Source organism: Eisenbergiella tayi (genome assembly GCF_001881565.1).
GTDB lineage: Bacteria > Bacillota > Clostridia > Lachnospirales > Lachnospiraceae > Eisenbergiella > Eisenbergiella tayi.
This window is the reverse complement of sequence record NZ_MPDJ01000001.1, coordinates 1781615-1839285: the sequence shown is the minus strand read 5'-3', so window position 1 is coordinate 1839285 and position 57671 is coordinate 1781615. Positions and strand designations below refer to the sequence as shown.

Annotated in this window: 51 protein-coding genes and 1 pseudogene; 38 read left to right on the top strand and 14 right to left on the bottom strand. The window is 47.4% G+C overall.

Annotation, left to right across the window (positions count from 1 at the left end):
* Window positions 1-157 precede the first annotated feature (157 nt).
* The 6 genes from BLA28_RS07865 to BLA28_RS07840 form a co-directional block, all read right to left on the bottom strand.
* Complete coding sequence (locus tag BLA28_RS07865) at window positions 158-1930, bottom strand: sensor histidine kinase (protein WP_069159216.1); 1773 nt, start codon at window positions 1928-1930, stop codon at window positions 158-160.
* Between the two features lie 155 nt (window positions 1931-2085).
* Window positions 2086-4134: a glycoside hydrolase family 31 protein gene (locus tag BLA28_RS07860; protein ID WP_069159217.1), complete on the bottom strand. Its 2049-nt coding sequence runs from the start codon at window positions 4132-4134 to the stop codon at window positions 2086-2088.
* Between the two features lie 64 nt (window positions 4135-4198).
* Window positions 4199-5866 (bottom strand): extracellular solute-binding protein, encoded by a 1668-nt coding sequence (locus tag BLA28_RS07855; RefSeq protein ID WP_169897208.1) that lies wholly within the window; start codon window positions 5864-5866, stop codon window positions 4199-4201.
* Between the two features lie 74 nt (window positions 5867-5940).
* On the bottom strand, window positions 5941-6852 hold the full coding sequence (locus BLA28_RS07850) for a carbohydrate ABC transporter permease (RefSeq protein WP_009256348.1): 912 nt from the start codon (window positions 6850-6852) through the stop codon (window positions 5941-5943).
* A gap of 13 nt (window positions 6853-6865) precedes the next feature.
* Entirely contained in the window at window positions 6866-7816 is a 951-nt protein-coding gene (locus BLA28_RS07845) for an ABC transporter permease (protein ID WP_069159219.1), read from the bottom strand.
* A 409-nt stretch (window positions 7817-8225) separates the two neighbouring features.
* Window positions 8226-9788, bottom strand: a complete 1563-nt coding sequence (locus BLA28_RS07840; protein ID WP_069159220.1) for a response regulator — start codon at window positions 9786-9788, stop codon at window positions 8226-8228.
* Between the two features lie 223 nt (window positions 9789-10011).
* Between BLA28_RS07840 and BLA28_RS07835 the strand changes: the two genes are divergently transcribed.
* Both BLA28_RS07835 and BLA28_RS07830 read left to right on the top strand, forming a co-directional pair.
* Entirely contained in the window at window positions 10012-11223 is a 1212-nt protein-coding gene (locus tag BLA28_RS07835; RefSeq protein WP_044964852.1) for an iron-containing alcohol dehydrogenase, read from the top strand.
* A 152-nt stretch (window positions 11224-11375) separates the two neighbouring features.
* Window positions 11376-11948: a zinc ribbon domain-containing protein gene (locus tag BLA28_RS07830; protein ID WP_071698967.1), complete on the top strand. Its 573-nt coding sequence runs from the start codon at window positions 11376-11378 to the stop codon at window positions 11946-11948.
* 88 nt (window positions 11949-12036) lie between these two features.
* Here BLA28_RS07830 and BLA28_RS07825 read toward each other — a convergent pair whose 3' ends face one another.
* Complete coding sequence (locus BLA28_RS07825) at window positions 12037-12804, bottom strand: LytTR family transcriptional regulator DNA-binding domain-containing protein (protein ID WP_071698966.1); 768 nt, start codon at window positions 12802-12804, stop codon at window positions 12037-12039.
* A 253-nt stretch (window positions 12805-13057) separates the two neighbouring features.
* On the opposite strand from BLA28_RS07825, the gene BLA28_RS07820 reads away from it, so the two are divergent.
* Window positions 13058-14152: a diguanylate cyclase domain-containing protein gene (locus BLA28_RS07820; RefSeq protein WP_071698965.1), complete on the top strand. Its 1095-nt coding sequence runs from the start codon at window positions 13058-13060 to the stop codon at window positions 14150-14152.
* On the opposite strand, the gene BLA28_RS07815 is transcribed toward BLA28_RS07820, so the two are convergent.
* Window positions 14153-15883, bottom strand: coding sequence for a type 2 periplasmic-binding domain-containing protein (locus tag BLA28_RS07815; RefSeq protein ID WP_071698964.1), 1731 nt, complete (start codon window positions 15881-15883; stop codon window positions 14153-14155).
* A gap of 152 nt (window positions 15884-16035) precedes the next feature.
* On the opposite strand from BLA28_RS07815, the gene BLA28_RS07810 reads away from it, so the two are divergent.
* On the top strand, window positions 16036-17613 hold the full coding sequence (locus BLA28_RS07810; protein WP_071698963.1) for a response regulator transcription factor: 1578 nt from the start codon (window positions 16036-16038) through the stop codon (window positions 17611-17613).
* 28 nt (window positions 17614-17641) lie between these two features.
* Here BLA28_RS07810 and BLA28_RS07805 read toward each other — a convergent pair whose 3' ends face one another.
* The 5 genes from BLA28_RS07805 to BLA28_RS07785 form a co-directional block, all read right to left on the bottom strand.
* A complete protein-coding gene (locus tag BLA28_RS07805; protein ID WP_071698962.1) occupies window positions 17642-20530 on the bottom strand; it encodes a glycoside hydrolase family 3 C-terminal domain-containing protein in 2889 nt (962 codons plus the stop codon).
* A 108-nt stretch (window positions 20531-20638) separates the two neighbouring features.
* Window positions 20639-22435 (bottom strand): extracellular solute-binding protein, encoded by a 1797-nt coding sequence (locus BLA28_RS07800; RefSeq protein WP_071698961.1) that lies wholly within the window; start codon window positions 22433-22435, stop codon window positions 20639-20641.
* An 88-nt stretch (window positions 22436-22523) separates the two neighbouring features.
* The gene (locus tag BLA28_RS07795; protein WP_081365584.1) at window positions 22524-23489 is read right to left on the bottom strand and encodes a carbohydrate ABC transporter permease; all 966 of its coding nucleotides are present in this window, start codon (window positions 23487-23489) and stop codon (window positions 22524-22526) included.
* 10 nt (window positions 23490-23499) lie between these two features.
* Window positions 23500-24951: an ABC transporter permease gene (locus BLA28_RS33080; protein WP_081365583.1), complete on the bottom strand. Its 1452-nt coding sequence runs from the start codon at window positions 24949-24951 to the stop codon at window positions 23500-23502.
* 163 nt (window positions 24952-25114) lie between these two features.
* Window positions 25115-26941 (bottom strand): sensor histidine kinase, encoded by a 1827-nt coding sequence (locus BLA28_RS07785; RefSeq protein WP_071698960.1) that lies wholly within the window; start codon window positions 26939-26941, stop codon window positions 25115-25117.
* Between the two features lie 488 nt (window positions 26942-27429).
* On the opposite strand from BLA28_RS07785, the gene BLA28_RS07780 reads away from it, so the two are divergent.
* From BLA28_RS07780 to BLA28_RS07615, 33 genes and pseudogenes are all read left to right on the top strand, one after another.
* Window positions 27430-28251 carry a ParA family protein gene (locus BLA28_RS07780; protein WP_002569249.1) on the top strand — a complete coding sequence of 274 codons (822 nt, stop codon included), beginning with the start codon at window positions 27430-27432 and terminating at the stop codon, window positions 28249-28251.
* Window positions 28208-29137: a ParB/RepB/Spo0J family partition protein gene (locus tag BLA28_RS07775; RefSeq protein ID WP_006059569.1), complete on the top strand. Its 930-nt coding sequence runs from the start codon at window positions 28208-28210 to the stop codon at window positions 29135-29137. The genes BLA28_RS07780 and BLA28_RS07775 overlap by 44 nt, the downstream gene beginning before the upstream one ends.
* A gap of 11 nt (window positions 29138-29148) precedes the next feature.
* Window positions 29149-29421 carry a DUF5720 family protein gene (locus BLA28_RS07770; RefSeq protein ID WP_007862445.1) on the top strand — a complete coding sequence of 91 codons (273 nt, stop codon included), beginning with the start codon at window positions 29149-29151 and terminating at the stop codon, window positions 29419-29421.
* Between the two features lie 22 nt (window positions 29422-29443).
* On the top strand, window positions 29444-29638 hold the full coding sequence (locus BLA28_RS07765) for a hypothetical protein (protein WP_008818008.1): 195 nt from the start codon (window positions 29444-29446) through the stop codon (window positions 29636-29638).
* Window positions 29639-29705: 67 nt separating this feature from the next.
* Window positions 29706-30584 carry a DUF6017 domain-containing protein gene (locus BLA28_RS07760; RefSeq protein WP_006059572.1) on the top strand — a complete coding sequence of 293 codons (879 nt, stop codon included), beginning with the start codon at window positions 29706-29708 and terminating at the stop codon, window positions 30582-30584.
* Between the two features lie 36 nt (window positions 30585-30620).
* The gene (locus BLA28_RS07755) at window positions 30621-31388 is read left to right on the top strand and encodes a BRO family protein (protein ID WP_002589066.1); all 768 of its coding nucleotides are present in this window, start codon (window positions 30621-30623) and stop codon (window positions 31386-31388) included.
* Window positions 31389-31411: 23 nt separating this feature from the next.
* Window positions 31412-31723: a DUF5720 family protein gene (locus BLA28_RS07750; RefSeq protein ID WP_008723307.1), complete on the top strand. Its 312-nt coding sequence runs from the start codon at window positions 31412-31414 to the stop codon at window positions 31721-31723.
* 100 nt (window positions 31724-31823) lie between these two features.
* Window positions 31824-32324: a PcfB family protein gene (locus tag BLA28_RS07745; RefSeq protein WP_008723309.1), complete on the top strand. Its 501-nt coding sequence runs from the start codon at window positions 31824-31826 to the stop codon at window positions 32322-32324.
* Window positions 32321-34150 (top strand): VirD4-like conjugal transfer protein, CD1115 family, encoded by a 1830-nt coding sequence (locus BLA28_RS07740; RefSeq protein ID WP_006059575.1) that lies wholly within the window; start codon window positions 32321-32323, stop codon window positions 34148-34150. The genes BLA28_RS07745 and BLA28_RS07740 overlap by 4 nt, the downstream gene beginning before the upstream one ends.
* Window positions 34151-34369: 219 nt before the next feature.
* Window positions 34370-34510 carry a Maff2 family mobile element protein gene (locus BLA28_RS07735; protein WP_007037419.1) on the top strand — a complete coding sequence of 47 codons (141 nt, stop codon included), beginning with the start codon at window positions 34370-34372 and terminating at the stop codon, window positions 34508-34510.
* A 163-nt stretch (window positions 34511-34673) separates the two neighbouring features.
* Window positions 34674-34979 (top strand): hypothetical protein, encoded by a 306-nt coding sequence (locus BLA28_RS07730; protein WP_002569240.1) that lies wholly within the window; start codon window positions 34674-34676, stop codon window positions 34977-34979.
* A gap of 114 nt (window positions 34980-35093) precedes the next feature.
* Window positions 35094-35582, top strand: a complete 489-nt coding sequence (locus tag BLA28_RS07725; protein ID WP_002569239.1) for a hypothetical protein — start codon at window positions 35094-35096, stop codon at window positions 35580-35582.
* Window positions 35583-36209: 627 nt separating this feature from the next.
* Window positions 36210-36605: a plasmid mobilization protein gene (locus BLA28_RS07720; RefSeq protein WP_002594236.1), complete on the top strand. Its 396-nt coding sequence runs from the start codon at window positions 36210-36212 to the stop codon at window positions 36603-36605.
* Window positions 36577-38202 (top strand): relaxase/mobilization nuclease domain-containing protein, encoded by a 1626-nt coding sequence (locus BLA28_RS07715; protein WP_002594235.1) that lies wholly within the window; start codon window positions 36577-36579, stop codon window positions 38200-38202. The genes BLA28_RS07720 and BLA28_RS07715 overlap by 29 nt, the downstream gene beginning before the upstream one ends.
* Window positions 38192-38578, top strand: coding sequence for a cysteine-rich VLP domain-containing protein (locus BLA28_RS07710; protein WP_002594234.1), 387 nt, complete (start codon window positions 38192-38194; stop codon window positions 38576-38578). Before BLA28_RS07715 ends, BLA28_RS07710 begins: the two co-directional genes overlap by 11 nt.
* Before the next feature lie 130 nt (window positions 38579-38708).
* Window positions 38709-39449, top strand: a complete 741-nt coding sequence (locus BLA28_RS07705; protein ID WP_002594233.1) for a replication initiator protein A — start codon at window positions 38709-38711, stop codon at window positions 39447-39449.
* Entirely contained in the window at window positions 39446-40300 is an 855-nt protein-coding gene (locus BLA28_RS07700) for an ATP-binding protein (protein ID WP_002594232.1), read from the top strand. Before BLA28_RS07705 ends, BLA28_RS07700 begins: the two co-directional genes overlap by 4 nt.
* Window positions 40297-40491 carry a transposon-encoded TnpW family protein gene (locus BLA28_RS07695; RefSeq protein ID WP_002594231.1) on the top strand — a complete coding sequence of 65 codons (195 nt, stop codon included), beginning with the start codon at window positions 40297-40299 and terminating at the stop codon, window positions 40489-40491. The genes BLA28_RS07700 and BLA28_RS07695 overlap by 4 nt, the downstream gene beginning before the upstream one ends.
* 127 nt (window positions 40492-40618) lie before the next feature.
* Entirely contained in the window at window positions 40619-42244 is a 1626-nt protein-coding gene (locus BLA28_RS07690; protein WP_002594230.1) for a recombinase family protein, read from the top strand.
* A gap of 85 nt (window positions 42245-42329) precedes the next feature.
* A pseudogene (locus BLA28_RS34500) lies at window positions 42330-42428 on the top strand (Maff2 family mobile element protein); the annotation flags it as partial.
* Window positions 42429-42497: 69 nt separating this feature from the next.
* Window positions 42498-43367 (top strand): VirB6/TrbL-like conjugal transfer protein, CD1112 family, encoded by an 870-nt coding sequence (locus BLA28_RS07680; RefSeq protein WP_050005938.1) that lies wholly within the window; start codon window positions 42498-42500, stop codon window positions 43365-43367.
* Between the two features lie 13 nt (window positions 43368-43380).
* Complete coding sequence (locus BLA28_RS07675; protein ID WP_002589060.1) at window positions 43381-43926, top strand: MT-A70 family methyltransferase; 546 nt, start codon at window positions 43381-43383, stop codon at window positions 43924-43926.
* 14 nt (window positions 43927-43940) lie between these two features.
* A complete protein-coding gene (locus BLA28_RS07670) occupies window positions 43941-44396 on the top strand; it encodes a PrgI family protein (protein ID WP_002589059.1) in 456 nt (151 codons plus the stop codon).
* A complete protein-coding gene (locus tag BLA28_RS07665; protein ID WP_071699002.1) occupies window positions 44353-46752 on the top strand; it encodes a VirB4-like conjugal transfer ATPase, CD1110 family in 2400 nt (799 codons plus the stop codon). Before BLA28_RS07670 ends, BLA28_RS07665 begins: the two co-directional genes overlap by 44 nt.
* A 2-nt stretch (window positions 46753-46754) precedes the next feature.
* Window positions 46755-47129, top strand: a complete 375-nt coding sequence (locus tag BLA28_RS07660; RefSeq protein ID WP_050005937.1) for a DUF3851 family protein — start codon at window positions 46755-46757, stop codon at window positions 47127-47129.
* Window positions 47122-48831, top strand: a complete 1710-nt coding sequence (locus tag BLA28_RS07655; protein ID WP_050005936.1) for a C40 family peptidase — start codon at window positions 47122-47124, stop codon at window positions 48829-48831. Before BLA28_RS07660 ends, BLA28_RS07655 begins: the two co-directional genes overlap by 8 nt.
* Before the next feature lie 29 nt (window positions 48832-48860).
* Window positions 48861-49112 carry a DUF4315 family protein gene (locus BLA28_RS07650; protein WP_050005935.1) on the top strand — a complete coding sequence of 84 codons (252 nt, stop codon included), beginning with the start codon at window positions 48861-48863 and terminating at the stop codon, window positions 49110-49112.
* On the top strand, window positions 49102-49854 hold the full coding sequence (locus tag BLA28_RS07645) for a DUF4366 domain-containing protein (protein ID WP_050005934.1): 753 nt from the start codon (window positions 49102-49104) through the stop codon (window positions 49852-49854). The genes BLA28_RS07650 and BLA28_RS07645 overlap by 11 nt, the downstream gene beginning before the upstream one ends.
* A 147-nt stretch (window positions 49855-50001) precedes the next feature.
* Entirely contained in the window at window positions 50002-50709 is a 708-nt protein-coding gene (locus tag BLA28_RS07635) for a hypothetical protein (RefSeq protein WP_050005933.1), read from the top strand.
* Window positions 50690-52789: a type IA DNA topoisomerase gene (locus BLA28_RS07630; RefSeq protein ID WP_071698958.1), complete on the top strand. Its 2100-nt coding sequence runs from the start codon at window positions 50690-50692 to the stop codon at window positions 52787-52789. The genes BLA28_RS07635 and BLA28_RS07630 overlap by 20 nt, the downstream gene beginning before the upstream one ends.
* A complete protein-coding gene (locus BLA28_RS07625) occupies window positions 52786-53064 on the top strand; it encodes a hypothetical protein (protein WP_050005931.1) in 279 nt (92 codons plus the stop codon). The genes BLA28_RS07630 and BLA28_RS07625 overlap by 4 nt, the downstream gene beginning before the upstream one ends.
* Before the next feature lie 6 nt (window positions 53065-53070).
* A complete protein-coding gene (locus BLA28_RS07620; protein WP_071698957.1) occupies window positions 53071-56121 on the top strand; it encodes an LPD28 domain-containing protein in 3051 nt (1016 codons plus the stop codon).
* Window position 56122: 1 nt separating this feature from the next.
* On the top strand, window positions 56123-56338 hold the full coding sequence (locus BLA28_RS07615) for a transposon-transfer assisting family protein (RefSeq protein ID WP_002588976.1): 216 nt from the start codon (window positions 56123-56125) through the stop codon (window positions 56336-56338).
* Window positions 56339-56434: 96 nt separating this feature from the next.
* On the opposite strand, the gene BLA28_RS34100 is transcribed toward BLA28_RS07615, so the two are convergent.
* Window positions 56435-57202 (bottom strand): hypothetical protein, encoded by a 768-nt coding sequence (locus tag BLA28_RS34100; RefSeq protein WP_242827539.1) that lies wholly within the window; start codon window positions 57200-57202, stop codon window positions 56435-56437.
* On the opposite strand from BLA28_RS34100, the gene BLA28_RS34095 reads away from it, so the two are divergent.
* Window positions 57201-57545 carry a TnpV protein gene (locus BLA28_RS34095; RefSeq protein WP_425463790.1) on the top strand — a complete coding sequence of 115 codons (345 nt, stop codon included), beginning with the start codon at window positions 57201-57203 and terminating at the stop codon, window positions 57543-57545. The two genes, BLA28_RS34100 and BLA28_RS34095, sit on opposite strands and share 2 nt — an antisense overlap.
* Window positions 57546-57671 lie beyond the last annotated feature (126 nt).

Sequence of the window (57671 nt, the reverse complement as noted above, 5' to 3'; positions counted from 1 at the left end):
ATACTTTTTTCTGCATTCCTGAAGCACTTTATTACGGCCAACGCAGTGAATGCGCTGCCCTGCAGAACAGTTATAATCAGTTTACAATAATTTACAGGTATAGTCAAACATACCATTCAGCTCACAGCGCCGAAAGTCACAAACAAAAACAGGGCTTTTAAACCCTGTCTTTATTTGTGACTGTATTCTGCTCCTTCTGTACCGGAATCGTAATTTCAACCACAGCCCCATATCCTTCATCCATATTGGAAAAATTAATTTTTGCCTTTTCTCCGTAAATCAGCTTCAGCCTTTTCAGGGAGTTCTGGATTCCTATATGCTTCCTGTCATTATAATATATAGGCGTATCCTGTTCGATGGCCTCCAGGATATCAGGGGGAAAGCCTGTTCCCGTATCCGATATGCAGATGTACAGGTACTCTCCGTCCTCATAATTTTCATTCACTATATAGAGGGTGATTTCCACGTGATTATCCAGAGACACCGCATGGGTTATGGCATTTTCCACGAAATTATGTATGATGAGCGTGGGCACGAGGTAGGTATCGATGGTATCTTCCATAATCACTTCAAAGGAGAATGCTTCCTTGCCGTAGCGGATCTGCTGGATTTCCACATAGTTGCGTATAAATGCAATTTCTTCCTTCAGGGATCTTGGCTCAAAGGTATCGCTCATGACATAGCGCATATAATTGGAAAGCATTTCTGTGATATGCACAATTTTCTCTTCCTTCGCCACATCTGCCATTCCGTGGATCAGGCTCAGGCAGTTAAGGTAAAAATGCGGTCTGATCTGTACCTGCATGGCTTCCAGCTCTGTTTTCTGCCTGGCCAGTTCTTTTTCATAGATATCAATTTTCAGAGATTTGATTTTGCGCAGCAGTCCCTTGAACTCCTTGCTTGCCATTTCCAGCTCCAGGATGTTATTGCTGCCGTTTTCATTGATCCACTGTTCCTCTTCCGTATTTTTCAGGCTGTTTACGAACTGCTTCATAGGGCGCAGGATGCGCTGGTAATAGACTCTGACTACCAGGATGCAGCCAACGATAATTCCTATGGCAAGAAAAACCAAAATGACCTGAAGTCGCATTATTTTTTCCAGAATGCCGCCGCTGGGAGTTATCATGATATGAAAAACCCTGTTTTCACCGATAATTCCGCTGATAGGAAAGGAGTATATTACCTGTTCCGTAAAAATGCCCGCCTTTTTTCCCGAGATATTCCTGATATCCTCCACACTTATTTTATCCCTGTCCCTGGAAGAAATAAATAGGGAGCCGTCCTTATCCTGTATATACGGGATTCCTTCGTATCCGAGGCTGTCTATTCGGAGAGTGTTAAACAGATCCTCCAGGCGGATTGCACATCCCATTGTCATACCATTTTGGGAAAAACGGCTGAATACATAATCCTGTTCGCCATCATTGATGAAATACCACTGGGAATAAGGAGTGCGTTCTCCCTGCTTCTCCCGGAGGGCCTCCATCAGCGCACCGTTCAGGCCCAGCTTCTGGCTGTCTTTAAATATACTGCCGCTGTCCGTTATCAACAGCTCCGCTTCTTCCAGATACACAAAAAAGCAGCTGGGTTCCTTATAACGGATTTTCAGATTCCGGTTCTGTTCCTGGATCTCATTCAGGACCGGATAATATTTACTGTCCTCCGGCCTGATTCCCTTAACGGAATTTATTTCTCTTTTTTTATTTGTCAGAGTGATGATCTCATAATTAATTTTGGTGATATCGGTATTGAGCTGCTCCACATACAGTGCGGCGGTATCCTCGATATAACGGTATACCAGCTGCCTTGCCTCAAACATGCTCTGGAACATGACTACCAGGATACCCAGGAATAAAATGATAACAGGAATTATGACCTGTATGGTGAGCTTCCCCATACTTTTATTTTTCTTCTCCGCTTTCCCTGCCATATCTATTCCTCCCGTTTATACAAACAGCCTGGCAGGACTTTGCAATTCAATCGTTCGCTTCCCGCCAGGCATTTCCTTTTTCTATTATATAGCTATGTGATTCATAAGCAAAGTACCCGGCAAATTGATTCAATGCCAAATATCATTCCTTATTTTCAGAAATCCATTGTCCAGGTGCTGTCTGCCCTCACGAATACCGGTATTTTATCTATCGGAGCATCCACCTTTACTGTCTGTCCGCCCTCATAACTGCTGCCGCTGAATACATCCTTCCAGGTGCATCCTTCCGGAAGATAAACCTCTCTCTCGTATAAATCTTCCTCCATCATGGGCGCTACGCAGAAGTCAGAGCCAAACATATAGGCATCGTCTGTTTCCCAGGCTTTTTTATCCTCCGGGAAATCATAAAACAGCGGCCGCATGATGGGCGTCCCTTTTTCATGGGTGATACGCATCTGTTCCTTTATATAAGGTTTAAGCGTTTCTCTCAAATACATGTATTTCTTACATATTTCAAAGACTTCCTCTCCGAAGCTGTAGACTTCATTATCCGCGCCGGAACCGAACAGGCCGATTCCTGATACCATATCTCCCTCAAAACCCTTCTGAGGCTCCCTGTTGCCGTGCAGGCGCATCACAGGGCAGAAGCAGGCATACTGGAACCAGCGGATGAACAGCTTTCTGAACGTGGAATCCTCTCCGCTCGCGCCATGGAAGCCTCCGATATCCGTGGTCCACCAGGGAATTCCCGCCATGGCCATGGAAAGTCCTGCCCGCATCTGTCTGCGGAAGCATTCAAAGGTACTGTCAATATCCCCGGACCATACAAGCGCGCCGTACTTCGCGCTTCCCGCCCAGGCCGAACGCACCAGGTTTATGGGATTTTCATCCCCTTCCGCCTTCATGCCGTCATAAAAGCCCTTTGTATAGAGTTTGGGATATATATTACCCACCTCCATGACACTGCCCAGCTGATATCTGTAATTGCTGAAATCATAGGTGGTATATTCCGGCTCCGCCACATCCAGCCAGTAAAGGCGCGCTCCCTTATCCCAGTAATTTTCCTTGATCTTGCTCCATACATAACTCCTGGCATCAGGGTTGGTGGCATCAAAGAAAAGCTCCTGTCCGAAACAGGTCATAGCGATACGCACGCCGCTTTCCGTTCTGACCAAATAACCCTTTTCCATCATTTCCCGGAAGTTTTCCGACCGATAATCCACGGTAGGCCATACAGAAACCATCACACGGATTCCCATGTCCGCCAGTTCCTTACACATCCCCGGAACATCCGGCCAGTATTTTTCATCGAATTTATATTCCCCCTGCTGTGTCCAGTGGAAAAAGTCCACCACAATGACATCCAGCGGAAGTCCCAGTTCTTTATATTTATGAGCTACCGCAAGGAGCTGCTCCTGTGTCTGATAACGGAGCTTGCACTGCCAGAAGCCAAGGCCATATTCAGGCATCATGGGAGCTTTGCCAACCAGTCCCATATAGGTTTCTTCGATTTCTGCCGGCGTATCACCTGCAATCACAAGATAATCAAGCTCCTTCGTGCATTCCGCTTCCCATTCCGTTCCGTTCACGCCAAAGGTAACCTTGCCAACTGCCGGGTTATTCCATAGAAATCCGTAGCCTATATTTGACACATAAAAAGGAACGCTCACCTGGGAATTTCTCTGCGCCAGCTCCAGCATACAGCCCTTCATATTCATATATTTCTGCTGATACTGACCCATACCGAAAATTTTCTCTTCATCATCCGCTATGAATCTGGCAGCCGCATGGAAGGAATCCCCCGCCACGGCCTTGAATTCCCGTCCGTATACATTAAGAGGCATGCTGGGACAATCCTTAAGGCGCTTCCACTGCTCCTTCAGCAGCAGCTTCTTGTCCTGATTATAAAAAGAAAGAACGCCGTCCGCATTCACCACTGCAGTTATTTTCCCATTAGTAAGGGAGCCGAAGGACTCATTTTTACCGCTGTACATATTGGCATATACCACTGCGGAGGCATCTCTGTCATCATAAACGACTATCTCCCCTTTTCCCTCCGCCTTTTCTTCCAAAGCCCAGTTATTTCCGGTAAAAGAAGCGTTCATAGAAGCCCTCACCCTTACCGCATTGTTCCCCCACGGCTCAATCTGAACCGTCTCGTTGTCATATTGATAGATCAGGCAGTTGTCTTTTTTGAAAATCATATTTTTCCCCTTCTTTTCTTACTAAAAATGGGTGCACATCCTACAGGATATGCACCCGGCTGTCTTACTTGCCCATGGACTGCAGATATGCTTCATAAGCTCCGTTCTGAATATTCATCAGATCCTGTAAGCCCATGCTGTCCAGCTGCTTCAGGTAAGCATCCCATTCTTCATCGATGCCTCCGTCTACTACCCAGTGTGCAAACTGTGCTTCCACATATTTATAAATATCCGTGCCAAGCGTTGTTAACTGTGTCAGTTCTTCATCCGTATATTTTACCATAGGGAATCCGATAACATTGTCATCTGCTATATATTTGCCGTTGATGGCATCCTCAGCCAGTTTGATCCCGTCACCCTGATCTGCAGGAAGGCTTACCTTGTCATAAAATTCAGGATTCATATATTTCGGTCCGAAGTCACGCATGGAATTGGACCATGCGGAAGTATCCAGGGAGCTTCCATCGGAAGGAACGAGCACATCATAGGTTCCGTCGCCGTTATCCTGTATCTGATCCGGTATGGAACCATAGAAGGTCTGCATAGAAGCTAAATCCGTATAGAAGTCATCAGCCCATGCAAGAAGCTTTTCAGGATTCTGGCAGTTTTTGGTGATAAGCAGTTCTCTGTCTGAAATATCAAGGAAATTCTGTGCATTTTCCACATGATGCTTTCCGTCCGGTCCTGTAATCGCTTCCAGAGGAACGAACTGACCTACGTTCAGGCCTGTTTCCGCATCAGCTGTCCATGCCGATACCAGACCTACCTGGGAACCGCCTTCCGCCTGCAGCTTGCTTCTTCTCATGGCATCCTCCTGCGTGAAGAATTCAGGATCGATGATGCCCTTCTGATACATATCGCTGAACCATTTTACAGATTCCTTATAATTCTCTTCTACCGGCATGAAAACAGGTTTTCCGTCTACAAGGCTCATGTAATTGTTATCTCTGCTTACCATGGTTCCGAAAGGGAACAGGTAATTACGCAGGCACCCGCTCAAGGCATTTAAGCTGCTTGCCCCTGTGATTCCGATTTCATTATTCGGATCGCCGTCACCGTCCGCATCCTCTGTTACGAATGCTTCCAGAACATTTTCCAGTTCTTCATAGGTTGTGGGAACCTCAAGGTTCAGGTTATCCAGCCATTCCTTGTTGATATAAAGAATATTGCCGCAGACTTCCGGTCTTAAAGGAAGCTTTTTCACAAGACTGTAAATTTCTCCGTTACGATCCTTTGCCCTTGCCAGCAGCTCCGGCTCTTTTTCAAAAACAGCCTTCAGATTCGGCATATTCTGGTCAATCAGATCCGTAAGCTCCAGGAAATAATCCTTATTCTGGGAAATATCGGTATCCTTCAGACAGATAGAACCGAAAAATGCGTCAGGAAGGTCTCCGGATGCCAGCAGAAGGGATTTCTGTTCCTGCCAGTCATTGTCATAATATACCTGCCATTCGATTTTGATTCCATGCTTTTCTTCCAGCTCTTTCATAAAGCCGCTTTCCAGGAAATCCACAGGCCATGCATCCGTCCAGCGCACAGTCGCGATTTTATAAGTAGTGATATCTTCAGAGGTTCCGTTATCTGCTGATTCCGCCGTATCTGACGCCTGTGTCCCCGCGGTATTCCCTCCCGATTGCGCGGTATCTTTGTTGTTGCCGCCGCATCCTGCAAGCATGGATGCTGTCATCACTGCTGCCAGTCCGATACTAAGTGCTTTTTTCCAATAGCTCATTTTCATCTCTCCTTTTCTTAAAAATAAATATTTATGTACTTTTGCTTTCCAAGCAATCAATACCTTAGCTTTCATTATCCCTTCAGAGACCCGAGCATAACGCCCTGGTTGAAATATTTCTGGACGAAAGGATACATACACATAATGGGTGCGGAGGATACCACAATTACCGCATATTTAATCAGGTCAGCCATCTGCTTGGCTTCCACTGCTGCCGCGCCGGTTGTCATGGCGCTGATCTTCTGGTTGCTGATAAGTATATTCCTCAATACCAGCTGCAGAGGCTGCAGCTCCGGGCTGCGCAGATAAATCAATGCGTTGAAATAGGAGTTCCACTGTCCTACCGCCGTCCACAGCGCTATGACTGCAATAACCGCTTTGGAAAGGGGAAGAACTATTTTGAAGAAAAAGTTCAGGTTTCCGCAGCCGTCTATCTGTGCGGCCTCCCATAAATCATCAGGGATACTGTTGTTAAAGAAGGTCCTGGCCACAATGATATAATAGGTAATTACGGAAAACGGCACTACCATAACCCAGAAATTATCGAGCAGGTTGAAATCCTTAATAACCAGATAGGTAGGAATCAGGCCGCCCGTGAAAAACATGGGAATCAGATAGTAAATGGTAAACAGCTTCTTCCCGCACAAATCCTTTCGGGAAAGAGCATAAGCGGCAGGTATATTTACCACAAGGGAAAGAACCGTTCCCAGAGCCGTATACAAAATGGTGTTTTTATACCCCACCCAAAGCTGGGAATATTCACCCAGTTTCAAATAACCCTTGAAATTAATTCCTTTGGGCAGAAATACGATATTTCCTGCCGATACATCCGAAGGGTTGCTTATGGATGCAATAATAATAAAATACATCGGATATAGAACAATAATGATGATTATGATAGCCAGAAGATAAAGGAAGAAATCAAATACCTTGTCGTTTTTAGACTTTTTAACCCTTATCCCGGCAGTTCCGTTTTTATTGGACATTTCTGTTTCCCCCTTATACCAGTGAAGTATCACTCATCTTCTTTGAGATATAGTTCACAGAAAGAAGCAATACCAGATTTATTATATTGTTAAACAGGCCGATTGCGGCTGACAGGCTGTACTGGCTGCTTACCAGACCCATCTTATATACATAGGTGGAGATGATTTCACTCGCACTGCTGTTAAGGGTATTCTGAAGCAGATAAACCTTTTCAAAGCCTACGCTCATGATGCTGCCTGTACGGAGGATAAACATGATGGTTGCGGTAGGAAGCAGCATGGGAATATCGATATTCACCAGCTTCTGCCATTTGCTGGCGCCGTCCATGGTAGCCGCCTCATAAAGGGAAGGATCCACTGCCGACAGGGCCGCTATGTAAAGGATACTGTCCCAGCCCACATGCTGCCAGGCTTCGGTCCATACATAGATACTGGAAAAAGCGGAGGGCTGGCCCATCAGGTTGGGAAGGGTAATTCCCACAAAGCTCAGAAGCTTTGCAATAATTCCCTGGCTGGGTGAAAGGAACAGGATGATCATACCGCACATAACCACTGTGGAAATAAAGTGGGGAAGATAAGTGGATACCTGAAAAAACTTCTTGAATCCCTTTCTTGCCATCTGATTGCACATAAGTGCCAGTGCAATCGGGAGGGGGAAAGTAACCACAATGCTGTATAAGCTGATTACCAGCGTATTTTTGATGGTTATCCAGAACTGATAGGAATTAAAATACTGTCTGAAATACTTCAGCCCGGCCCAGCTGCTCCCCATGATTCCCTGCGACGGTGTAAAATCTTTGAAAGCTATGGATACGCCATACATCGGAATATAGGTAAAAAGGAACATAATTACCAGCGAGGGAAGCATCAGCAAATACAGGGAACCGCTTCTTTTCAACCTCTTTCCGATACTGACTGGCTTTGCAGTGCTTACTGCTGTTTTCTGTCGTGCCACTCTTTTCATCACTCCCAACTTCTTTTTTAATTACTTGTGCTACTTTTTTAGGATTATGCCATACTTTTTCGTCAGTTTTAATTATTGTACAAATATTTATTTTGCTTTCTGTAAATATTGTATATTTTTATGAAATATTAATCTATAAATTCTAAGCTGAGCACATAACAAAAATACGGGGTTTTCTTTATATAAGCTCCGTAAAGAAGGCCATAATTTTGTTATTTACAGCTTAAAAATGATAATTTATATAAAAGTCAATAGGAGGGGATAAACATAAATCTGTCATTATTCCGGCCTGATAACAAAAATGTGATAATTGCCCGAAAAAAAAGCAGATATATGAATCAGATACTCCGAATGGAAAAGGGGCCCTGTATTACATATATCTGCTATTATTGCTTTTTATACGGCTTTCTTAATCCTGCTTTTTTGTTACCCTGTTTCTGTACTCATTGGGAGTGCAGCCGGTATAATCCCGGAAGGTTTTGCTGAAATAGGAAAAGTTGCTGTAGCCTACCTCCAGCGCCACCTTGCTCACTGAAAAGGTGGAATACTTCAGATATTCCTGCGCTTTCTGCATCCTGCAGGAGGCTACATAGCTTGGGATGGAGATTCCGGTAACATTCATAAATATCTTGGAAACATAATCTTCTGACAAATATACGGATCCGGCCAGGGTTTTCCGGGACAAATCCTCCTTCAGATGATCATTTATGTAGTGCTTGATCTGTTCTACCACCGACTCCTGCCGGTTATCCTGATGCTGAAAGCCAGCAAGCTTTTCAAAAATATAACGGATAAAAATTTCCATGTCTGGAAGGGTTGCCACCGCACTCTCATAATGCTCATCAAATTCTCTTCCGTCAAAAATCCTGGTAATCAGCACATCCTGTTTATTCAGATACCTGTATATCATCTGCATCAGTTCCCTCCGGAATTGCTCCAGTGTGGAAATTGTCACCTGATTGCTGTTCCAGAGCTCCTCCAGAAAATGAAGGATTTTCTCCTGGGTATCGGCTATCATATCCGAAGCCGACATTTCCTTTTCCCAAATCTCCCACGGCGGGGATACATAGGCAATATCCTTCTTATCCCATTCCTCTTCAAAAAGCATCCCGTTATTACCGGGTACCGCTTCCTGCTCCATCTGTTCCAGATTCCTCCGGCTTTTTCCCAGCTCTTCCACGGAAGAACTCACTCCCATATAAAAGCATACACGCATATGCAGCGCTTTTTCCAGACATTCCTTCAGCTGGCAGGAATCCATTTTTCTTTCTTCCTGGCTTCCTTTTTCTTCCGCCACAAGAACCCATTCATAATCACTCTCACGGAGGACGGCCATCAGCTTCTGATGCCTGTCTTCCATGAATTCTGCGGCAACATTCTGAATAATAAAATGATACAAAACAAGATTCTTCTTTTTCTTAGTATCAGAATCGGGAAAAATCCGTATGATTTCCAGAAAATATTTCCCCTCCGGACTGCATATCCCCTCTTTATAACCTTTCTCAAGGAGAGACCGGCTGTAGTTTTCCTGCAGAAGATACCTCTCCCAAAAGGCTGATTTTTTGTCCTCCCCTTCTCCCTGTTCTTCCCGTTTTTTCTGCAGAATCTCCACAATGCTTCCCAAAGCTTCCTCCAGTTCTCTGTTGGAAACCGGTTTTAACATATATTCCCTTGATTTGAGGTTGATTGCTTTCTGGGCATAGGCAAAATAGGCATAGCTGCTTAAAAATATACATTCCACGGGAATCTCTTTATTTCTGACCCATTCCAGCAGTTCCAGTCCGCTCCCCTGAGGCATTTCAATATCAGAAAGAAGAATATCCACCCTGGCCTCTTCCAGGATTTCCTTAGCCTGTCTGATATTATAGGCAGTCAGTACGATACCTATCCCCAGCTGCTTCCAGTTAACCCCTTCCACCAGCTTTTCCACCACCAGCTTATCATCATCTACAATTAAAATACTGATGTCCATTCTTCTCCCCCCTTTTTCCTTTTGATACAAGAATACTATAGTAGAGAAAATAATTCAAGAAACACAGTATTCACAAAATCGTAAGTTATTTTATTTCATTTGACATTATTTGTTAATAGTGTTAAAATATTAACAAACGGGGCGTCATATAATAAAATGACATTGAGGGGAGCATGACATACCCGGTTACGACACTATTACATATTTTAAGGAGGTATTTGCAATGGGACGTTTTACTTTACCGCGTGATTTATATCATGGAAAAGGATCTCTGGCTGAACTGAAGAATCTTAAAGGAAAAAAAGCCATTATTGTAGTTGGCGGCGGTTCCATGAAGAGAGGCGGATTTCTGGGACAGGCTGAAGAGTATCTGAAGGAAGCCGGCATGGAAGTTAAGCTTTTCGAAGGTGTGGAAGCTGATCCTTCTGTAGAAACAGTTATGCGCGGTGCCAAAATGATGCAGGAATTCGAACCCGACTGGATTGTTGCCATGGGCGGAGGCTCTCCTATCGATGCAGCCAAAACCATGTGGGCATTTTATGAATATCCGGATGTAACCTTTGAAGATCTGATCACTCCGTTTTCCTTCCCGGAACTGCGTCAGAAAGCTCATTTCTGTGCGATTCCTTCTACATCCGGAACGGCAACGGAAGTTACCGCATTTGCAGTTATCACTGATTACCAGAAGGGTGTCAAATATCCTCTGGCAGACTTCAACATTACTCCTGATGTGGCAATCGTTGATCCTGCCCTGGCGGAGACAATGCCTCCCAAGCTGGTAGCGCATACAGGCATGGATGCCATGACCCATGCAATTGAGGCTTATGTTTCCACCTTACATTGCAACTATACGGATCCCCTGGCGCTTCATGCGATTAAAATGATTCATGATTACCTTAAGAAATCCTATGACGGCGATATGGACGCCAGGGCTCAGATGCATGATGCGCAGTGCCTGGCAGGTATGGCATTCTCCAACGCCCTGTTGGGAATTGTCCATTCCATGGCTCACAAGACAGGCGCTGCCTTCTCCGGAGGACATATTATCCACGGTGCAGCCAATGCCATGTATCTTCCCAAGGTTATTAAATTTAACGCCAAAAATGAGGAAGCCGCTGAACGTTATGCGGACATTGCCAGATTTATCAGCCTTCCCGGCAATACCACGGACGAGCTGATTGAAGCTTTAATTGAAGAACTGCGTAATATGAACAGAATGCTGAATATCCCTCTCGGAATTAAGAATTATGGTGAAGGCGGCCTTATAGCCGATACCTCCATCATTGATGAGAAGGAATTCCTGGATAAGCTTCCCACTGTTGCAGAGCTTGCAATCGGTGATGCCTGTACAGGAAGCAATCCCCGTATCCCCACACAGGAGGAAATGGAAAAGCTCCTGAAGGCATGCTACTATGATGCAGAAATAGATTTCTAAGAGTTTCCCCTATACGAAAGAGCCGGTGCCCATTTTGGACAACGGCTCTTTTCATAGAAAAAGAAATTCTTAATCTTTCTAAAGTATTTCTAAAGTCCCTTGTTATTTCCCAAATCTGCGCATAGAATGTTGGAAAAGGAGGTATTGATAATATGGATTTATTTGATAAGATTGGAAATATCGCTAAGAATATCGGTGACAGAACGAATGATGCTATTGAGATCACAAAGCTGAATGCTAAAATCGCTACAGAAAAAAGTGCGGTGGCTGAGGATCTGAAAAAAATCGGAGAGTTTTACTATAAAAAATTCGCTGATGAGGAACCCATTGATACGGAAATCCAGGAATTCTGTGACAACGCAGCCAGCCATTATGAGGCTATCGAGCAGGCACAGGCGGAAATAGAACGGATTAAAAAAGAAAACGGTGTAAACAAAGAGTCTTCCGGACAGGAAGAACCGAAAAAGGAAGAAGAGACTAAAGAAGAGGCTGAAGCCGACGAAAAAGCGCCGGAACCGGAATCTATGGTCGTATGCCCCAATTGTCAGGCGGTAAATCCGGAGGGGCTGAAGTTCTGTACGCAATGCGGTTCTTCTCTTGAACCGGAAAAGGCAGCAAAGGAAGAGGATAAAACGGAAACGGCAAAATGTCCTGTATGCGGGGAACCGCTGAATAAGGACGCGAAATTCTGCGGGCATTGCGGGGCAACCATCACTCCGCAATAAATATTATCTATGAAATAAAATATAAAAACGCTGCGGATCCGATTAGAATCTGCAGCATTTTTATATTTTAGATAAAAGAAAATTTCAGCTACTCTCCTCTTTCCTTCAAGCACTTTTTTAAGTCCATATACCATTTTTTCCCGATAGGAAGCTGTATTCCGTTTGATAATACCGCCGTATACCGGCATATCTCACGGATATAAGCCTTGTTTACCAGATAACTCTTATGGATCCGGATGAATGGGAAATTTTCAAGTTCTGTTAAAGTCATACGACAGGAAACAATACCATTCTGTGTTACAATCTCACAGATCTTATTATTCGCTTTCATAAATAATATTTCATCTGTCAGCAGATAATGAATACTTCCGCTCAGATTACGGATCGTCAGCTTACTGGCATCTGCCGGATAAAGCATATGATCTGTCTGGTTACAATTTTCAAATATCTTGGACTGTGCATTTTCATACGGCATCTTCTTGGCATGGTTGGCATTGGCATGAAGGAGCCGTAAAGCATTACCGTTTTGTCTCCATACAAAGGTGAAATGGATTCTGGAAGAAAGCCCCAAAGCTGTCGCCGTAAAACGTCCATACGTTATCCATATATGGCTTTCATGAGACAATAGAGCATACTCTTCTTCTGTAATATCTACAGGCTGTTCCTGGATCTCTTCTTTTACACTTTCCAAAAAGGCAGGAATTCCCTTCATGTAAAGCGGTTCAAAATCCCCGATCCATACGAAATTGTCATCCAGCAATTCAGCGAATGGTCTGACCTGTTTGCGTATAAACATATGTATGGCTTCACGGGTCTTTTCTAAAATTTCCTGCTTTGTATAATTACTGTATCTCATTTTTTCTCTCTGTCTTCTTTTATATTATTACCGTATTATTTTTGAAAATATTGAATTTATTATAACTGATATATTCGTCTCATGCAACATTCTATTCTGTTTACGAACTATATTTTCCGTTTACGAATTTTATTGATTTTAAAATTACCAGGCTGTAAAATAAAATTATTATAAATCCATTATTCTTATAGAACAAATCATATATAGATTCTCGTTCTAAATGTGGTAAGGGTATATAAAGGAGCAGCCATTCATGAGCATAAATCGGAAAAAGAGTTGTGAAGAAGGTATGGTACAAAAGACTGATAATACTGATGAACTTGAGGTGTTAAAAATGGAAAATTCACGTCTCCAAAAATTAACACAGCAGGATTCTTTGACAGGATTATTGAATCGCAGGGCAATTGAATCAGAAGTAAACAAATTGCTCACAGATAAAATTCCCGGAGTATTTCTTATGATGGATATAGACGAATTTAAGTACATTAATGACAAATATGGCCATCTTACAGGAGACAGGACATTAGTCGAACTGTCAAGAATTATGGAGTTGTGTTTCTTCAGAAAAGATCTGATTGGGCGTATTGGCGGTGATGAATTTGCAGTATTTATGCCAGGTGAATATAAGGAAGACATGATAAAGAATAAAGTGGGCAGTCTCAATTCCCGATTTAAGCAGGCAGGACAACAACTGGGCATAAATGGGCGGCTTTGTGTTACGGTCGGCGCAGAGTTTTCACGCGATACTGACAGTTTTCAGACCTTGTATGAAAAAGCAGACATTGCCATGCGAATTGGAAAAAAGGACTGGAATAAGGCCCTTAATTTTTATAAGCCCACAATGAAAACAAGTGATGCCGGCATGGAAACAAGACAGAATCATTCAGTCGCTGCAAGTGATATTAAAGCTATCAGTCTTCAGCTCCGGGAATCTAATCCTGCAAAAGGAGCTTATTGTCAGAATTATGATGTATTTATATCCGTATACCGTTTTTTAGTACGGGGTTTATCACGAACCGGATCAAGTGTTCACATGATTCTTGTATCCATGACTGATCAGGACGGCGTTTTTATTTCTCTTGATAACAGGGCTTTTCTGATGGAAAAATTAAGAGAAAGCCTGTGCAGTTCCCTTCGTTCCAGCGATATTTATACCCGGTACAGCAGCTGTCAGTTTTTGGCCATGCTGCCCGGTGCAGCTTTGGAAAATATGAACATCATCACAACCCGTATCCAGAATTCTTTCCGGGTACGGGTTCCTGACAGGGAAGATCTTCTTCTGTCTTTTAGTTTTTATCCGCTGCAGCCGTTGCAGAAAGACAAATGTTCAACGAATAAAGAAACATAATTATTTTTCATAATTCCGCACAGCTTCCCATCTCGCGTCTTCTTTTTTCTTCGCGTTCCACAGATCGATATCCAGCATGGTTTCATAGCCCAGCTCCTTCACTTCCTTGCACATTTGCTCATACAAACGGTTGAATTCCGCCTCATCTGCGGCAAATACTATATTCCAGGAATATTCTTGAATAACCTTCCGGCACTGCCGCCGGATAGCAGCCATCTCAGAATTTTCCTGGGGAGCCATATAGCCGGTACCCGGAGAAACAAGGATCTTATTGTTTTTCTGCAGATATTCCATGGTTGTTTCTGCCCCCATTTTTTCTCTCCAATCGATTTCCAGCGGGGAAATATTCATGTTCCTTACCGAATCCCATAGAAGATACGCATACGGATACCCTTTTTCATCCAGTTCGCAGGAAGCAACGGTACTGTAATTCAATGCGGATATTCCTTCCGACCAGGTGCCTTTCCCCCATTCCTCCGGAACCTCCACATCCTCGCCCAGCAAGGCTTTTTTACCAAAATCCGTTAAATAAGGGCCGTCTTCCCCATATTCCCAGCATAAGCCTTCCGGTCCTGCCATTCCACCCGAGGTCTGCGCCCTGTTATTCCGTATTCCTTCCGGTGAATACAGCCAGTCAACGAATGCCGCCAGTCTTTCCGGATCCTCCGCCTTGGAGCCGATGGACATCACTACCTTCTGATTTCCTACAGGGCTGCAGCCGTAGGAATAAATAACCATATCCCCGATATCCGCCATCATAAATCCTTTTCCTTCTTTTGTCCTCTCCTGTGTATTGTATGCAGGCTGGGCTACCCAGGGCCATGTACAAAAAAGCAGCTGGCCTTCTTTATATTTGGTTTCAAAACTTTCAAACGTCTGCGTACTTGATTCCGGATCCACCAGCCCCATTTGGTTTGCGTCAAAGTACCATTTCAATACTCTCACATATAGGGAATCCGGATCTATAATACTCTGATAATCACTGCTGTCCGCTTTCACAAGCACAAAACCGTATTCATCATAGCCGTAAAAACAGCAGGGCTGTTTCACCGCATTCATCAGATTGGAATCCCAGTCTTTAAAAAAGGAAAATGCATAGGTTTTCTCCCCGTTATCGGCAGCCGGTTCCAGTTCCTGCATTTGTTTCAGAACAGGGAGCAGATCCTCCAGCGCATCGATTTGGGGATATCCCAGTTCTTTATACAGATCCCAGCGGATATAGGGTCCATATACAGGATCCGGGTTTTCCATGGGGACCAGCGGGGAATTCATGGACAATTCGGAAGGAATGGCATAAATACCCGGCTGGCTGACATTGTTGTTCAGATCATATATGGCATCTTTAAAGCGCATAATCTGCCTGTTTTTCAAATAAGGTTCCATATCAATTATCAGCCCGGCTGTAACCATATCCTGCAATATACCGTTTTCCGCCGAACATACTACCAAATCTCCCAGATTGCCTGCCGCAGAACGGATCTCGAACAGGGTATCCCCTCCGCCGGAAACATTAGGCGCAATGATATTAAGTTCCATATTGAATTTATCCTTCACAATTTCAGCAAACCAGCCTGATTGTATTCCCTGGAAATTGGCAAGAGAATCAAACACATCCACTACGATGAATTCCTCATACAGATTTGCTTCTTTCTCTTTTGCACATCCCGTTACCGCAAAAACCAGAGTACACAAAGCCAAAACAGACAGGGTTTTCTTAATTCTTTTTTTCATATCATTGTCTCCTTAAATCCGGGTTTATCACACAGCACGCAGAGTCGTACATACATTGACAATCTTTCAATGCTCTTTTATACTTAAAATACAGGTTATTTTTATATTTCCAACATAGAAAGGCAGCCAAAACTATAAAGCGGGGTAGTAAATTGGAAACCGTACTGATTGCAGACGATGAAATAAATATCCGTGAAGGTCTGAAAAATATTATTGACTGGAACGAACTTGGCTTTGAGGTATGCGCGGAAGCCGCCAATGGAGAGGAAGCACTCTGCCTGATCCTGGATAAAAAGCCGAGTCTGGTTCTCCTGGATATCCGAATGCCCAAAATATATGGGACTGATTTGATACGAATGGCCCGGGAAAGGGGCTTCCAGGGCAGATTTATTATTTTGAGCGGTTATTCCGATTTTACATATGCCCAGACAGCCATACAGTACGGCGTTGATTTCTATATCACCAAACCCATTGATGAGGATGAGCTTCAGCTGGCTATCTGCAAAATAAAGAAAGAACTGGATGAAGAACATGCCGTTTCCGAAAATATGGAATTGCTGAAAACAAAAGCCAAGGATGTCATCCTTCACGAGATCGTTACCGGAAACTGTCAGACTCTCGAAGAAGGCCTTTTATCCCCGCGGGAAATCGAGGAGATGAATCTGTATGCAGAGTGCTACCAGGTAGTGATTTACGAAAAATTCAGTGAAAATCCGAAGGATGCCAGCTACAGCTTCGCAGATCTTCTCAAAATAACAAATAAGGGAAACCATACCTTTGAACACTTTAATGAGGACAGCAATGAAGTCATTCTCCTGAAAGGCAGCTTTGCGCTGAACAAATTTAACGGTTTTCTGGAACGCTATGAAAAAAATCCCCCGCAGAAAGGCAGCCCTCTGGATTCCCTTTTTCTTGCCTATGGCCGTCCGGTTTCCAATCTGGATGAGATTTATCTGTCCTATGAGGAGGCTTCCACACTCCGGAAAAGACGTTTTTTCTGCATGCAGGGGCAGCATACCCTGGGCTATGGGGAGCTCCCCAAATTTCATGAGATTTCTCTGGAAATCAATAATGATACGCTTGAGGAATACAGTAATCTCCTGACCGATTATCTGCTTGCTTTCCAGCGCAATAAGGTAGCGGAAACCTTATTCAGCCTGGAAGAATTTCTGTATAATGTAAAAAATGATATTTCTTCCGTAAAGCTGTTCCTGAAGGATTTATTCCTGCGTATAAAGGAAAAGGTAAACCATACGTTCCATTCGGCGGAAATTCCTTTTCCCACAAACTCGGAGATTATCCGCCGCATCGATCAAAGCCGTTATCTGTATGAAATCATTCTCTTCATTTCCGCTCAGACAGAAATGATTGTGAATGCCACCGGACGTCCGTCCAGAGACACCATACTGGATGATATCATTTATTACATTGACAACAACTTCCGGAATAATATCAAGCTGGAGGGGATCGCCCCCCTCTTCGGCTACAGCAGTACCTATCTGGGAAAAATCTTTAATAAGACCTTTGGAGAAAGCTTCAACTGTTATGTGGATCACAGAAAGATTGAATATTCCAAGGAGCTATTAAAGGAAAACCGCCTGAAGGTATATGAAATAGCCGAACAGGTAGGCTATAATAATGTGGACTACTTTCATAAAAAATTTAAAAAGTATACGGGAATGAGCCCTGCGGAATACCGCAAAAGCATTTTTACCCCCCCCCCGCGTTAATTCGTCTGAAAATTATTGATACACGGTCTTATCGAAAGAAAAACCGGCACAATTTTATCTTCCCTTGGGTTTCTATTTTCAATGTGCAGGGTTCTTCCGGCACCCGGAAACCTGAGGGGAAAGACATACTGATATCTTCAAAGGCTCTTCCTTTACTGATTTGTATTGTCAGGCTTTTCATTTCCATTCCCTGCGCACAGAAGGATATTCTCATGCTTCCTTCTTCCAGTGCATAAATGTTCAATATCATTTCGCAGGGATTTCTGTCAAACAGGAAATCATGGTATAAGAGCTCTCCTGTTGCCTTCTGTCCGGAAGTATGCTCGGGCATGTCAGGATTGTCTCCTGCCTTTCCGGGAATTACACAGGTGAAGCCGTCCGTCCCTTTATGTATAAAGCAATTGTCATAATCGTCATATCTGACCGCTGCCGTCACTTCCCATGGACTTCTCACACCGGTCTTTTCTCCCTCCAGACAGATAACCGCCTTCTGACGTATATCCCGGGATGATGCCCCTGCCAGGAAGGTGTACTCTCCATCCTCCAGCAGCATGCTTTCAGATATCACATCATAAATCCTCAGTTCCTCACAATTTACAATGAATTTCACCTCTTTTGTCTCACCGGGATTCAGATTCACCCTCGTGAACCCTTTCAGACGACTTATCGGCTGTCTGACACGGGAAGCTTCCTTACGGACATAAAGCTGAACCACTTCATCCGCCGGATATTTTCCGATATTGGCAACAGTAAGGCGCGCGATCACCTTATCCGCCTTTTTTTCCAGATTCAGCTTTCCATAGGTGAATTCGGAATAGGATAATCCATAACCAAAAGGATACAATACCTCTCTGTCAAAGTACTGATAGGTTCTCTTTCCCTTTATAATATCATAATCATTCATATCCGGCAGATCTTCGTCGGAGATATACCAGGTCATATTAAGCCGGCCCGCAGGGGAAACTTTTCCGCTCAATATACTGGCAACACCGGTTCCCAGTTCCTGACTGCCGGAAGCACTCCATATAATACCCGGCATTTCTTCCTGAAGGCGGTTTATGGAATAGGGATAATTCGACAACAGAACGACTATTGTTTCGGGATTTGCTTTTCTTACAGCATCCGCCAGATTTTGCTGGAATGGAGGAAGGGCAAGTGTACTCCGGTCGATCTCTTCCTTGCTGTTTATCACCGGATTACAGCCCAATACCAGCACAGCACGCTGTGCATTTTCGGCAGCATGTACCGCTTCCTTGATTCCGTCGGTTTCCACTTCTATGGTAAATACGGCCGGTTCCCCTTCTTTTGTACCGCATACAAGGAATCCTCTGCTATCTGCAGTCACTGTCATTCCGTTCCAGCTGTCAAGATAATATGCCTCCCGGGGCATATCCTTTTCCTTCCCAACCGGCCTGAAATTCCAGGATTCCCTGATGAACCAGGAGAAGGCTTCCTCCCTGCCGGCCTTCATATGGGGATCTTCTTCTTCCAGAGTGACAAATTTTCCATTGCTGCAGGCAACCAGTGTTGTACTGCCGCAGCCCCAGTCCGTAAAGGTGAAACATTCCGCCTTATCCTTTTCCGTTAGATAAAGATGACTGGATTCATCCATACCCACATACTTTCCGCCGCTGCACAGATAAATCCGTGACAGGCCGCTGACGGAGGCAATGCTCGTATCCGGATAAGCCTTTTTTATCCCGTCAAGCACAGTCACTGTATAGGGAGGGATTCCGCAGTACCAGTCTTTGTACCATACGTCCGCAAGAGGGCCTATAATCGCCAGGGATTCGGTTTTTTCGGGAAGGAACGGAAGGATATTTTTCTCATTTTTTAAAAGAACCACGGATTCTTCCGCCATTTTCACACAAATATCCCTGTGTTCCTGATTATTGACATACTCCTCTCCCATTCCCGTATAAGGGCATTCTTCGTCCCCGTCAAAGAATCCGAGTCGGATACGAGTACGGAAGGAATTACGTATGGACCGGTCGATGTCTTCCTCTGTTATCATCCCTTTTTCCAGGGCTTTGCGTGCGGCCTCCATAACCACTGATTTATCATCCGTAAAACAGTCCACTCCGGCCTTCAGGCCATATGCCACTGTCTCCTCATGGGTTTTAAAGTATTTATGGTCATAAACAGTCTGCTGCATGTCCCCGCCGTCGCAGACAACATGACCGGGCAGCCCCCAGGCCTCTTTTAATATGGTACGGACCTCCTCATTCACAATCGCAGGAATTCCGTTAATTTCATTGTAGGAGGTCATTACCGCTTCCGCTCCCCCTTCCACTATGGCTTTCCGGAAGGGCTCCAGGTAATATTCATATTTATTTCTGCGATCCAATGAAGAAGAGATGGAAATCCTGTCCTTTTCCACATTATTTGCATAAAAATGCTTCAGGGTTGCCCCGCACCTGATATAGAAGGGATCGTCCCCTTTCATTCCCTGTATATAGGAAGAAGCCATCTCACCTGTCAGGTACGGATCTTCTCCATAGGCTTCTTCGGTTCTTCCCCATCTGGGATCCCGCTCCATATCAACGGTTGGGGCCCATCTGCAAAGCCCTCCCGAACCATTGCGGGTAAATAAGGCTCTGGCCTCTTCTCCCACGCAGCGTCCGCATTCCCTGATAAGCTCTCTGTCGAAGCTGGCACTCATTCCGATGGGCTGCGTAAAGGATGTTGTGGGTTCCGGTTCTCCTTTATTAAAAGCCTGATCATGTCTGGCTTCTATTCCATGGGCTGCCTCTCCTCCCATATAGGAGGCCCTGATTCCCAGTCTGCTTATATCCGGGCAGCCGGTGGTCAGGCAGGCAATTTTTTCTTCTGTCGTCATTTCTCCAATCAGATAATCGAGCCGTTCCTCTACAGGAAGCCGATTATTCCATAAAGGACTTTTTAAGTAGTTTTCCATGTTCTTAATAGCTTCTCCTTTCCACGGTGGTTCCTTTCAAAGCCTGAAAAGGGATTGCCGCATCGGACAATCCCTTGATTAAGTTTTTGAGTCCAGCTTCAGAACCTGTTATTTTACAGCATCTTCTGCCGCTGCCTTCAGTTTTACTTCATTTTCCTGGAATTCGATGCACTTATCATAGCCATATTCATTTGCTTTGGCAATCATTTCATCCACTATTTTATCAAATTCTTCATCGGAGGTAGCATAAATCGCTTTCCAGGAATTTGTTTTGATACAGTCTGCAACCTGATTCCAGAGTACAAGAAGCTCATCAGATTTGGTCCCTGCGGAATAGGTGGTTCCGGGGGCAAGCTTGTAGGGTCTCTGTCCCATGTATTCATCAGGAGTTCTGGCTTTGGTATATTCTCTCCAGTCAGCCTCGATTTCCGAGTTGGGTTCACTGATGAAGCTGTCCCATTTCTTGTAATTATAGGTATCTCCGTTGGAATCCAAATTTAACGTATCAAGAGCCCAGGTCTCATTATTCATCTTGAAGTCTCCGTCTTCAAAGGTTCCTGAATAGCCGTCTGTCATTTCTGTCTTCATATCAAGCTTTGCAGCTCTTCCTAAATCCGTGAAACAAGTTTTTCCGTTTTCATCATAATACCAGCATACATCCTTGGGGCCATATTCCGATGTCATACGGCCTTCCGGTGTGGAAAGCCAGTTCAGGATCGCCATGCAAAGTTCCGGATATTCGGTTTTTGCGCCAATAGACCAGATTCTGTTGCCGCCGTATACATTCAGCCCGTAAGCGATGGGCGTTGCTTCCTCCGGAGGACAGGGATACATTGCTTTTCCTTCTGCCGCATGACTGTCAGAGTTATACATGGCCGCTCCGAGGAAATTAAATACATTCAGGAATGCGGTGCCATTCTGATAGTCTTCCACCATACCGTCATATTTCTGGGTCTGTGAATCCGGATCCAGAAGTCCCCTCTGATAAAGATCATTATAGAATTTCAGACAGGTAAGGTAAGGACCGTCCTTTTCCAGACAGGGATAATATTTCTGTTCCTCGGAGTCATAAAGACCGAAACCAAATTCATCGTATCCATAATATGCGGTAGCTGTGGATTTTACAAACATCACCATATCACCATCCCAGTCATTAAACAGGGATACGCCATAGGTTGTTTTTCCATTGTCATCTTTAGGGCAGATTTCCTTCATCTGCGCCAGGACCTCCACCATGTCATCCAGATTCTTTATTTCCGGATAGCCCAGCTCTTTATAAAGATCCCATCTCACATCCCAGGTATACATGATATCGCCTCTGGCGCTGGGATCCACCGCCACATCAAAACCATATCCATAGGTAGTACCGCCGGAAAGGTTTGCATTTTTTTCCAGGGCATAAGGCATATGTTCTTTAATATACGGACCGTAATCGGTCAGAATATCATCCTCATTCCAGTCGAACAGCATACCCTTCTGAACCGCCTGCTGATATTCATCGGAATCGTTTCCCCAGATAACGATATCTCCCAGGTTGCCGGATTCCATACGGGTTTCATATACCCCGTCCGGGTCAGGAATGATATTCAGTTTTACATTGAATTTTTCCAGCATAACCTGACCGAACCATCCGATTTGTTCTCCGGAATAGTTGGCAAGCTGATCAAATACATCCAGAGTGACTGTTTCCTCAGGAATGATTTCTTCCAGAAGTTCGTCATAGGAATCTCCCTCTTCACCGGCCTGGGTATTCCCTCCGGCTGTTTCTCCATCTGTTTCAGCATTTGCCTGGACAGTGCTGTCTGCCACAGGCTCCGAAGCTGTTTTACTTGAATTTCCGCATGCGGCCAATGACAGGGTCATTATGGCCGCCATAAGCAGTGCAGTGACTTTTTTTGCTTTCATTCTCTTTCTCCTCCTTTTTGATTGTGTTACATAACCGTAAAAACGGATAAACACCAACAATAAATACAGATAAAATTTCCGGTCAGACTCAGCCTTTTACGGCTCCCAGCATGATACCTTTTTCAAAATATCTCTGCATGAACGGATACACCACCAGAATAGGGATGACCGTTACCATGGAAATTGTATATTTAATAACCTTTGCACTGAGCGCTGATTTAAGAACCGTATCACTGATCTGGCCGCCGGATTCCATCAAAGCGCTCAGATTGGAAGCCGTATTCAGATAAATATACAGTCTGTGCTGCAGGGTATACAGATTAGGGGCCGACTGCATCAGTATCAGGGAATCCGTAAATGAATTCCAGTGTCCTACGGCACCGAAAATGGCTATGGTTGCCAGAATAGGTTTACTCAGCGGCCATATGATCTTACGGAAAATCATCATATGGGTAGCTCCGTCAATCTGCGCGCTTTCTTCCAGTTCGGCCGGAATGGACTCTATGTAGGTCTTTACCAGGATAATATTATAGGGAGCCACAATTCCCGGAATAATATAAGCCCAGAAGGTATTGGTCAATCCCAGCATCTGCATGTTCAGGAACCAGGGAATCAGGCCCGCATTGAAATACATGGTGATAATAAGGAAGCGGTACCAGAATTTTCTGCCCCACATCTCCTGCTTTGTTACCAGGTAACCCACAAATGCAGAGGCCGCCACCATGAATGCCGTTCCGATAATGGTTCTTCCCAGTGAAACAAGAAAGGCATTGGAAAGATCACTTACATTCAGCAGGGATTTGTAATTATCGAGATGAAGCCCTCTGGGGATAAAATTGATTACCCCTTTCACGACCAAATCGTTGTCGCTGATTGTATTTATAAACAGATAATAAAATGGAAAAATACATGCTACGGTGAACAGGGTAAAAACCAAATAGTTTATCATATTGAAAAAGATGTCTCCCGGTCTGGCCCTGTATTTTTTCCTGTGCTTTTTCTCATAGATTTTTTCTGCCTTCAGGTCTGCTTTTTCCTGTGCTGATTTTGCCATGCTTAACCTCCTATACAATACTTTCACCGCGGATCAACTTCGATACACCGTTGGCGGCGAACAGCAGCGTCACGCTTACTATGGATTTAACCATACCGATTACGGTAGACAATGGTATGGCGCCTTTTCCGATACCCAGCTTATAAACATACAGATCAAGAACCATAATAGCGTTCTGGTTGGTTGCATTTTCGAATACCAGATACTGATCCATTCCGTTGCTGAGGATATTGGCGATTGACATAAGCAGCAATACACAGAAGGTAGGTATCAGCCCCGGTACCGTTATATGCCACATTCTCTGGAATCTGCCCGCGCCGTCTACTGTTGCGGCTTCATACAGCTGCTGATCGATTCCTGAAATCGCCGCTATATAAATAATTGCACTCCAGCCGATTCCCTTCCAAAGGCCCCAGCCCAGCATCTTGATCCATACATGATCCCCGCTCATCAGCATATTGACACCCTGATCCCAAATTCCCAGATTCACCATAATACTGCTGACAAATCCGTCTGTTGAGAAAATACAGAACGCTATGGCATATACGAGAACCCAGCTTATAAAATTAGGAACTGTTGTTAGAGTCTGTACAAATCTTCGGAATCTTATATTTTTTATTTCCGACAGGAATATGGCAAAGGCCATGGGAAGCCAGCTTGTTGCGATTCCAAGTCCGCTCATGGCAAGCGTATTTTTCAATACACGCACAATATCCCTTACCGTGGCGGGATTTTTAAATAACTCGGTAAACCACTTGAAGCCTACAAAGTTTTCCATGCTTATGGAATCCCCCACCTTATAATCAAAAAATGCATAACGCCATCCCCATAAGGGCAGATAGGCAAAGACGGCTACCAATGCAAGAAAAGGCATCAGCATAAGAAAAAGCCTGTATTTTGTGGGCATTTCAAATCTGGATTTTTTTGAAAGCTTTGGAAATAAAACCAGCTGTATGACTGAAATCAACAGAATGAGCAGCGTTATTATTAATATCAGAAGGAGCCCGGAAGGAAAAACAGGCTGTATCTTATCAGGTTTGGCAGTCTGCGATATCTGTAGATAAGCAATATAAATTCCTCCGATACCTGCCAGTTCTGCGGCGCATCCTATCGTACCGATGATATTTCCTGTTTTCTTGAATTTTAAATTACCAAGGGACATGCATCCGCTTACACAAAAAGCAACGATCCCAAGACACATGGCCATGGATGACACGAATAACAGCTGCATGGAGCTTTCCTCCACCCATCCTTTCCTGAAAGCACGGCCGAATTCCGCCGTTAAGGATGAATAGGAAATACCTGCTGAAAATAAAGACATATTTTTATTTATCATGCCGCTTATTCTTGCCGGATTCAGATTTGGTATAAACAGAAATACCACAGATAAAAGAATGGAAATCCGAATGGGATAATAAAGCTTATCCGTAATAATTTCCTTTCGTGACTTTGTACTGCTCATTTTATTCCTCCCTTTCCTGAACAAAATTTTCGTATTTTTAGTAAAAAAAATACACCACAGGATTTCTCAATCCTTATGATGTATTAATTATAATTTAGTTAAAATTAGAAAAATACGGTAAAATTCTGCCTAAAAGTACATTCACTTTTTGAATTCTTCCGTTTTAACCTTCATTTGCTGTTACAACCGCTGTCTCTTTCATACGGTTAATAGGGATAAAAAGACTGACACGGGTTCCTTCCTCTATGTTGGAAAAAATTTTAACACCATATTTCTGCCCATAGGTGAGCTTAATCCGCTGATTGATATTATACAGCCCGATACTCTTATTTCTGCTTATATCCTTTTCTTCAATCGTGCTTTGCAGAAATGCAAGCGCTTCTTCCGTCATTCCATTTCCATTATCCGATACTTCAATGCAAAGCAATTCTTCCTCCTCCAGCTGCTTCCTCACCAATATATGGATTAACCCTCCCTTTTCCTTTTCCTCCAGCCCATGCAGTATGGCATTTTCAACTACGGGCTGAAGCAACAGGGGCAGGATGAGAAGCTTTCCGGGATCAATATCCTCCATTACTTCTATCTCACTGTCGAATTTATCTGTAAAACGAAGCTTCTGAATATCCAGATAGACTTTTATGTGTTCCAGCTCCTTACTCAGCGTAGTAAAGGAGGTACCCGTATTTTCCAGAACATAACGCATGGATTTACCCAGAAGCTTGATTGCCCTGGCTACTTCCCTGTCATTTGCCTTAAAAGCTTTCATACGGATCGTTTCCAGAGTATTATAAAGAAAATGAGGATTAATCTGGCTGGCAAGCATTTTAAATTCCATCACCTGCTGTTCATTCAGAAGCTCCGCTTTATTGATCTGGGCTTCATACATATCCGCATCCTTCTTTTTAATATTCTGAATCATGATTTCCAAATCGGAGAAGGCCTCCGATATTTCATCCTCTCCCTGGATAAAGCTTCGTATATCATAATCCTCATTGCTGGCCTGATGCATGGCCTTTCTTAAGATAAGAACACGGGATGTAAAATACTCCGTAAAATAGTGAATAATAATACCCGGTATCAGAATCGCCACCGCCAGGATCAGGACACAGATTGTCAAAATCCGTTTAATGCTTACATAGCCCTGATCATTCATGGTACATATATAGAGACGGGAATCTGACTGATACAGGTTCAGCGTGGAAACATCCACAAAATAGGTAACACCGTTTATCTTTTTTGTCCCTGTATATTGGTAGTAATTTTCATCATAATCAATGGATACCTTTTGTTTGATTCCATATTGGCTTCTGTCAGAATTAAAAAACACCTCTCCTTCATTTACTGATACCATGGCAGCATATTCCTGGCTGTTGATCCTTGTCCTTAAATAATTGTCACTGATCTTGATAACCAGTACCGCATTATATTCCGTATCGGTCAGCGGAATTCTGCGCACCAGGCTCAAATTCCAGTATTCGTTTCCGTATTTATCGGTAGTAGTCATGGGAATCCAGAATACACTGGATTGGCTGATTGCTTTCTGATACCAATCTGACTTCTGTATATCATCATCGGCTTTATAAAACTGTTTATAATCCGTAAAAGTGGGATTATCGGTATATATCTCTATCCCTTCGATTTCCGCATGATTCTGCGCATTATTGTCAACCACTGTCAGATTGCCGGCCTTTTGGATCAGGTTGGTCCTCTGCTCATAGTCCGTAGATAATATTTCCTTTATGTTTTCATCAAAAATAAGGTTCTCGGAGATATTATAGACCTGAGTGGTTATTTCAAACAGAACATTTTTAACACGGAGATTATCTGATTCCAGGAGATCCCTGTGATAGTTTGCAAGCAGAGTGTAGGTATTCATAAGGAGAAAAATACCGATAATCATGATAGGAAGAAATAAAGCAGCAAAATATATGGTATATAGCTGCTGTCTTATATTTGTCAGCTTTCTAAAATGAAACTTTAACTTTTTCATAATCGTTCCGCCCTGTATTTTTCATCCGTATATAAATAATTTAATATAAAAAAATCCGTACAAAAAGACGTTATTCTTTCTGTACGGATCTACGTTCCCTGGGGGAATCGAACCCTCAACTGCCCCTTAGGAGATGGACCCAGTGCATATATTCCCTATCAACAGGGATAAAGAAAATGCAGTTATATCAAGGCTTTTCTCCATGTTCTCTATAAACCTTGTACAAGCAAAATCAAGCAAAAACAAAGGATTTTAGCCCCCTATTGTTTGCACTCTGTTTGCAAAGGCGCGAAATTTGGCGTTAGCCAAAAGTTCAATTCCCGTCGAGACTTAATTATATTCATGGTATCGTGGACATAGTTTACCATACATAGAGGTTCATTACAAGAGGTATTGAGCCAGTGAAAGTGCCTGTTTTATCTTTCTCAGGAAAGGTAAAGCAGGCACTTTTTTTCATATCTAAACTTAGAAAGAAATGAGGTGAAATCATGAATACACAGATTATTGCCATAGCCAACCAAAAAGGTGGTGTCGGCAAAACAACCACTTGTGCCAATCTTGGAATTGGTCTGGCGCAGTCCGGGAAGAAAGTCCTTCTGATTGACGGAGACCCACAGGGAAGCCTGACCATCAGCTTGGGCAATCCCCAGCCTGATAAGCTGCCCTTTACACTGTCAGACGCTATGGGCCGTATTTTGATGGATGAACCAATTCGTCCCGGCGAGGGTATCCTGCACCACCCTGAGGGCGTAGACCTGATGCCTGCGGACATCCAGCTATCTGGTATGGAGGTATCTCTGGTAAACGCTATGAGCCGAGAAACCATTCTGCGACAATATCTGGACACGCTGAAGGGGCAATACTCCCATATCCTTATTGATTGCCAGCCCTCCCTGGGTATGCTTACGGTCAATGCACTGGCTGCCGCTAATAGGGTTATAATCCCCGTCCAGGCAGAGTATCTTCCAGCTAAAGGTTTGGAGCAGCTTTTGCAAACTATCAATAAGGTTCGCAGACAAATCAATCCCAAGCTGCAAATTGATGGGATTCTGCTGACGATGGTAGACAGCCGAACCAATTTTGCCAAAGAAATCTCCGCTCTTCTGCGCGAAACCTATGGCAGTAAGATCAAGGTGTTTACATCAGAAATTCCTCATTCTGTCAGGGCTAAAGAAATCAGTGCTGAAGGAAAAAGCATTTATGCCCATGATCCTAATGGCAAAGTGGCTGAGGGCTACAAAAATCTGACGAAGGAGGTATTGAAACTTGAAAAGCAGCGCGAAAAAAATAGAGCTGGCCTCAGTAGATGACCTGTTTTCTACAGAAGAAAGTCGGCAAGACGAGCAACTGGAAAAAATTCAGGAAATTCCCCTATCTGAACTGCATCCGTTCAAGGATCACCCCTTCAAGGTCAAGGATGATGATGCAATGATAGAAACCGCAGACAGCATCAAAAAGTATGGTGTGTTGGTTCCTGCGATTGCCAGACCACTGCCTGATGGCGGTTATGAGCTGGTAGCCGGTCACAGACGCCGCAGAGCCAGCGAATTGGCCGGAAAAGAAACCATGCCTGTCATTGTGCGCGACTTGGATGACGATGCTGCCACAATTATTATGGTTGACAGCAATTTGCAGCGAGAAAATCTGCTCCCCAGTGAAAGGGCTTTTGCCTACAAAATGAAGCTGGAAGCCATTAAACATCAAGGAGCAAGAACAGACCTGACTTCTGTTCAAGTTGAACAGAAGTTGAGCGCCAGAGACCAGGTGGCAAAAGAAGCCGGTGAACGAAGCGGTATCCAGGTAATGCGATATGTTCGTTTGACTGAACTGATTCCAGAGCTTTTGGATATGGTGGATGAAAAGAAAATCGCATTTAACCCAGCCTATGAACTCTCTTTTTTGAAACCGGACGAACAGCAAATGCTGGTGGAAACAATGGACTATGAGCAGGCTACCCCTTCTCTCTCTCAGGCTCAGCGAATGAAAAAGTTCAGCCAGGAAGGGAAATTGTCAGAAGATGTGATGCTTGCCATCATGTCAGAGGAAAAAAAGGGTGATCTGGATAAAGTGACCTTGAGCAGCGATACCTTGCGAAAGTATTTCCCCAAAAGCTATACACCGGCCAAAATGCAGGAAACCATTATTAAACTGCTGGAACAATGGCAGAAAAAACGCCAACGAGATCAGGAACGATGAAGGGAGAGCCTATGAAAGATATTGCAGCAAGGGAACTGAAAGGCCACAACATTCTTGCAGTGGAGCGATTTTGGGACAGCACTTTCTGGATGATTGAGTTTACTGTCTTGCGCCCTACTGCTTATGGAGAACCTGGTGACGAAATGAGGCTTTTTCTCACAGAGGACGGGTATCAGTCAGCTCTGCAAAGCCAGCAGCGTCGAGAAATCAAAATTAAGAGATATGCCCATGTTATTGAGGGGCATATCCTCGACTTCAAGCCTAAAAAACACCGTCGTTCATAACCGATACAACGAAAGGAAAGGAATGAATATGTGTACTGTAAGAGAAATCCGAGAAGCTATTCAAGAAGATTGCCGCTCACAGCGTGATATGGAATCCACCGAGATTGACCGTGTTTTTCAAACCTTACCATTTTCTCAGGAAAGGGATCTGTTTGATAAACCACCAATGCCAAAACGCCCCTACCGACGCAAGAAAAAAGATACAGACAGACCCTAACCGCTGCCACAATTCTTTTATGAATTGCGGCTTTTTTCATACCTGAGAAATGAAAGGAGTGAAGTAAATGGCTGTTTTTCGTGTAGAACGCACTGGCGATTACACGGTTATGAGCAATTTTCATCTAAAAGACAAACGACTTTCTTTGAAGGCAAAGGGTCTCTTGTCGCAAATGTTATCTCTGCCTGATGACTGGGATTATACGCTGTCAGGACTCAGCTATATCAATCGAGAAAGCAAAGATGCAATCCGCTCTGCTGTCAATGAGCTTGAAACAGCCGGATACATTCGGCGCAGACAGACAACTGATGCTTCTGGTAAATTCGCAGCCAATGAGTATACCATTTTTGAGCGTCCCATCGAGGGAGAACCGATGTTGGATAAGCCGTTGTCGGAAAACCCGATAACGGTAAACCCGTCAGCGGTAAATCCGTTACCGGAAAATCCAACACAATTAAATACTAAGAAATCAAATACCCAAAAACAAAATACTCATGGATCAAATACCGATTCCATTCCCTTCCGGGAAACAGCGGCGGTAATACCGCCGGAACGGAAAGGAAGGGATGCGATGTCTGTCACAGAGATAGAAAATTATCGGGAATTGATTTTGGAGAATATCGAGTATGATTGTCTGAAGCAGCGTTATCCTCTCTACCTGGATGACCTGAATGAGATCGTAGAGCTGTTGGTAGAAACGGTCTGTGCCAAACGAAAGACCACCCGGATCTCTGGTGCGGACTTTCCTCATGAAATTGTACGCTCCCGCTTTTTGAAGCTGGACAGCTCTCACATCGAGTTTGTCATGGACTGTCTGCAAAAGAACACCACCCAGGTACACAACATCAAGCAGTACCTGCTTGCAGTGCTGTTCAACGCTCCTACCACCATGAATAACCACTACACTTCACTGGTAAATCACGATATGCACGCAGGCGGCTGGTAATCAGCCGCTTTTGTATTACACCAAAGGAGGCACAGCATGAATCAGATTGAAATTTTCAATAGTCCAGAGTTCGGAAGCATTCGCACTTTGGAACAGAATGGCAAAGTATTATTTTGCGGTACAGATGTGGCAACAGCGCTGGGATATACCAATCCACGCAAAGCCGTCCGCGACCATACCAGGGGTGGAACGAAATGTTCCATAGGGGTCCAGACTGGGAAAAAGGCAGATGGAAGCCCCGCGGTACAAATGGTCGAAATGCTCTTTATCCCCGAAGGTGATCTATATCGTCTGATCGCCCATAGTAAACTGCCGTCAGCGGAACGGTTTGAACAATGGGTGTTTGATGAAGTTCTACCTGCCATTCGCAAGCACGGAGCCTATCTCACAAAAGAAAAGTTGTGGGAGATAGCCACTTCTCCGGAAGCTCTGATAAAGCTCTGCTCCGAGCTGCTTGCTGAGCGGGAAGAAAATGCGTCGCTACGAGAGGAAAATGCCCTGCTGGAGAGTAAGGCAGCCTTTTATGATTTGTTCATCGACCTCAATCACAGTACCAACCTCCGCACCACCGCCAAAGAGTTGCTTGTCCCGGAGCGTCGGTTTGTCCGTTTCCTTCTGGAAAAGCGTTTTGTGTACCGCACCGCATCCGGTAATGTACTGCCCTATGCAAAGCCAGCCAATGAAGGACTGTTTTGTGTCAAAGACTACTGCAATCACGGGCATATCGGCTCCTATACGCTGATAACCCCGCAAGGCAAACTCTACTTTGCTCAGCTGAGAGACATGATTTTGATGGTTGTATGAGAGTGGGAAAGGAAGTGAGTTTTATGCCAGAAGGCAAAACAATCGGTCAGCTGATGGAAGAAATGCGCCAGAAAGCTGGAGCGCAGAACTATCACGGCCATGACTACATGGATCTCCAGCGATTTGCTGAGAACACCCGGCACATGATTATTTTTGATGTGCTGACGCATGACTCCCCGGTGGGCTGGAAAGGTGAACGAACCCGCCTGTTTTTGTCAGATAAGGGCTATGAAAAAGCTCTGGACAGTCAGGCAAAGGGACAGATCAAGATTCTCAGTCATGCAAAGGTCAGAAATGGAGATTTGCTCTATGACCGTTCTGAGCAAATTCGTTGAGGGCGGTTCGATGAAGAAATACCTTCTCCGGCGGCTGGTGGTCCCGCCTTAGAAATAAATGCACCACCCCTGCACATTTTGTGGAAAGGAGGCGATGAAAATGCAGGAAGAAGTGGAAAACAGGACTTTAACGCTGGTTGTCAGCGGAACAAAGTTCACCGGCAGGCTGCTCAAAGCCGCCATCAGCAAGTACCTTGCCCACCGCAAGGAAAAGAAGCTGCAAAAGCAGAGAAGCCGTGACGCGCCTGTGAAGCCCCAGGGCAAGCAGACGGTGAAACAGCTGATTGGTCAAAACCAAGGGGTTTCCAACATCGAGATCACCGACCCCTCCATCAAGGAGTTTGAGAAGATCGCCCGGAAATACGGCGTGGACTATGCGGTGAAGAAGGACCGCAGCAGCTCCCCACCCAAGTACCTGATCTTTTTCAAGGGTCGGGACGCGGATGCCCTGACCGCTGCTTTTACCGAGTACACCGGGAAAAAGGTCAGAAAGGCGGAGAAATCCGAGCGCCCGTCCGTGCTGGCAAAGCTGAGCCAGTTCAAAGAACTGGTAAAACACGCCGTCGTGGACCGGAACAAGCGGAAGGAGCTGGAACGATGAAAAAGCAGCTGAACATCAAAAAGCTCATTTTGCTGAATCTGCCGTATATCCTGATGGGGCTTTTCTCCACCAACTTCGGTGAAGCGTGGCGGATGGCCGTGGGTGCGGACGCTTCGGCAAAAATGCTCTCGTTCTTCTCCACGCTGCCGGTGGCGCTGGCCAGCTGGTGGCCCAGCCTGCACCCGCTGGACCTGCTGGTGGGCCTGTGCTGCTGCGGCGGCCTGCGGCTGGCTGTGTACCTGAAAAGCAAGAACGCCAAGAAGTACAGGCACGGCATGGAATACGGTTCCGCCCGGTGGGGAACCCATGAGGACATTACACCCTACATCGACCCGGTATTCCAGAACAATGTGATTCTGACGAAAACGGAGAGCCTGACAATGAACAGCCGCCCCAAGGACCCAAAGACCGCCAGAAACAAAAATGTGCTGGTGATTGGCGGCTCCGGTTCCGGTAAGACCCGCTTCTGGCTCAAACCGAATCTGATGCAGATGCACAGTTCCTATGTGGTCACAGACCCGAAGGGAACCATTTTGGTGGAGTGCGGAAAAATGCTCCAAAGGGGCGCACCCAAGCTGGGGAAAGACGGAAAGCCTATGAAGGATAAGCACGGCAAGGTCATTTATGAGCCGTACCGAATCAAGGTCCTAAATACCATTAACTTCAAGAAGTCCATGCACTATAACCCTTTCGCCTATATCCATAGCGAAAAGGACATTTTGAAGCTGGTAACAACGCTGATCGCCAATACCAAAGGCGAAGGCAAGGCCGGAGACGATTTCTGGGTAAAAGCAGAAACCTTGTTGTACTGCGCGCTTATTGGCTATATCCATTATGAGGCTCCGGTGGAGGAACAAAACTTCTCCACCCTCATTGAGTTCATCAACGCCATGGAAGTCCGTGAGGATGACGAGGAGTTCAAAAACCCCGTAGACCTGATGTTTGATGCACTGGAAGCCGAGAAGCCAAACCACTTTGCGGTGCGCCAGTATAAGAAATATAAGCTGGCCGCCGGAAAAACAGCCAAGTCGATTTTGATTTCCTGCGGCGCTCGCCTTGCCGTGTTCGACATTGCAGAGTTGCGTGAGGTCACGGCTTATGATGAGCTGGAGCTGGATACTCTGGGAGACAGGAAAACTGCCCTGTTCCTCATCATGAGTGACACTGATGACAGCTTTAATTTCCTTATATCCATGTGTTATACCCAGCTGTTTAACCTGCTCTGCGAAAAGGCCGACGATGTGTACGACGGCAGACTGCCGGTTCATGTGCGCTGTCTGATCGACGAGTGCGCCAACATTGGCCAGATACCCAAGTTGGAAAAGCTGGTGGCCACCATCCGAAGCCGTGAGATCTCCGCCTGTCTGGTGTTGCAGGCGCAGAGTCAGCTCAAGGCGATTTATAAGGATAACGCAGATACCATTATCGGAAACATGGATACTTCCATCTTTCTGGGCGGTAAGGAGCCGACCACTCTCAAGGAGCTGGCCGCCGTGCTGGGTAAGGAAACCATCGACACCTACAACACCGGAGAGAGCCGTGGGAGGGAAACATCCCATTCACTCAACTATCAAAAATTGGGGAAAGAGCTGATGAGCCAGGATGAGCTTGCTGTTATGGATGGCGGCAAGTGTATCCTCCAGCTGCGCGGTGTGCGTCCTTTCCTTTCGGATAAGTACGACATCACCAAGCACCCCAATTTCAAGTACACTGCCGACGCGGATGACAAGAACGCTTTTGATATTGAAGCATTCTTGTCCGCAAGGCTGAAACTCAAGCCCAATGAGGTCTGCGATGTATATGAAGTAGACACAAAGGGCGCTTAATTTCGTTCCGCTTTAGAAGGGAGTGATCTTATCTATTCGCCGCATCTGCCCTCTATGGGCCATTGGCGTACAAAGCGGACAATCGCGAGAAAAAATAATGAAAAAGGAGGACAGCCGGAATCATGCCCCCGGAAACCGGGCGGCAGATTGTTCCGGCTTTTGTATGCCTATGAAACATGACAAACCTATTTTTTAATCAGATTCCGGCTAACAAACTATATGGCATTTTTTGAACAGGCAATCACCGTTCTTCAGACCCTCGTTATCGCGCTCGGTGCCGGTCTCGGTATCTGGGGCGTTATCAACCTGCTGGAAGGTTACGGCAACGACAACCCCGGCGCCAATGCTCATGTGCGGTAAAGTAATAAAAAGATTTAGGTAGCCGCCTTAACTATTCCTAAATAAGATAATATGCACAGTATTTTCTCGTAAATAGAAAATAAATTATTGCATTTTACCAATTATTATGTTAAAATGACAATCTAACAAAGAGCTATGTATTTTTAAGGAAAGGGAGGAACTTATGAATTTAAGAAAATCTATTTTAGCACTTTCAGTAGTAGCTGGAATTGTAGCTGCTCCAATGACTGTATTTGCCGCTCATACTCATAGTTGGGGTTCTCCCCAGTACTATGGATATGAAGATGAAATGCCTGGTATATATGATGACTGGGATAAATGTGCGACACGTCATGTATATAATTACAAACAATGTTTAATTTGTGGAGAAGTAAGCATTTATGAAGTTGAGACGATTGAAATGTCTCACAAATGGGTGAATGGTGCATGTGTATATTGCAACAAAGGTTACGCGAAAGAGATAAATTAACATAGTATCATTACCGGCAAGTTTATAATCAAAAAATAGAAAGCATTGAGAATATTTCAAAATTTCTTGAAAGTACTCTTAGTGCTTTCTTTGATAATATGAAAGGAGAAATAAATGCAAAAAAAACAACTTTCTGTATTAGTACTAATTATTTTATGCTTTTTATTAGGATGTAACAGAGAAACACCAAAAGATGAATCTCAACAAAATTATGAAGATGAATCTAATATTTCTAAAACAAATGGAGAAGAACTTGTAAATATAAACAGTGAATTGTTAGGTTCGACTCCTTTTGATATCCAAATCGATAAAACAGCATTGCAGACTAGAAAAGAAACAGAAACAGAAGTTACAATAAAGACAAATTTAACAGACTGGGGTTATACTGTTTCTTCTGAAAAAGGGAAAATATCTGATATAAATAAAAATTCATTCATATATATAGCACCTAAAGATGAGAGGGATGATACTATAAAAATACAATTATCGGACTATGAAAATGGCATATCATATGAATATACAATTCCACTTATTTTTGCGGGAAACAATGAACATTCTTTAGATAAATTCAAGGAAAATCTTTCAAGATTACCTAATAGTTAGTAAAGAGTCGATAGACTAAAGTACCACCATCCTCTTTTATTTCAACTGAATATCCATCCCGCCGCACCGCAGCGGCACATGAAGCAGTAAATCCGAAAAAGATTTGCTGCTTTTTTTGCGTCCATTTTTGGCAAATTTCCAAAAGTTCCGTATTAGACAGTGAAACCAAAAAAGGCTGCCATTTTTTTCAGACAGCGGGCAAAACGCAGCTTCCGAAACGCCTTATTGTCGGGAAAGACCGAGCCGCCGGAAAAGTTCTTGCCGGAAAGTCCGTCCATTCTGCTCTTTTGTGGTTTGTAGGGAGTAAGGGAAAAACGCCAGCCCGCAGCCTTTTATAAAAAAAGCTGGTTATAGATTTTCTGAAAAAGTGGCAGTAGCAAGTGAACGGCAGGCCGGCAGTTTCTTAGAGCAAGATTCTACCGAGGTGCCAAAATTCGCTTATCGCTCATTTTGCCCCTGCGGGAATCTTGTTGGGGAGTGCCTTCCCCAAACCCTGCTTATGCGGCTTGCGCCGCTGAAAAACCCCTCAAAATATTTTTCGGATTTTTCAAAAACAGTTCCGCTTCACACCCTGTTTTTCTCCTATTAGTGAGAGGACACCACGCACAGAAAGGAGGTCAACCACCTATGAAACGATACAACACGCCGCACCGCAGCCGGGTAGTCAAAACACGCATGACCGAGGAAGAATACGCCGAGTTTGCCCAGCGGCTTTCTGCTTACCACATGAGCCAAGCCGAGTTTATCCGGCAAGCCATAACCGGGGCAGCCATACGCCCCATCATAACCGTTTCCCCCATCAATGACGAGCTGCTTGCCGCTGTCGGGAAGCTGACCGCCGAATACGGGAGGATCGGCGGCAACTTAAACCAGATAGCCCGGACGCTGAACGAGTGGCACAGTCCCTATCCGCAGCTTGCCGGGGAGGTACGGGCGGCGGTTTCCGACCTTGCTGCCCTAAAGTTTGAAGTCTTGCAGAAAGTGGGTGACGCTGTTGGCAACATTCAAACATATCAGCTCTAAAAACGCCGACTATGGCGCAGCGGAAGCCTATCTCACATTTGAGCATGACGAGTTTACCATGAAAGCCACCCTTGATGAAAACGGGCGGCTGATACCGAGGGAGGATTACCGCATTTCTTCCCTCAACTGCGGGGGCGAGGATTTCGCTGTTGCCTGTATGCGAGCCAATCTCCGCTATGAGAAAAACCAAAAACGGGAAGATGTGAAAAGCCACCACTATATCATCAGCTTTGACCCACGGGACGGGACAGACAACGGCTTGACCGTAGACCGGGCGCAGGAGCTGGGCGAGCAGTTCTGCAAGGAGCATTTCCCCGGACACCAAGCCCTAATCTGCACCCACCCGGACGGGCATAACCACAGCGGGAATATCCATGTGCATATCGTCATCAACTCCCTGCGGATTTACGAAGTCCCGCTTCTGCCCTACATGGACAGACCAGCCGACACGCTGGAGGGCTGCAAGCACCGCTGCACCAACGCCGCTATGGAATATTTCAAGAGCGAAGTCATGGAAATGTGCCACCGGGAGGGGCTTTACCAAATCGACCTCTTGAACGGCAGCAAGGAACGGATAACCGAACGGGAATACTGGGCGGCAAAGAAAGGGCAGCTTGCCCTTGACAAAGAGAACGCCGCCAGAGAAGCCGCCGGACAGCCGACCAAGCCCACCAAGTTTGAAACGGACAAGGCGAAGCTGCGCCGGACGATACGGCAGGCACTTTCCCAAGCTGGCAGCTTTGACGAGTTTTCTTCCCTTTTGCTGCGGGAGGGTGTGACCGTCAAGGAGAGCCGGGGGCGGCTTTCCTACCTCACGCCGGACAGGACAAAGCCTATCACAGCCCGAAAGCTGGGGGACGATTTTGACAAGGCTGCTGTCCTTGCCCTGCTCACGCAGAACGCCCACAGAGCTGCCGAACAGACCAAAGCCATACCCGAATACCCTGCCGCAGTTAAAAAGCCGTTACAAGGGGAAAAAGCTGCAAAAACCACCCCGGCAGACAACACCTTGCAGCGCATGGTTGACCGGGAAGCCAAGCGAGCCGAGGGCAAGGGCGTGGGCTATGACCGCTGGGCGGCAAAGCACAACCTAAAGCAAATGGCAGCTACCGTTACCGCCTATCAGCAGTACGGCTTTTCCTCCCCGGAGGAACTGGACGAAGCCTGTTCTGCCGCCTATGCCGCCATGCAGGAAAGCCTTGCGTGGTTGAAGCAGGTGGAAAAGACGCTGAACGGGAAAAAGGAGCTGCAACGGCAGGTGCTTGCCTATTCCAAGACCCGCCCTGTCCGGGACGGGCTGAAACAGCAGAAAAACGCCAAAGCAAAAGCAGCCTACCGTCAGAAGCATGAAAGTGACTTTATCATAGCAGACGCAGCCGCCCGCTATTTCAGGGAGAACGGCATTTCCAAGCTGCCGAGCTATAAATCCCTGCAAGCAGAGATTGAAAGCCTTATCAAAGAGAAAAACAGCGGCTACAACGATTACCGGGCAAAACGGGAGGAGTACCGCCGCTTGCAGACTGTCAAGGGCAATATCGACCAGATTTTACGCCGGAGCGAGCCGCAGCGCAGAAAGGAGCAGAGCCATGAACGGTAATATCCCCCGCATGGACTACCGCCAGTACCGGGCAGCCCGCCGCCTTGTGCATGAGTGCTGCAACTATGACAGCGGGAACTGCCTGCTGTTGGAGGACGGCGAGCCTTGCGTGTGTGTACAGAGTATCAGCTATTCGCTGCTCTGCCGCTGGTTTACCGCCGCTGTCCTGCCCCTTGATGAAGCACTGGAAGCCGCCCTCTTGCGCCGGGGAAGCCGGAAACGCTGCGCTGTCTGCGGGGCGTTCTTCTTCCCAAAATCCAACCGGGGGAAATACTGCCCGGACTGCGCCGGACGCATGAAGCGGATAAACGCCGCCAAACGGAAGCGGAAACAAAGGGAGAAATGTCACGCTTTAGGGCATTTCAAACCCGCATAAATCAAGGCTTTTTTGGAGGGTGTCAAAGGGTGCGTGATACATTTATCCTTTTCCCTTAAAAACGCCCCCTAAAAGCGTAACAGAACCCACAGACAGACACCACAAGGAGGTGAACCCTATCGCTGATTATATGACCGCAGGAACGGAGCTGCCCGCTTACCTGCCTTACCCCCGTTTCCTGCTGGAAACAGACCTATCCCACACCGCAAGAGAGTTATATGCGCTGCTGTTAGACCGTTCCACCCTTTCGCAGAAGAACGGCTGGCAGGACAGCGAGGGACGGACATACATTGTCTACCCCATAGCAGAGATAGCGGAAATGCTGGATAAAGGCTGCACCACCATAAAGGGCGCACTGAACGAACTGGACGCTGCCGGGCTGCTGGAACGCAGACGGACGGGCTTTTCTGCCGCCAACCGTCTGTATGTGAAAGTGCCGCCTATCCCAGTGGTACAGTTTTCCGACCAACTGACGGACGGAAAACCGCCCCTCATAAGGGCGGGAAACCGACCAACTGACAGCCGGAAAACTGACCTTATGACGGTCGGAAAACCGTCCCCTAACCAAACTAATATAAACAACCTAATAGAGAGCCAAACAAAAGGAGCGAGTGAGGGGCAGCCCCCCGCCGCTTATGGCAGATATAAAAATGTATTTCTTTCTGACACAGAACTTTTGGAGCTGGAACAGGACTTCCCCGGCAAGTGGGAGTATTACCTTGACCGCCTTTCCTGCCACATCGCTTCCACCGGGAAGCAGTACCAGAGCCATGCAGCCACCATTTACAAGTGGGCGCAGGAGGACGCTGCCAAAGAGAAGCCAAAGAAAGGCATACCGGACTATTCATTCAAGGAGGGAGAAAGCCTATGACCGATACAATCCACAACACCATACTGCCTATGACCGACACCACAGCCGAGCCGGAGGATTACACCGGGGAGGACGGGCTTTTATACTGCGGCAAATGCCGGAAACCCAAAGAAGCCTATTTCCCGGAGGGCAAGACCTTTTTCGGGCGTGACCGCCACCCGTCAGAGTGCGACTGCCAGCGGGCAGCCCGTAAGGAACGGGAAGCCGCCGAGAAGCGGCGCAGCCACCTTGAAACGGTGGAACGGCTGAAACGGCAGGGCTTTACAGACAAGACCATGCAGGACTGGACATTTGCCAACGATAACGGCAGCTGCCCGCAGATGAAGAACGCCGCCGGATATGTGGCACGCTGGGAACAGATAAAGGACGGGAACTACGGGCTGCTCTTGTGGGGCAGGGTAGGCACTGGGAAAAGCTATTTTGCCGGGTGTATTGCAAACGCCCTCATGGAGCAGGAAGTCCCGGTGTGCATGACAAACTTTGCAGCAATATTAAACGACCTTGCCGCCAGCTTTGCGGGCAGGAACGAATATATTTCCCGCCTTTGCAGCTTCCCCCTGCTCATCATTGACGATTTTGGAATGGAGCGTGGCACAGAATACGGTCTGGAACAGGTCTACAATGTGATTGACAGCCGCTACCGGAGCAGGAAGCCGCTGATTGTGACGACCAACCTCACGCTGGAGGAATTGCAGCACCCGGAGGACACCGCCCACGCCCGGATTTATGACCGCCTGCTTGAAATGTGTTCCCCTCTCTGCTTTACCGGGGAGAATTTGAGGAAAGCCGCCGCACAGGGAAAAATGGAACAGCTGAAACGGCTGCTTGCCGGAAAGGAGATTTGCCTATGACCGACACCCAGAGAAACAAACGCCCTGCCCGCCGCCCGGACTGCGTGACCGAAACGAGGATAGGCAACACAATCCTTGTGGTGTCTGGCTTTTTCAAGGAGGGGGCGACCGACACCGCCGCTGACAAGATGATGAAAGTGCTGGAAGCAGAAGCCGCCGCCGGATATTTGACCTGTGATAAGCCTGATTGAAAAACCGTCATTTTTACCGACCGTAAAGAAGCAGATTTGACGCTTTTGCCGCTATACAGACAGCCGCCCCATGTGGTACAATCAAGGTACGGAATAGTGGGGCTGGCTGTCGGAAACGGAGGAATTTATGTTAAGACAGACCACCCAGCAACTCATTACCGCCCTTTACCCAAGACTGTCCCATGAGGACGAGCTGCAAGGCGAGAGCAATTCCATTTCCAACCAAAAGAGGATTTTGGAAACCTATGCCAAACAGAATGGATTTTCTAATCTGCGCTGGTACACCGACGACGGTTATTCCGGTGCGAACTTTCAAAGACCCGGATTTCAAGCCATGCTTGCAGACATTGAAGCAGGGAAAGTCGGGACAGTTATCGTCAAGGATATGTCGAGGTTAGGGCGAAACTACTTACAGGTGGGAATGTACACAGAAATGATTTTCCCACAGAAAGGTGTCCGCTTCATCGCTATCAATGACGGAGTGGACAGCGCACAGGGGGAAAATGATTTTGCCCCGCTGCGGAACATTTTTAACGAATGGCTGGTGAGAGATACGAGCAAGAAAATCAAGGCAGTAAAACGCTCTAAGGGCATGAGCGGAAAGCCCATCACAAGCAAGCCCGTCTATGGCTACCTCATGGACGAGGACGAAAACTTTATCATTGACGAGGAAGCCGCCCCGGTGGTACGGCAGATTTACAGCCTTTGCCTTGCCGGGAACGGTCCGACCAAGATAGCCCGTATGCTGACCGAGCAGCAAATCCCCACGCCGGGGACGCTGGAATACCGCAGGACGGGCAGCACCCGCCGCTACCACCCCGGCTATGAGTGCAAGTGGGCGACCAATACCGTGGTTCATCTGCTGGAAAACCGGGAATATACGGGCTGTCTGGTAAACTTTAAGACCGAGAAGCCGTCCTACAAGCTGAAACACAGCATAGAAAATCCCCCGGAAAAGCAGGCGGTTTTTGAGAACCACCATGAGCCTATCATTGACCGGGAAACGTGGGAACGGGTGCAGGAGTTACGCAAGCAGCGCAAACGCCCCAACCGTTATGACGAAGTGGGCTTGTTCTCCGGCATACTCTTTTGTGCCGACTGCGGCAGCGTCATGTACCAGCAGCGATACCAGACGGACAAGCGCAAGCAGGACTGTTATATCTGCGGAAGCTACAAGAAACGCACCGCCGACTGCACAGCGCACTTTATCCGCACTGACCTCTTGACCGCTGGCGTACTCTCCAATCTGCGGAAAGTTACCAGCTATGCGGCAAAGCATGAAGCCCGGTTTATGAAGCTTTTAATCGAGCAGAATGAGGACGGGGACAGACGCAGGAACGCCGCCAAGAAAAAGGAGCTGGAAGCCGCCGAGAAACGCATAGCCGAGTTATCTGCTATCTTCAAGCGGCTGTATGAGGACAGCGTAACCGGGCGCATATCGGACGAGCGTTTCACAGAGCTGTCGGCAGACTATGAAGCCGAGCAGAAAGAACTGAAAGAACGTGCCGCCAGACTGCGGGAAGAACTTTCCAAAGCGCAGGAAGCCACCGCAAACGCTGAAAAGTTTATGAATGTGGTACGCAGGCACACTACCATTGAAGAACTTACCCCTACTCTGCTGCGGGAGTTTGTGGAGAAAATCGTTGTCCATGAAAGCGTTGCCCTTGACGGGAAACGCCGGGGCAAGTTACGCAGACAGGAAATCGAAATCTATTATTCTTTTGTCGGCAAGGTAGAACTGCCCGACACCTAACCGCCCGACCTATCCGACATACCTCATGTGCCGGATAGGAACGGCAAAATTTTTTACACTTCTATTACTTCTTTATCACACATAAGCAAAGAGCCAGGGCATGAAGCAGCTCATGGCCGGTGCTGGTGTAGCCGTGGTAGGCATGGTCCTTGTACCTCTGCTCTCCGGGCTTTTCTCTGTCTAAGCGTCTCCGTATGAAATCCTTGCCGCTCCCGCAGTTTTGCGGGGGCGGCGGAAAGGAGGTTGACACCGTATGGATTTCTTACTTGAAGCCCTGACAAATTGGCTGAAAGAAATGCTGGTGGGCGGCATTATGAGCAACCTTTCGGGGATGTTTGACAGTGTAAACAAGCAGGTCGCGGATATATCCGTACAGGTAGGCCAGACCCCACAGGGATGGAATGGCAGTATTTTCAGCATGATTGAGAATCTGTCCAACTCCATCATGGTGCCGATTGCAGGCGTGATCCTGGCTATCGTGATGACCGTAGACCTGATCCAGATGATCGCAGACAAGAACAACCTGCATGATGTGGACACCTGGATGATTTTCAAGTGGGTGTTCAAATCAGCCGCTGCCATCCTCATTGTCACAAATACATGGAATATCGTGATGGGCGTCTTTGATATGGCGCAGAGCGTAGTGGCGCAGGCGGCAGGGGTTATCAATTCGGATGCGTCCATTGACATTTCCTCAGTTATGACCGATCTGGAACCGAGGCTGATGGAAATGGATCTGGGACCGCTGTTCGGACTGTGGTTCCAATCCCTCTTTATTGGCATTACTATGTGGGCGTTATATATCTGTATCTTTATCGTTATTTATGGCCGTATGATCGAAATCTACCTTGTGACTTCGGTGGCTCCCGTTCCAATGGCTGCAATGATGGGTAAAGAATGGGGCGGTATGGGACAGAATTACCTCAGATCCCTGCTGGCGCTGGGCTTTCAGGCGTTTCTCATTATCGTCTGCGTGGCAATTTATGCTGTGCTGGTGCAGAACATCGCTCTGGAAGATGACATCATCATGGCAATCTGGAGCTGCGTGGGCTACACCGTACTGCTGTGCTTTACGCTGTTCAAAACCGGCAGTCTCGCAAAATCAGTCTTTCAGGCGCACTAAAGGAGGGTTCTGTATGAAAAAATATCAAATCATTTACGCAGACCCGCCATGGAACTACAAAGTATATTCCAAGAAAGGATTGGGACGCAGTGCAGAAAGTCACTATCCGACCATGAGTATCGAGGATATTTGTGCGCTGCCAGTAGGCAACTTGGCGGATAAAGACTGTGCCTTGTTTTTATGGGTCACGATTCCATGTTTACTGGAAGGTCTCTCAGTTCTGAAGGCATGGGGATTTACCTATAAAACCGTCGGCTTTGTTTGGGTAAAGCAAAATCGAAAGGCAGATAGCTTGTTCTGGGGAATGGGATATTGGACGCGCTCCAATGTGGAACTTTGTATCCTCGCAACGAAAGGACATCCCAAGCGTATAAACGCAGCTGTTCATCAGGTCATTGTCTCTCACATTGAAGAACATTCAAAAAAACCGCAGGAAGCCAGAGAACGCATTGTCTCATTGATGGGTGATCTCCCGCGCATAGAACTGTTTGCTCGTCAATCCACACCCGGTTGGGATGTGTGGGGAAATGAAGTGGACAGCTCTATTTCATTCCCATAAAGGAGGTGGATAATATGGCTTATGTACCCGTACCCAAAGATTTAACCAAAGTCAAAACCAAGGTCATGTTCAATCTGACACGAAGGCAGCTGGTCTGCTTTACCGCCGGGGCGCTTGTAGGTGTACCGCTGTTCTTGTGGCTCCGTGAGCCTGCGGGAAACAGCATGGCTGCCATGTGTATGATGCTGGTCATGATGCCCTTCTTCCTGCTGGCAATGTATGAAAAGCATGGACAGCCCCTGGAAAAGATCGTCGGCAACATCCTCAAAGTAGCTGTGATCCGTCCCAAGCAGCGTCCCTACCAGACCAATAACTTTTATGCCGTATTAAAGCGGCAGGAAATGCTCGATAAGGAGGTGTATGACATTGTTCACCGCAATGAAAAGCTGGCTGCGCCGTCTGCTGGGAAAACCGGAAGAAAAGACCGTGCATCCGGTAAAGACAAAGAAAAAGCTGTCCCGCGCCGATAAGAAGCAGATCGAAGCGGCCATTGCCCGCGCCAACCGCACGGACAAAAAAGGAAAATCGGCACAGGACAGTATCCCCTATGAACGAATGTGGCCGGACGGGATCTGCCGCGTATCGGACAGCCACTACACAAAGACCATTCAGTTTCAGGACATCAACTATCAGCTCTCCCAAAATGAAGATAAGACCGCGATCTTTGAGGGCTGGTGTGATTTCCTCAATTATTTCGACAGCTCGATTCACTTCCAGCTGTCTTTTTTGAACCTTGCGGCATCGGAGGAGACCTTTGCCAACTCCATTTCCATTCCGCCCCAGGGGGATGCCTTTGACAGTATCCGTGAGGAATATACCACGATGCTGCAAAATCAGCTGGTCAGAGGCAACAACGGTCTCATCAAGACCAAATACCTGACCTTTGGTATTGACGCTGACAGCATCAAAGCCGCCAAGCCCCGTCTGGAGCGTATTGAGACCGATATACTCAACAACTTCAAGCGTCTTGGCGTAGCTGCCAGGACACTGGACGGTAAGGAAAGGCTTTCCCAGCTTCATGCGGTATTCCACATGGATGAACAGCTCCCATTTCAGTTTGAATGGGACTGGCTGGCTCCTTCCGGTCTGTCCACAAAAGATTTTATTGCACCAAGCTCCTTTGAGTTCCGCACCGGCAAGCAGTTCCGTATGGGCAAGAAATACGGGGCTGTTTCTTTTTTGCAGATTTTAGCCCCAGAGCTGAATGACCGTCTGCTGGCTGATTTTCTGGATATGGAAAGCTCGCTCATTGTGAGTATGCACATTCAGTCGGTGGATCAGGTGAAAGCCATCAAAACGGTAAAGCGTAAGATTACCGATCTGGACCGCAGTAAGATTGAGGAACAGAAAAAAGCAGTCCGCGCCGGATACGACATGGACATCATTCCTTCTGACCTTGCCACCTACGGCAGTGAGGCGAAAAAGCTGTTGCAGGATTTGCAGAGCCGAAACGAGAGAATGTTCCTGGTCTCCTTTTTGGTGCTGAACACAGCGGACACCCCCCGTCAGCTTGGCAACAACATCTTTCAGGCAGGCTCTATTGCCCAGAAGTATAACTGCCAGCTGACCAGACTGGACTTCCAGCAGGAAGAAGGGCTGATGAGCTGTCTGCCCCTGGGACTCAATCAGATCGAGATTCAGCGAGGGCTGACCACCAGTTCTACGGCTATCTTTGTACCATTCACCACACAGGAATTATTCCAGAACGGCAAAGAAGCCCTGTACTACGGCATCAATGCCCTGTCCAACAACCTCATCATGGTGGATAGAAAGCTGCTGAAAAACCCCAACGGCTTGATTTTGGGTACGCCGGGTTCCGGTAAGTCTTTCAGCGCCAAGCGTGAGATTGCCAACTGCTTTTTGCTTACCAATGATGATGTCATCATCTGTGACCCGGAAGCGGAGTACGCACCTCTGGTGGAGCGTCTGCATGGGCAGGTCATCAAGATCTCGCCTACCTCAACCAACTACATCAATCCGATGGATCTGAACCTGGACTATTCGGATGATGAAAGCCCGCTGTCCCTCAAGTCTGACTTTATCCTCAGCTTGTGTGAGCTGATCGTGGGCGGTAAGGACGGATTGCAGCCGGTGCAGAAAACCATCATCGACCGTTGTGTGCGTCTGGTCTATCAGACCTACCTCAATGACCCGCGCCCGGAGAATATGCCCATACTGGAGGATCTATATAACCTGCTCCGTTCACAGGAGGAAAAGGAAGCCCAGTATATCGCCACGGCCCTTGAAATCTATGTAACCGGCTCCCTCAATGTGTTCAATCACCAGAGCAATGTGGACATCAATAACCGCATTGTCTGCTATGACATTAAGGAGCTGGGCAAGCAACTCAAGAAAATCGGTATGTTGGTGGTCCAGGATCAGGTGTGGAACCGCGTTACCATTAACCGCGCTGCCCACAAGTCCACCCGTTATTACATCGACGAGATGCACCTGCTTTTGAAGGAGGAGCAGACCGCCGCTTATACGGTGGAAATCTGGAAGCGATTCCGCAAATGGGGCGGTATTCCGACAGGTATCACCCAGAATGTCAAAGACCTTTTGAGCAGCCGCGAGGTGGAGAACATCTTTGAAAACTCCGACTTCGTGTATATGCTCAACCAGGCAGGCGGAGACCGTCAGATTCTCGCCAAGCAGCTGGGCATTTCCACGCACCAGCTTAGCTATGTGACCCACTCCGGTGAGGGCGAGGGCCTGCTGTTCTATGGCTCCACCATCCTGCCCTTCGTTGACCACTTCCCGAAGAATACTGAGCTTTACCGCATTATGTCCACCAAACCCCAGGAACTGAAAAAGGAGGATGAATAACTATGAAACAGAATATTTGCGAACTTGATACCATGATTTTTTTCCGTGAGGCATTGGAGGCTCACGAATTCATGTTGCTTCCGGTAATGGCCTCCGCTGTTGTTGAGTGTCGTACCGCTGACAAAGAACTCAAAACCTTGAATGAGGATGGCGAAATTGGTCTTGCCCGTCTCTTTTCGATTTGGGCGAATATGATGTGTGCCCCTGGTGCAGGAACCATTGTAGGGTGCAGACCTATCACAATGCTCTCTGAGATTCTGGCGCAAGTCCATGCGTATCTCACCGTGCATCCGCTATATGATCCGGAAGGTTTGGCCCTCTATGTGGAGCTGCACCACATGATGGATGCTATCCTAATGGGTGATTGGTTTGAATAAAGAGCCGCGCCTGCGCTTTACTGATGAGGAACGGGCTGACCCTGCACTGGAAAAGCCGATCCGCAAAACGGAGAAAGCTACGGCCAGAGCAGATAAGGCGCAGGCCAATATTCCAAAGAAAAAAGTCAGACAGACGGTCATTGACCCGGACACCGGGAAAAAGACCTCGAAGCTGACCTTTGAGGACAAGAAAAAACCACCTTCCAAACTTTCTCAAGGGGTTAAGGAAGCTCCCGTCCATCTGGTCGCGGGCAAGTTTCACAAAGAGATCCGGGAAACAGAACAGGACAATGTGGGCGTGGAAAGCGCCCACAAGTCCGAGGAGGCGGTGGAGACCAGCGCTTATCTGGTGCGGGAGGGCTATCGCAGCCACAAGCTGAAGCCGTACCGCAAAGCAGCACAGGCAGAGCGCCAACTGGAAAAGGCAAATGTAAATGCCCTGTACCAGAAGTCCCTACGGGAAAATCCTCAGTTTACCAGCAACCCTCTCTCCCGCTGGCAGCAAAAACAGAGTATCAAAAAGCAGTATGCCGTCGCCAAGCGCACCGGTCAGACTGCCGGAAATACCGCCCAGGCTGCGTCCAAAACCGGAAAAGCCGCAAGGACGGTAAAAGAAAAGGCACAGCAGGCAGGGGCATTCGTCATGCGCCACAAGAAGGGCTTCCTGATGGCAGGGGTTTTGTTCCTCATCGCCTGTATGCTGATGAATACCATGTCCTCCTGCTCTATGATGGCACAGAGTATTGGTTCTGTAATTTCCGGCACTACCTATCCATCGGATGACCCGGAAATGCTGGCGGTGGAGGCAGATTATGCAGACAGAGAAGCTCGGTTGCAGGAGAAAATCGACAACATCGAAAGCAGCCACCCAGGGTATGACGAGTATCGCTATAACCTGGATATGATTGGCCATGACCCCCATGAGCTGGCGGCAGTTCTCTCTGCTGTCTTGCAAGGCTATACACGCCACAGCGCACAGGCAGAGCTGGATCGTGTGTTTGATGCACAGTATCAGCTTACGCTGAGAGAAGAAATTCAGATTCGCACTTACACTGACGAAGATGGGGATGAGCATGAATATGAATATCGTATTCTCCATGTAACTTTAACAAGCCGTTCCATTGCCTCTCTTGCGCCAGAACTACTGACTCCGGAGCAGATGGAGATGTACCAGGTCTACCGACAGACTATGGGCAATAAGCCGCTGTTATTTGGTGGCGGTTCTCCCGATACAGGTGTTTCTGAAGATTTGACTGGTGTTGAATTTATCAATGGCTCCCGCCCCGGCAATCCGCAGCTGGTGGAACTGGCGAAAAGTCAGGTGGGCAATGTGGGAGGACAACCTTATTGGAGCTGGTACGGCTTTGACTCCCGTGTGGAATGGTGTGCCTGCTTTGTATCATGGTGCTATGGTCAATCCGGTCGAACGGAACCACGCTTTGCTGGTTGTCAGTCTCAGGGTGTTCCGTGGTTCCAGTCTCATGGACAGTGGGGCGCACGAGGATATGAAAACATCGCCCCCGGTGATGCCATTTTCTTCGATTGGGATCTGGATGGTTCCGCAGACCATGTGGGAATTGTTGTCGGCACCGATGGCAGCCGTGTTTATACCGTGGAGGGAAATTCCGGCGATGCCTGCAAGATCAAAAGTTATGACCTGAATTATCAGAGTATCAAGGGCTACGGCCTGATGAACTGGTAACAGAGATTTTTTAGAAGGAGTGATAGACGATGGCAAAGAACAAAATTGAACGCATTGACCAGGAGATTGCTAAGGTCCGCGAGAAGATCGCAGAGTATCAGGAAAAGCTCAAGGCGCTGGAAGCACAGAAAACCGAGGCAGAAAATCTGGAGATCGTCCAGATGGTGCGCGCCCTGCGTATGACCCCGGCTCAGCTGAGCGCCATGCTGTCCGGTGGCACAGTTCCCGGCAGTTTGGCTGATGACAACAACGAACAGGAGGAAAACAGCTATGAGGAATAAACGATTGCTCCGAACACTTTCCGCCCTTTGCCTGACGCTGGTGCTGGCATCGGGCTTTACTGTTCCCGCTTTTGCCCAGGGCGCAGCGCCGCCCCCGGCAGAGGATACCACCAATGACAGCAATGTGGTGGTGGAAGAAACGGAAAAAGCACCTCCGCTGACCCCGGATGGCAACGCCGCTCTGGTGGATGATTTTGGTGGCAACAAGCAGCTCATTACCGTTACCACCAAGGCAGGCAACTATTTTTATATCCTGATCGACAGGGCCAATGAGGATAAAAAGACTGCTGTTCACTTTCTGAACCAGGTGGATGAAGCGGACCTGATGGCGCTGATGGAGGATGGAAAACCCAAAGAGGAGCCGCCTGCGGTGTGCAGTTGCACGAAGAAATGTGAAGCAGGGGCAGTCAATACGGCCTGTCCGGTCTGTGTAACTGATAAGAGTAAATGTACGGGAAAAGCACCGGAACCTCCGGCAGAAACATCGGAGCCGGAAAAAGAGAAGCCTGCCGGACTGAACCCGGCTGCGCTGATCCTTCTGCTGGCTCTGCTGGGCGGCGGTGGCGTATTTGCCTACTTGAAGCTCGTTAAGAATAAGCCTAAGACCAAGGGCAATGACAGTCTGGACGATTATGATTATGGTGAGGAAGATTCCGAGGAATGGGAAACCGAAGATGAGGAAGTCCTTGAGGATGGTTTTGAGGGTTCTGACCCTAATGAGGAACGCGATAGAGCAGATTGAACCATTTGAGCGTAGCGTATTTCAAATCATTGCGGGATAAGGGACAGAGGACAGGGAGAAATTCCTGTCCTCTGCTGCTCTACTCACTCTCTTACTGTAAATCCACACCCAAAATCAGCACATGGTCAAAGAAAGGAGGACCTCACAATGAACACCTGGAACTGGTTATTACACTTTCTGATTATTTTTGATCTGGTCGCCTTCGGAATTTACTTTGGAGGAGACATTCTTTTCACTGCTATAAGCAAAGTTCAAAAAAAGTCAAAGAAGAACGATGACTTGGATCTTTATGATTTTGAAATTGAGACCGCACCCCAAAAACGCTCTTTATGTGTGGACTCAATCCGAATGCTTTATTCTGGTGAGATAGATGAATTTGTGGAAAAGGAACTGTTGCCTGATGCAGCGGAGACCATGAACGCTTTATCTGAAGCTGAAAAAACAGCAGTTAGCCTGTTACTAAAAGCTTATATCGGTTTTTTGAGCGAAGAAGCAACGGTAGATGAACAAAGTTTTCCCATGGTTAAGGAACTGTTGTCTTATACACAGGGCAGCAAAGAAGATGGTGAAAAAGATGCCATAGATTGTCTGATGGAAGATACGGTCAGCAGAACCCACAGACATCGAGAATATTACAACAATTATCAACGCTATCAACTGATGCAGGTGGATAAAGAGCGTGTGATTATGGCCTGCAATATCATAATCAATGATTTGATTGGCAGGTTGTACCGATATGATTATCGCTTTGGCTATGACATTACACTTGCCTCAGAACACAGCATTGCAAAAAAACTGTCTGATAATTGGCAGAATGAATGGGAGGTTGAAGATTATGAAGCTGGTGATTGCTGAAAAACCATCGGTTGCACAAAGTCTGGCTGCGGTAATCGGTGCAACTGCTCGTAAGGACGGGTATTTGGAGGGTAACGGTTGGCGTGTCAGCTGGTGCGTAGGCCATCTGGCCGGTCTTGCGGATGCAGACAGCTATGACCCCAAGTATGCCAAGTGGCGATATGATGACCTGCCTATCCTGCCGGAGCATTGGCAGATGGTGGTGGGAAAGGACAAGAAAAAGCAGTTTGATATTCTCAAAAAGCTGATGAACGCCCCGGATGTGACGGAGGTAGTAAATGCCTGTGATGCCGGACGCGAGGGCGAGCTGATCTTCCGCAGCGTCTATGAGCTGGCAGGCTGCCAAAAGCCGATGAAAAGGCTCTGGATTTCTTCGATGGAGGACTCCGCCATAAGGGAGGGCTTTGCAAACCTGCGCCCAGGGGTAGATTATGATGGACTTCGGGATGCTGCTCTCTGCCGTGCCAAGGCCGACTGGCTGGTGGGGATCAATGCCACAAGGCTTTTTTCCGTGCTGTATCACCGCACCCTCAACATCGGGCGCGTGATGTCCCCAACGCTGGCGCTTATTGTCCAGCGAGAAGCTGAGATCGACACCTTTAAGCAGGTTCCCTTTTATACCGTGGTGCTGGAGCTGCCCGGTCTTACCGTATCCGGGGAGCGCATGAGTGACCGAGCAAGCGCAGAGCAGCTGAAAGAAGCCTGCCAGGGTGCAGCTGTCACAATCAAAAAGGTGGAGCGCAAGGAAAAGTCCGAAAAGCCGCCTGCTCTCTATGACCTAACTACCCTGCAAAGAGATGCCAACCGTCTGCTTGGATTTACGGCCCAGCAGACCCTGGACTATCTGCAAAGCCTGTATGAAAAGAAGCTCTGCACCTATCCCCGTACTGACAGCCGCTATCTGACCGGTGATATGGCAGACAGCCTGCCGGTGCTGGTGAATCTGGTTGCCAATGCTATGCCATTTCGCAAAGGGATCGCCATTACCTGTGATCCGCAGACGGTCATCAACGACAAGAAAGTAACCGACCACCACGCAGTAATCCCTACCAGAAATCTCAAGGATGCAGACCTTTCTGCCCTTCCTGCGGGAGAAAAAGCGGTGCTGGAGCTGGTGGCCCTGCGTCTGCTGTGTGCCGTGGCCCAGCCCCATATCTATTCGGAAACCGTTGTGATTGCAGCGTGTGCCGGTGGGGAGTTTACTACCAAAGGAAAAACGGTGAAGCACCCCGGATGGAAAGCACTGGAGGACGCCTACCGTGCCAAAATGAAGGATGCGGAGCCGAAAAAAGAGGGCGCAGAGAAAGCCCTGCCGGAGCTGACTGAAGGACAGACCCTTTCGGTTGCTGCGGCAATCGTCAAAGAAGGCAAAAGCAGTCCGCCTCAGCACTTTACGGAGGACACCCTATTGTCCGCGATGGAGACTGCCGGAAAAGAGGATATGCCGGAGGATGCCGAGCGAAAAGGTCTGGGGACACCGGCCACCCGTGCCGGTATTTTGGAAAAGCTGGTATCTGCCGGTTTTCTGGAACGAAAAAAGAGCAGGAAAACGGTGCAGCTTCTCCCTTCCCACGATGCAGTTTCCCTGATTACCGTTCTGCCGGAACAGCTGCAATCTCCGCTTTTGACTGCCGAGTGGGAGTACCGCCTGGGGGAAATCGAGCACGGGCAGCTTGCCCCGGAGGAGTTTCTGGACGGGATCAGCACCATGCTGAAAGATCTGGTGGGAACTTATCAGGTCATTAAGGGAACTGAGTACCTGTTCACTCCGCCCCGTGAGGTGGTGGGCAAATGCCCTCGCTGCGGCGGGGAAGTTGCAGAACTGCAAAAAGGTTTCTTCTGTCAGAATGATTCTTGCAGATTTGCAATCTGGAAAAACAACAAATGGTGGGCCGCCAAGAAAAAACAGCCGACCAAGGCTGTGGTGTCTGCACTGCTTAACGATGGCCGTGTCCGTGTGACGGGCCTATATTCGGAGAAAACCGGAAAGACCTACGATGCCGCTGTGGTTTTGGAGGATGATGGACAGTACGCCAACTTCAAGCTGGAATTTGACCAGCGGAAAGGAGGCAGCCGATGAAGCTCTCTTTAGTGGAACGGGAAACCATTCTCCTCTATAACCAGGCAGAACCAATGGCTGAGATCTATACTCATGATCCCCGTCTGATGGAGAAGCTGGATCTGCTGGCAAAAAAGCACCCCGACCAGATCATCCGAAAGGACGCCCATAACTTTACCGTCCCCAAGCGGTGTGTATCAGTCCGGGAGCCATATAGCGCAGAACGCCGCAAAGCCGCCAGTGAGCGTGCGAAAGCCGCCGGATACCAGCCTCCTATGCGAAAGTCCGGCAGTTAAAGGCACATGACAGAGAATGTATTTGAAGCAGTCAAGCAGTCGGTCAGCACCAGAGATGCGGCAGCGTTTTATGGGATCGAGGTCAAACGAAATGGCATGGCCTGCTGTCCCTTTCACGATGATAAGAACCCAAGCATGAAGGTAGACCAGCGGTTCCACTGCTTTGGCTGCGGTGAAGATGGGGATGTGATCGACTTTACCGCAAAGCTCTTTGACCTCTCCTCAAAAGAAGCGGCGGAGAAACTGGCACAGGACTTTGGCCTGATCTATGACAGTCAGGCCCCTCCCCGCAGGAGATATGTCCGGCAGAAAACCGAGGCACAGCAGTTTCGTGAGGATCGGCAGCGGTGTTATCGCGTACTGTCCGATTACTACCATCTGCTGAAAAAATGGGGGATTGACCATTCTCCCCGGACACCGGAGGAAGAACCGCACCCCCGCTTTGTGGAAGCAATCCAGAAGAAAACCTATGTAGAGTACCTGCTGGACCTTTTTCTTTATGAAAGTGAAGAAGAACAAAAGGCATGGATTGCAGAACACACAGCAGAAATCACACACTTGGAAAGGAGATTGAAAATCATGGCTGAGAATAAACCCACCAACCGAGAACGGCTAAGGGAAATCACAGATGGCATCGAGCAGGGGATCAAGGAACTGTTTGAGAGTGAAAAGTATATGCGCTATCTGTCCGTCATGTCCCGCTTCCACCGCTATTCGGTAAACAACACCATGCTCATCTATATGCAGAAGCCGGACGCTACATTGGTAGCCGGATACAATAAGTGGAAAGACCAGTTTGAGCGTCATGTAAAAAAGGGCGAGCATGGCATTACCATCATCGCCCCCACACCGTATAAGAAGAAAATCGAGGAGCAGAAGCTGGACCCGGATACCAAGGCTCCGATTCTGGATAAAGACGGAAAGATCGTCACAGAGGAAAAAGAAATCGAGATCCCTATGTTCCGTCCGGTCAAGGTCTTTGATGTGAGCCAGACCGACGGGAAACCTTTGCCGGAGCTTGCTTCCTCCCTTTCCGGCAATGTGCCAAATTATGAGGTATTCATGGAGGCTCTGCGCCGCAGTGCGCCGGTGCCGATCACTTTTGAAGCAATGGCCGCCGATACGGACGGCTATTTTTCTGCCGATCATCAGAAAATCGCCATTCGTCAGGGCATGAGTGAGGTGCAGACGGTTTCGGCCACGGTTCATGAGATTGCCCACAGCAAGCTCCACAATCAGAAAAAGATTCAGATTGCCAATGACGAGCAATATCAGGAGATCGAGCTGTTTGATAAACCCGGTCTGTTCTCCAATGGGCGGATTGTCCGTGATAATCTGCCGGAGGGCGTTTATTGCTATGACCTGCGCGGTTCTGACTACGACCCCGGAGAGCCGGTCTGTGTAGAAGAACAAGTGGTTGTAAACCATGCAGGTTCCGTTCTGCTGACAGAGCCGCTGGAGCTGGCGGAAAATGGACGCCTGATGCTGACCGAGGAAGAAGGACTGAATTTTGTTGGCGGCTTTTCTACTCTCGCCCAGTTTTTGCAGGAACAGAAGAAAGACCGTCACACGGAAGAAGTAGAGGCTGAAAGCATCTCCTATGCAGTCTGCAAATATTTTGGCATTGAAACCGGAGAAAACAGCTTCGGCTATATTGCCAGCTGGAGTCAGGGCAAGGAACTGAAAGAGCTGAGAGCCAGTTTGGAGACCATCAATAAGACCTCCGGCACTTTGATCTCTGACATTGAGCGCCACTATAAGGAAATCTGCAAAGAGCGTGGAATTGACCCCAATGCAAAAAAAGAGCCGGAAATGGCGGTTCTTGATGCGGAGGCAAACCAGCAGGAGGCTTTGTTTCTAATTGACGATGCCACCTATCTTCATATTCAGCCCTGTGACAGCGGCTGGGACTACACTCTTTACGATGCTGCGTCCATGAAAGAGCTGGATGGTGGTCAGCTGGATATGCCGGAGCTTTCCTGCATGAAGGCAGTTCTCCAGATTTGTGATGATAACGATCTGGACAGCACTTCGCTCAGACGCGCTCCCTTGTCTATGGTTGAGACCTTGCAGGAAGCTGCTTATGAGCAGATGCAGGCAGAGGCAAGTCAGGTGACCGCTTCTGCCCAGCTGCCGGAAGCGCAGGAGCAGGCACTGGATGAATACCCCATGCCGGATGAGCAGGTATCCACACCGGATATGCAGGAATATGGCTACTCCTATGATGGGATGTTCCCTGTTACCAGAGAACGGGCGCTGGAACTGGATGCCGCCGGTTTGACCGTCTATGTGCTGCATGAGGACAATACGGAGAGCATGGTGTTTGATCCGCAGGAAATCATGGATCATGGCGGTCTTTTCGGTGTGGACCATGAGGAATGGGAGAAAAGCCCTCAGTTCCACGAAAAGGTCATGGAGCGTCAGGAACATCAGCAGGAACGCGAACAGGCATTTCTCTCTCAGAACAGAGATTGCTTTGCCATCTATCAGGTAAGTAGTGACGATCCGCAGAATGTGCGCTTTATGAATCTGGAGTGGTTAAAGTCCCACGACATTTCCATAGACCGCAGCAATTATGACCTCATTTACACAGCTCCTCTGAGGGAGTCTGGCACTGTGCCGGAGCAGCTGGAAAAACTCTATCAGCAATTCAATCTGGAAAAGCCCGTGGACTTTCACAGTCCCTCCATGAGCGTCAGCGACATCGTTGCGATCAGACAGGACGGTAAGGTATCCTGTCATTACTGTGACAGTGTTGGTTTTACCCAGATCCCCGGATTCCTGCCAGAAAACCCGCTGAAAAATGCGGAAATGATGCTGGAGGACGATTACGGCATGATCGACGGTATCATCAACAATGGCGCAAAAGAACCTACGGTGGCAGAGCTGGAACAGCAGGCCCGAAGCGGTCAGCCCATTTCCCTGATGGATCTGGCTGCCGCTGCCCATCGGGAGGAACGGGAAAAGAAAAAGTCCGTCATGGAGCAGCTGAAAAGCCAGCCCAAGGCAGAACACAAAAAGACAGCACCCAAAAAGAGTGCGGAAAGGGAGATTTGATATGGGAAACTTTACTTTTGAGGAAATGAACCTGATGTGCATTTACAATACCGGCAGCCGCACCGGGCTGATTGACAGTTTGCGTGAGATGCGCGGCGAGCTTTCGCCGGAGGAAACCGAGCTGCGGGAGTTGACAGACAGCGCACTGGGCAAGCTCCAGGCCATGAGTGATGCCGAGTTTGCCGAACTGGAGCTGTACCCGGATTTTGACCAGTAAACAACATAACCGCAGGGATGGGGTGGCGATCTGCCACCCCGCCTTTTTACCCCAAAACTGAAAGGAGGACAGAACACTATGCCAACCAAAGCTGAACTATATGCACAGATGGCGGACAAGGTGGCAACACAGCTCACGGGGAGCTGGCAGGAATGGGCAGGGTTTCTCACTACTGCTTCCCGCCTTTACAAGTACCCATTCCATGAGCAGCTGATGATCTATGCCCAGCGACCGGACGCCACCGCCTGTGCGGAGTACGATTTGTGGAATGAAAAGATGGGCCGTTATGTAAGGCGCGGTTCCAAGGGAATCGCTCTGGTGGATGATTCCGGGGACAGACCTCGCCTGCGTTATGTCTTTGACATTTCCGACACCGGAACCCGTGAACATTCCCGCACTCCCTGGCTGTGGCAGTTGGAGGAGCGCCATCTGGATTCGGTGCAGGCCATGTTTGAGCGCACCTATGATGTTTCCGGTGATGATCTTGCCGGACAGCTCACGGAGGTAGCTGGAAAACTGGCCGAGGAATATTGGACGGAGCATCAGCAGGACTTCTTCTATATCGTTGACGGTTCCTTTTTGGAGGAATATGATGAGTATAACATCGGAGTGCAGTTCAAGGCAGCCGCCACCGTCAGCATCACTTACGCTTTGATGTCCCGCTGTGGACTGGAGCCGGAACGCTACTTCGACCACGAAGATTTCATGGCGATCTTTGATTTCAACACCCCGTCCACCATCGGGGCGCTGGGAACAGCGGTCAGCCAGATCAACCAGCAGGTGCTGCGGCAGATCGGCGTTACCGTCCGAAATGCAGAGCGCGAAGCCAACCAAGAAAGGAGCAAGCAAGATGAACAATCCCATGACCTATATCCAGAACGGAGACTATCTGATTCCCGACCTGAAGTTGAGCCAGCAGCCGGAGAAACCCCTGGGCAAGTACGGCAGGATGAGGAAAACCTACCTGAAGGAACATCGTCCCATCCTCTACAACCAGATGTTGCTGAGCGAGAAGTTGTACTCGCACCTTCTGGAGATCGACGAGACCGCCCAGAGCAGACTGGAGCAGATGATGCCCCAGCTGGCGAAGGAAGCGGGAGCCACCGAGGAACTGAAAGCCAGCGATCCCATGAAGTGGGTGGGGCTGATGAACACCTGCAAAGCTCAGGCCGAGGAGATCCTGATGGCGGAGCTTATCAACAGCTGACTCTAAACCTGTTCCTCTCCGAAGCGGAACAGATCCAATCCATAGATGAAGCAGAGAATGTAGCGCATACATCCTCTGCTTTTTCTTTTGCCCAAAATGACATCGACCATGTGCTGCGTTTGGGCG

Coding starts and splice junctions, on each gene's coding strand:
- BLA28_RS07865 (WP_069159216.1), bottom strand. CDS start 1,930: ATGGCAGGGAAAGCGGAGAAGAAAAATAAAAGTATGGGGAAGCTCACC.
- BLA28_RS07860 (WP_069159217.1), bottom strand. CDS start 4,134: ATGATTTTCAAAAAAGACAACTGCCTGATCTATCAATATGACAACGAG.
- BLA28_RS07855 (WP_169897208.1), bottom strand. CDS start 5,866: ATGAGCTATTGGAAAAAAGCACTTAGTATCGGACTGGCAGCAGTGATG.
- BLA28_RS07850 (WP_009256348.1), bottom strand. CDS start 6,852: ATGTCCAATAAAAACGGAACTGCCGGGATAAGGGTTAAAAAGTCTAAA.
- BLA28_RS07845 (WP_069159219.1), bottom strand. CDS start 7,816: ATGAAAAGAGTGGCACGACAGAAAACAGCAGTAAGCACTGCAAAGCCA.
- BLA28_RS07840 (WP_069159220.1), bottom strand. CDS start 9,788: ATGGACATCAGTATTTTAATTGTAGATGATGATAAGCTGGTGGTGGAA.
- BLA28_RS07835 (WP_044964852.1), top strand. CDS start 10,012: ATGGGACGTTTTACTTTACCGCGTGATTTATATCATGGAAAAGGATCT.
- BLA28_RS07830 (WP_071698967.1), top strand. CDS start 11,376: ATGGATTTATTTGATAAGATTGGAAATATCGCTAAGAATATCGGTGAC.
- BLA28_RS07825 (WP_071698966.1), bottom strand. CDS start 12,804: ATGAGATACAGTAATTATACAAAGCAGGAAATTTTAGAAAAGACCCGT.
- BLA28_RS07820 (WP_071698965.1), top strand. CDS start 13,058: ATGAGCATAAATCGGAAAAAGAGTTGTGAAGAAGGTATGGTACAAAAG.
- BLA28_RS07815 (WP_071698964.1), bottom strand. CDS start 15,883: ATGAAAAAAAGAATTAAGAAAACCCTGTCTGTTTTGGCTTTGTGTACT.
- BLA28_RS07805 (WP_071698962.1), bottom strand. CDS start 20,530: ATGGAAAACTACTTAAAAAGTCCTTTATGGAATAATCGGCTTCCTGTA.
- BLA28_RS07800 (WP_071698961.1), bottom strand. CDS start 22,435: ATGAAAGCAAAAAAAGTCACTGCACTGCTTATGGCGGCCATAATGACC.
- BLA28_RS07795 (WP_081365584.1), bottom strand. CDS start 23,489: ATGGCAAAATCAGCACAGGAAAAAGCAGACCTGAAGGCAGAAAAAATC.
- BLA28_RS33080 (WP_081365583.1), bottom strand. CDS start 24,951: ATGAGCAGTACAAAGTCACGAAAGGAAATTATTACGGATAAGCTTTAT.
- BLA28_RS07785 (WP_071698960.1), bottom strand. CDS start 26,941: ATGAAAAAGTTAAAGTTTCATTTTAGAAAGCTGACAAATATAAGACAG.
- BLA28_RS07780 (WP_002569249.1), top strand. CDS start 27,430: ATGAATACACAGATTATTGCCATAGCCAACCAAAAAGGTGGTGTCGGC.
- BLA28_RS07770 (WP_007862445.1), top strand. CDS start 29,149: ATGAAAGATATTGCAGCAAGGGAACTGAAAGGCCACAACATTCTTGCA.
- BLA28_RS07765 (WP_008818008.1), top strand. CDS start 29,444: ATGAATATGTGTACTGTAAGAGAAATCCGAGAAGCTATTCAAGAAGAT.
- BLA28_RS07760 (WP_006059572.1), top strand. CDS start 29,706: ATGGCTGTTTTTCGTGTAGAACGCACTGGCGATTACACGGTTATGAGC.
- BLA28_RS07755 (WP_002589066.1), top strand. CDS start 30,621: ATGAATCAGATTGAAATTTTCAATAGTCCAGAGTTCGGAAGCATTCGC.
- BLA28_RS07750 (WP_008723307.1), top strand. CDS start 31,412: ATGCCAGAAGGCAAAACAATCGGTCAGCTGATGGAAGAAATGCGCCAG.
- BLA28_RS07745 (WP_008723309.1), top strand. CDS start 31,824: ATGCAGGAAGAAGTGGAAAACAGGACTTTAACGCTGGTTGTCAGCGGA.
- BLA28_RS07740 (WP_006059575.1), top strand. CDS start 32,321: ATGAAAAAGCAGCTGAACATCAAAAAGCTCATTTTGCTGAATCTGCCG.
- BLA28_RS07735 (WP_007037419.1), top strand. CDS start 34,370: ATGGCATTTTTTGAACAGGCAATCACCGTTCTTCAGACCCTCGTTATC.
- BLA28_RS07730 (WP_002569240.1), top strand. CDS start 34,674: ATGAATTTAAGAAAATCTATTTTAGCACTTTCAGTAGTAGCTGGAATT.
- BLA28_RS07725 (WP_002569239.1), top strand. CDS start 35,094: ATGCAAAAAAAACAACTTTCTGTATTAGTACTAATTATTTTATGCTTT.
- BLA28_RS07720 (WP_002594236.1), top strand. CDS start 36,210: ATGAAACGATACAACACGCCGCACCGCAGCCGGGTAGTCAAAACACGC.
- BLA28_RS07710 (WP_002594234.1), top strand. CDS start 38,192: ATGAACGGTAATATCCCCCGCATGGACTACCGCCAGTACCGGGCAGCC.
- BLA28_RS07705 (WP_002594233.1), top strand. CDS start 38,709: ATGACCGCAGGAACGGAGCTGCCCGCTTACCTGCCTTACCCCCGTTTC.
- BLA28_RS07700 (WP_002594232.1), top strand. CDS start 39,446: ATGACCGATACAATCCACAACACCATACTGCCTATGACCGACACCACA.
- BLA28_RS07695 (WP_002594231.1), top strand. CDS start 40,297: ATGACCGACACCCAGAGAAACAAACGCCCTGCCCGCCGCCCGGACTGC.
- BLA28_RS07690 (WP_002594230.1), top strand. CDS start 40,619: ATGTTAAGACAGACCACCCAGCAACTCATTACCGCCCTTTACCCAAGA.
- BLA28_RS07680 (WP_050005938.1), top strand. CDS start 42,498: ATGGATTTCTTACTTGAAGCCCTGACAAATTGGCTGAAAGAAATGCTG.
- BLA28_RS07675 (WP_002589060.1), top strand. CDS start 43,381: ATGAAAAAATATCAAATCATTTACGCAGACCCGCCATGGAACTACAAA.
- BLA28_RS07670 (WP_002589059.1), top strand. CDS start 43,941: ATGGCTTATGTACCCGTACCCAAAGATTTAACCAAAGTCAAAACCAAG.
- BLA28_RS07660 (WP_050005937.1), top strand. CDS start 46,755: ATGAAACAGAATATTTGCGAACTTGATACCATGATTTTTTTCCGTGAG.
- BLA28_RS07650 (WP_050005935.1), top strand. CDS start 48,861: ATGGCAAAGAACAAAATTGAACGCATTGACCAGGAGATTGCTAAGGTC.
- BLA28_RS07645 (WP_050005934.1), top strand. CDS start 49,102: ATGAGGAATAAACGATTGCTCCGAACACTTTCCGCCCTTTGCCTGACG.
- BLA28_RS07635 (WP_050005933.1), top strand. CDS start 50,002: ATGAACACCTGGAACTGGTTATTACACTTTCTGATTATTTTTGATCTG.
- BLA28_RS07630 (WP_071698958.1), top strand. CDS start 50,690: ATGAAGCTGGTGATTGCTGAAAAACCATCGGTTGCACAAAGTCTGGCT.
- BLA28_RS07625 (WP_050005931.1), top strand. CDS start 52,786: ATGAAGCTCTCTTTAGTGGAACGGGAAACCATTCTCCTCTATAACCAG.
- BLA28_RS07620 (WP_071698957.1), top strand. CDS start 53,071: ATGACAGAGAATGTATTTGAAGCAGTCAAGCAGTCGGTCAGCACCAGA.
- BLA28_RS07615 (WP_002588976.1), top strand. CDS start 56,123: ATGGGAAACTTTACTTTTGAGGAAATGAACCTGATGTGCATTTACAAT.
- BLA28_RS34095 (WP_425463790.1), top strand. CDS start 57,201: ATGACCTATATCCAGAACGGAGACTATCTGATTCCCGACCTGAAGTTG.
- BLA28_RS34100 (WP_242827539.1), bottom strand. CDS start 57,202: ATGGGATTGTTCATCTTGCTTGCTCCTTTCTTGGTTGGCTTCGCGCTC.